Source organism: Pseudomonas sp. KH_024_B2 (assembly GCF_057839965.1).
This window is the reverse complement of record NZ_CM174502.1, coordinates 634,388-691,311: the sequence shown is the minus strand read 5'-3', so window position 1 is coordinate 691,311 and position 56,924 is coordinate 634,388. Positions and strand designations below refer to the sequence as shown.

Below are 56,924 nucleotides of genomic sequence, written 5' to 3'. Positions count from 1 at the left end.
CTTTTAAGGGGACGGTTCCTGAAAGAATTGTCTCTATTTATCAGCGGCTAATCATCAGAAACAAACAATGTTGGACATTGACTGGATAACTTCCCACAGCGTGAGTTAATCATTTCACGCAATAAGTTAACCGGCTTACTTAATTGTGCGCGATGGGCGCACAACAAATTCAGCGGTGCCGCTCACACAGCCATCCGCAATCTATGCGGGATGCGGGTGACACCGTCAGTCAGAGACTTGACCTCAGTCATATTTTTGAGCGCATTCGGGGTCTACACTTGGGTCCTTTGCAATGTTGTCTTTTACGTGAGGAGGTCAGCAATGAAGATCCTGATAAAAGAACTGGCAAAATCTCAAGACCCTCAGTGGCAGGTCAGGCTCGACCAACACGCGGTGACATTCCGCAGTGAAGCCGAAGCCCGCGCCTTCGTCCATACGCTGGAAACCCGACTCCAGGCCCCCCATCGATTTCCCGACAGACAACTGCACGCTGCTGGCTGAGTCAGACCGCCGTTTGTGCTGCGGCCCTGGCGTTTTGCAGTCGACGGGTGACCATGGCCACGGTCACTACAAGAACTCCGCACAGACTGATCACCATGGCCATCGGCATGGCGCTGCCGTCATGCAGAATCCCGACCAGTGACGCCGCTCCCGCGGCGACACTGAACTGCAAACATCCGAGCATCGCCGAAGCACTGCCCGCCCGTGCACCTTGACCGCTCATGGCGCAGGCCGAGGCATTGGGAATGATGCAACCCAAACTCGCTATGCAGATAAACAACGGCACCAGCAGCGGCCACAGCTCAGTGGTATGCAACGCACTGACGCCCAGCAGCGTCAAACCGGCCGCCAGATAAATCCATACCGTACGCGCCAGCAAAAAGCCCGGTCCACGCCTGGACAGCAGACGCGCATTGATCTGCGCCACCAGAATGAAGCCCGCTGCGTTGCTGCCGAACAGCCAGCCGAAGTGCTCGGCCGGCACGCCGTAGAGCGTGATGAAGACGAAAGGTGAACCGGCGATATAGGCAAACATGCCGGCAATCGCAATCCCGCCGGTCAAGGCATGACCGAGAAAGATCTTGTCCGACAGCAGCCGACCATATTGGCGCAAGGCGCCTGACAACGGTTGGCGCGGCTGATTGGCCGGCAGGCTTTCCGGCAATCCCAGCGCCACGGCCAGAGCAGACAGCGCACTGAACAGGGTCAGCATAATAAAGATCGACTGCCAGCCATAAAGATTGACCATCAGCCCGCCGAGCATCGGCGCGAGGATCGGCGCCAGGCCCATCACCAGCATCAGTTGCGAAAAAACTTTCGCCGACCCCACCGCATCGCACTTGTCACTGACCACCGCCCGGGAAATCACCATGCCCGCACAACCGCCCAAGGCCTGGACGAAACGCGCGCCGATCAGCCACTCGAGGTTGGGCGCAAAGGCGCAGGCCAGGGACGCCAGGGTAAACAGCGCGATACCAACCAACAGCGGAATTCGTCGACCGAAGCGATCAGCCACCGGACCGTAAGCCAGTTGCCCAATAGACAAACCGAGAAAGTAAGCCGCAAGGGTCAGCTGGATATGTTTTTCATCAGTGCCCAAGGCCAGGGCCATCGCCGGAAAGGCCGGCAGATAGAAGTCGATCGCCAGCGGGCCAAAGGCACTCAAGGCCCCGAGAATCATAATTGTGCGCAAGTTCATTCAAGGCATCCTGGTTACGCTTCAGTCAGCAGCCCGACAGTCTAGCCGTGCCTGGATGCCTTGAACATTCCGATAGGTCGCTAACTAATAAAAAGATTCAGGCGAGCTTCACCGCGTAGCCTTCTTCGCTGATCAGGCTGATCACCTCATCAGCCGACAAAGCGCTTTCAACACCGACCTCCTTTGCAGCGAGATCGACACGAACACTTGCCGCCGGGTCCCTGGCTTGCAGCGCTTGAGTAATGGCCCGAACGCAGTGGCCGCATGACATTCCTTGAACGCTGAATATTTGCATCAAGCTTCTCCTTGAATGAGGGGTGTGGCCATCCTCGACCTTGCCACGATGGCAAGGTCAAGTTCCGCTTCGATCTGCCGGGCTGGCAATCGGCGTCATGCTCGGCCAAGCTGCGTTATCAATGACACAACAGTAGGAGATTCAGCCCATGCGCTGGTCAGCCTTTAGCCTATTCAGCATCCTCAGCCTTTTCGGTACCGCGCAAACGGCCAATGCCGCAGGGGTAGATTACGGCGTGCTGATTATTTCCCGCGAGCGCCTGGAAGTCGCGACCTCTTGCGAGATCGGCGTGTATCTCCAGGATCGGTTGGTTGCGCGACTGTTTCAGGAGCAGAGCACTTCGTTCAATTTGCCACCGGGCAACGTCTCGCTGAGGCTCAAGCTGCTGCCAGGCCAAGTGTCGGGCTGCCAGCCTGGGATATTGGCTGCGGGGTCGCAGAACATCACCCTCAAGGCCGGCGATATTCTGAAATATCGCATCGCCATGACCCAGGAAGGCATGTACCTGAAACCGGCGGCGCTGGGGTATTGATTGGTTCGGCTGCAGCTCTCTATTTAATGGGCCGGCCTCTTCGCGGGCAAGTCGAATCGTCGCACCGCCGCTCCCACAAGGATCGCGCATAACCTGTGGGAGCGGGCTTGCCCGCGAATGATTTTTCAGTCGACAAAAAACCCTCTTGACCTTACCAGCATGGCAAGGTTGATCCTGTAGTTAAATGTCTACAGGGAGTAACACCATGCCCGAATCAACCACCTTCGATCTGCCGATTGCCGGCATGACCTGCGCCAGTTGTGCCGGGCGGGTCGAGCGCGCCTTGAGCAAGGTCATCGGTGCCAGCGCCATCAGCGTCAATCTGGCCACCGAACAGGCCCGCGTCCAGGCGCCAAGCGACAGCCTGCCAGAGTTGATGGAAGCCGTGCAGCAAGCCGGTTACAGCGTCCCGTCCCAAACCCTGGAATTAAGCATCGGCAGCATGACCTGTGCCTCCTGCGTCAGTCGGGTCGAGCGAGCGCTGGGCAAAGTCGCCGGGGTGAAGAGCGTCAGCGTCAACCTGGCCAATGAACGCGCGCACCTTGAGCTGCTGGGTCAGGTCGACCCCGCACTCCTGATCAGCGCCGTCAGCAAGGCCGGCTACTCGGCCAGCCTGTGGCAAAGCGAACAATCGACTGTCACCGATCAACAACAGCGTTTGCGTCGCGAGCGCTGGGCCTTGCTGCTGGCGATCAGCTTGGCGCTGCCGCTGGTGCTGCCGATGCTAATGCAACCCTTCGGCCTGCACTGGATGCTCCCTGCCTGGGCGCAATTTGCCCTGGCGACGCCCGTGCAGTTCATCTTCGGGGCGCGCTTTTATGTCGCCGCCTGGAAGGCCGTTCGGGCCGGTGCCGGGAACATGGACTTGCTGGTGGCGCTGGGCACCAGCGCCGGGTATGGCCTGAGTCTTTACGAGTGGGCAACTGCAACTGCCGGCAGCATGCCGCACCTGTATTTCGAAGCCTCGGCGGTGGTGATCGCGCTGGTGCTGCTCGGCAAATATCTGGAAAGCCGCGCCAAGCGCCAGACCGCCAGCGCCATCCGCGCCCTTGAAGCCTTGCGTCCGGAGCGGGCCATTCAAGTCATCGACGGCCGTGAGCAGGACGTCGCCATCAGTGATTTGCGTCGAGGCGATCTGGTCATGGTCAAACCCGGCGAACGCTTCCCGGTGGACGGCGAAGTGCTCGAAGGTCAGAGCCATGCCGATGAAGCGCTGATCAGCGGCGAAAGCCTGCCAGTGCCTAAACAGCCCGGCGACAAAGTCACCGGTGGCGCGATCAATGGCGAAGGTCGGTTGCTGGTGCGCACCCTGGCGCTCGGCGCGGAAACCGTCCTGGCGCGGATCATTCGCCTGGTGGAAGACGCCCAGGCCGGCAAGGCGCCGATCCAGAAGCTGGTGGATAAAGTCAGTCAGGTGTTCGTGCCCATCGTGCTGTTGCTGGCCTTGGCGACACTGGTTGGCTGGTGGCTGTACGGCGCGCCGCTGGAAATCGCCGTGATCAATGCGGTCGCGGTGTTGGTGATCGCCTGCCCTTGCGCGCTGGGCCTGGCCACTCCGACCGCCATCATGGCCGGGACCGGCGTTGCGGCCCGCCATGGCATTTTGATCAAGGACGCCGAAGCACTGGAACGCGCCCATGAAGTCAGCGCGGTGGTCTTCGACAAGACCGGCACACTGACTTCCGGCACACCGCAAATAGCCCACCTCAGCGCCATCGACGGTGACGAAAACGCACTGCTGCAACTGGCCGGTGCCCTGCAGCGTGGCAGCGAACATCCATTGGCCAAAGCCGTGCTGGACGCCTGCGCCGGGCGCAACTTGCCCGTGGCCGATATCAGCGCCAGCCAGTCTCTGAGCGGTCGTGGCATCGCCGGTACGCTGGACGGCCGCCACCTGATTCTGGGCAATCGGCGCCTGCTGGAAGAAAGCGGCTTGAACGCCGGCACACTGAAAGAGTCCGCCCAACACTGGGAAACCGAAGGCCGGACCTTGTCCTGGCTGATCGAACAAAACCCGCAACCCCGCGTGCTCGGTCTGTTCGCATTTGGCGACACCCTCAAACCCGGTGCCCTGCAAGCCGTGCAAGCGCTGAACGCCCGCAACATCAGCAGCCACCTGCTGACCGGCGACAACCGTGGCAGTGCCCACGTGGTCGCCCAGGCATTGGGCATCACTGACGTACACGCCGAAGTGCTGCCTGCCGATAAAGCCGCCACCGTCGCCGAGTTGAAGAAAACCGGCGTGGTGGCGATGGTCGGCGACGGCATCAACGACGCCCCGGCCCTCGCGGCGGCCGATATCGGCATCGCCATGGGCGGCGGCACCGACGTTGCCATGCATGCCGCCGGAATCACCTTGATGCGCGGCGATCCGCGACTGGTGTCGGCGGCGCTGGAGATCAGCCGCAAGACCTACGCGAAAATCCGCCAGAACCTGTTCTGGGCCTTCGTCTATAACCTGATCGGGATTCCGCTGGCGGCGTTCGGTCTGCTCAATCCGGTACTGGCCGGCGCCGCCATGGCATTGTCCAGCCTCAGCGTGGTGAGCAATGCGCTACTGTTGAAAACCTGGAAACCCAACTATCTGGAGGACGCGCAATGAACATCGGCCAAGCAGCCCGTCAGAGCGGCCTGAGCGCGAAGATGATTCGTTATTACGAGTCGACCGGCCTGCTCAAAGCAGCCCATCGCACCGACAGCGGCTATCGCATGTACGGTGACGTCGACCTGCATACGCTGGCCTTTATCAAACGTTCACGGGATTTGGGCTTCTCGCTGGAAGAGGTCGGCAAACTGCTGACCCTCTGGCAGGATCGACAACGGGCCAGCGCCGACGTCAAGGCACTGGCTCGCCAGCATATCGAGGAGCTGAACCTGAAAATCCTCGAGCTGGGGCAGTTACGCGACACCTTGCAAGACCTGGTCGAACACTGTCACGGCGACCATCGACCCGACTGCCCGATCCTCAAGGAACTGGCGTCGGGGGGATGTTGTGAGAAGGGTGTTGCCTGAACTGCCCCCTTCGCGGGCAAGCCCGCTCCCACAGGATATGCGCAAACCTTGTGGGAGCGGGCTTGCCCGCGAATGCAGACGACTCGGTGTTGAGAGAAACACCACCCACAAAAAATCCGGCCGAGGCCGGATTTTTGTTTACCCGATCACTGCATCCAGGGCGGAGGCGGCTCTTCGGCTTTGCCCGGTGGGGCATCGTCAGCGGCGCGCACCGCTTGCCGACGTTCTTCATCGAACTTTGCAGCTTCGATCTCACGCATGATGCCGCCGACGTCCGCCAGCTCTTGCGGCTCGTCGAACTCACCGGTCAATACGCTGGCTGGATGCAAGGTGCCGGCTTCATACAAGGCCCACATTTCCTTGGCGTACCTGGTGCCCTTCAACTCCGGGGCGAAACGCCCGAAGTAGGACGCCATGTTGCCGACATCCCGCTCCAGCATGCTGAACGCGTGGTTGTTGCCCGCCGCGTCCACCGCTTGCGGAAGATCGATGATCACCGGACCGGTCGGCGTCAGCAGTACGTTGAACTCGGACAGGTCGCCGTGCACCAGACCGGTACACAACATCAGCACGATCTGCTGGATCAGGAAGGCGTGATACTCGAGCGCCTGATCCGGTTCCAGCACCACGTCGTTCAAACGCGGCGCCGCATCGCCGTATTCATCGGCGATCAGTTCCATCAGCAGCACGCCTTCAAGGAAGTCGTACGGTTTGGGGACTCGTACGCCAGCACCGGCCAGACGGAACAACGCCGCCACTTCGGCATTCTGCCAGGCGTCTTCGGTTTCTTTCTTGCCGAACTTGGAGCCCTTGGCCATCGCACGAGCCTGCCGGCTGTTGCGAACCTTGCGGCCTTCCTGGTACTCGGCTGCCTGACGAAAACTTCGTTTATTCGCCTCCTTGTAAACCTTGGCGCAACGTAATTCGTTACCGCAGCGCACCACATAAACAGCTGCTTCTTTACCACTCATGAGTGGGCGCAGCACCTCGTCGACCAGACCGTCCTCGATCAGGGGTTCAATGCGTTTTGGAGTCTTCATCAGCTTTTATTGTGGGTCCTTTATTACCAAACACGCGAATGTCACTCGTTATACGGCAATCCTCTCACTGGGGGGAGAGGTTGCCGACCTATGAACACCTCTGAGGCGCTCAATGTGCCAGATTATTCAGACAAACCCGCCGACCTCGATCGACCGCTCAGGATCATAGCTGAGAGTTCTACCTTTGTTGTCGACCAGATGCGCAGGTATTTGCGACAGAAGCTGACACCACGTCGCCAGGACCGCAGGATTTTTTTCGAAGAGCCTCAGTTTTCCCCGCAGCCAGCCGAAGTCATCAGAGACAAACAAATTTTGTCTGACAATCCAAATAAAGAAGCCAGCGTACCGCATTGGTCCTCCTCGATGGAGACCGCCCACGGCGCAGGGCTGCAAAAAACACCGCAGAGCCTTTACGGCTGCCGTTAATCCGCGAGTCATCTGCACTTCGTGGGCTTATAAGAAAAATCTGGAGCGCGGATGAACATCAAACAAAAACTGACGTGGGCGTTTGCAATAATCGCCTGCTTGCCGGTCGTATTGGTCGCCACCCTGGTGGTGCTGAACCTGCGCAGCGATGCGAAAGACGAGTTCATCGACGGCAGCGGCCGTGAGATTCGTCAGGTCAGCAACGCCATGCAAATATTCTTCGATGGCATCAGCCAGAACGTCAACTATCTGGCCAACCAGCCGCTGATTAAAAATACTGATGACAGCCTCAAAACCTACATCAGCGCCAACGCCGCAGACACTCCCCAAGGGGAGATGGACAAACAGGTTTTTACCCTGTTCGAGAGCATGGGCACCAGCCATCCGGCTTATGCCTATGCAATCATCGGGACCAATGCCGGCGGTTACGTCGCCTGGCCTGACGATCCGAAGCTGACCAACTACGACCCCCGCCAGCGCCCCTGGTACAAGGCCGCCATGGCCAATCCGGGCAAACCGTTTCGCACAGAAGCTTATTACTATGCCGCCGACGACACGACCTATGTCAGCACCGTGCGCACCATCGACAACAAGTTGGGCGCCACGGGCGGCGTGGTCAGTATCGACGTGACGCTCAAGCAGCTCACCGAAATCGTCAAACAGATCAAGCTCGGCGAAACCGGCTACCTGATGCTGCTGGAAAACACCGGCACGGTGCTGGTCGATCCCAAGCAACCGGAACACAACTTTAAAGCCCTGAGCAGCCTGGGCGACGGTTATGCGCAACTGGCCAAGGCCGGCAAAGGTCTGGTGGAAGTCGAGCTGAATGGCGAGCGCTACATGGCCAATGTCTGGCCATCGGAGCAGCTGGGCTGGACCTTTATCGGCCTGATCAAACAAACCGAAGTGATGAGCTCGGCGACCCGGTTGACCTGGTTGATCGCGATCATCGCCGCCGTGCTGGCGGTGATTTTCGCCGTGGTCGGTGCCAGTTTCGCCAGTCTTATAGTGCGGCCGATCCGCAGCGTTGCCAGCGGCCTGGAAGGGATCGCTCAGGGTGAAGGCGATCTGACGAAGAACCTGCAGATCCGTGGCAATGATGAAACCGCGCAATTGGCTAACTGGTTCAATCAGTTCCTGGCCGCCATCCGCAGCCTGATCCAGAACATCGGCCTGGCGGCGACCAGGATTCTCGCGACGTCCCACAGCTCGACCAAGGTCTCCAGCGACATGGCCGAAGCCGCCGGACGCCAGCGCGAAGCGGTGGACATGGTGTCTACCGCATTCCACGAAATGGTCGCCACCGCCAACGAAGTCGCGCGTTCCTGCAGCCAGGCCGCCGAGTCGGCCGACAGCGGCCAGCGCCAGGCCCGCGAAGGCCAGCAGCAGATCGATGCGGCGGTCAGCAGCGTCGACCAGTTGAGCCAGGAGATCGAGCAGTCAGCGCAATCGATGCAGCAACTGGAGCGCGACAGCAATGACATCCAGTCGATTCTGGGCACCATTCGCTCCATCGCCGAGCAAACCAACCTGCTGGCCTTGAACGCCGCCATCGAAGCCGCCCGCGCGGGCGAACAAGGTCGCGGTTTTGCGGTGGTTGCCGATGAAGTGCGCGCGCTGGCCAAACGCACCGCCGACTCCACGGCGGAAATCGACGGTCTACTCGGCAATCTGGCCAAGCGCACCAGTCAAGTCACCCAACAAATGCACGCCAGCCTCGAAGTGTCGCAACAGTCGGTCAGTCGTATAGGCCTGGCGCGTAGCAGTTTCGGGCAGATCCGTGAGTCGGTGGACGTGATCCGTGACATGAACACCCAGATCGCCACAGCGGCGGAAGAACAGCATCAGGTCGCTGAAGACATCAACCGCCACATTAGCCAGATCCATGGTGATGCGCAGTTGGTGGCTGAACTGGCCAACTCGGCGCGGCTGGACTCCCAGAGCCTGGCGGGGTTGTCCAATGAGCTGGATGTTTTGGTGAGAAGGTTCCGTACATAAGGCAACCGCTGATCCTTTGTGGCGAGGGAGCTTGCTCCCGCTCGGCTGCGAAGCAGTCGTAAAACCTGACAATGCGGTGTGCCTGACACAACGGTTTTGCAGATTTTAGGGCCGCTTCGCGCCCCAGCGGGAGCAAGCTCCCTCGCCACAGGGTTGTGCGGTGTCCCCCGGGGTAAACCCCGGTCAGCGCTCGATAATCGCCGTCACCCCCTGACCGCCAGCGGCGCAGATCGAGATCAAACCTCGGCCCTGCCCCGCCGCGTCCAGCAGCTTGGCCAGGTTGGCGACGATCCGCCCGCCGGTCGCGGCAAATGGATGTCCGGCAGCCAATGAGCTGCCTTTGACGTTGAGCCGGCTGCGGTCGATGGCGCCCAGCGGCGCGTCCAGCCCCAGGCGGGTTTTGCAATACTCCGGATCTTCCCAGGCCTTGAGGGTGCATAACACCTGCGCGGCGAAGGCTTCGTGGATTTCGTAGTAATCGAAGTCCTGCAGCGTCATCCCGTTGCGCGCCAGCAAGCGCGGCACCGCGTATACGGGGGCCATCAGCAGACCTTCGGCACCTTTGACGAAATCCACCGCCGCAGCCTCCCCATCGCGCAGATAAGCAAGGATCGGCAAGCCACGCTCCTTCGCCCATGCTTCACTGCCCAGCAACACCTGCGACGCACCATCGGTCAGCGGCGTCGAGTTGCCCGCGGTCAGTGTGCCCTTTGCGCTGCGTTCAAATGCCGGCTTCAGCGATGCGAGCTTTTCCAGAGTCAGGTCGGGCCGCAGGTTGTTATCGCGGTTCAGGCCAAGGAACGGCGTGATCAAGTCGTTCTGCCAGCCTTCGGCGTAGGCGGCGGCCATTTTCTGGTGGCTTTCCAGCGTCAGTTGATCCTGCTCGGCGCGGGGGATGCTCCAGGTCTGCGCCATCGCCTCGCAATGCTCGCCCATGGACAAACCGGTGCGTGATTCATTAATGCGCGGCAGTTCGGGTTTGAGATGACGGGGTCGCAGCTGCAACAGGGTTTTCAGCTTTTCGCCGGTGGTTTTGCTGCGATTGGCTTGCAACAGAATCCTGCGCAACTCCTCATTCACCCCTATTGGCACATCGGACGCGGTATCAACGCCGCCCGCGATGCCGCACTCGATCTGCCCCAAAGCAATTTTGTTCGCCACCAGCAGCACCGCCTCAAGGCCAGTGCCACAGCCTTGCTGAATGTCGTAGGCCGGGGTGGTCGGTGACAGCCGCGAGCCGAGTACGCTTTCACGGGCCAGGGTGAAATCCCGCGGATGCTTGAGCACCGCGCCAGCAACCACTTCCCCCATGCGCAGGCCATGCAGGTTATAGCGTTCAATCAGCCCTTCGAGCGCCGCCGTCAGCATCGCCTGGTTGCTCGCGGTAGTAAAAGCGCCGTTGGAGCGGGCGAAGGGGATACGATTACCGCCGATAATTGCGACGCGACGCAGCTGAATCATGGAAAGCTCCCTATTCTGTGAGTGGTACACGCGTACAAGCGTAGGTTGTATTTCGTCTTTCGAACGACTGAAGACCCTTGGTGGTCCACAGTTTTAACTCCAGCAGCGGGAGAGCGCTCCATGTCTGACCGATATATCGACTTCGCCAACTCGGCAATCGGCCACCGCCTGGTCGGTGCCCTTGGCCTGCCGTCTCCGGTACGTCTGGAGCGCTGGCCGGCCGGGCGCCTGCGACCCATCGAAGGCGCGCTGCTGATGGGTGGCGGCCCGCTGGCGCAGAACATCAGCCTGTTCGGCAACAGATTGACCGATGCGCTTTACAGCTACGGCCCTGAACCGCTGGTGGCGCCTGCCTGGATTCCCGGCCACGGCCCCAAGCTTAAAGCCGTGGTGTTCGATGCCAGCGCCATCGCCCAGACCGATCAGCTCAAGCAACTGCGCGAATTCTTCCAGCCCCTGCTGAAAAATCTCGATCACAGTGCTCACGTGGTGATTCTCGGGCGGGCACCGGAAAACCTCAGCGACCCGTTCGCGGCCAGTGCCCAACGAGCATTGGAAGGTTTCAGCCGCTCGTTGGCCAAGGAGTTGCGCAGCGGCGGTACGCTGCAACTGTTGTATGTGGGCGAAGGCGCCGAAGAGCAGCTTGAAGGTGCGCTACGGTTTTTCCTCTCGCCAAAAAGTGCTTATGTGTCTGGCCAGGTGCTGCGTTTGAACGCTTGCGACACCCAGGTTGAGGACTGGAGCCGCCCGCTGGCCGGGCGCAAAGCCTTGGTTACCGGCGCTGCGCGCGGCATCGGTGCATCGATCGCGGAGACCCTGGCCCGGGACGGCGCCGACGTCATTCTGCTCGACGTACCGCCGGCCAGATCCGATCTCGATGCCCTTGCCGCACGTCTGGGCGGGCGCAGCATCGCGCTGGATATCTGCGCTGAAGATGCCGGGACGCAACTGATCGAACAGCTGCCGGATGGCGTCGATATCGTGGTGCACAACGCCGGGATTACCCGCGACAAGACCCTGGCCAACATGACCCCGGAATTCTGGGACGCCGTGCTCGCGGTCAATCTCAACGCGCCACAGGTGTTGACCAAGGCGCTGCTGGACAGCGGCACCCTACGTGATAACGGGCGGGTGATTCTGCTGGCCTCCATCAGCGGCATCGCCGGCAACCGCGGGCAAACCAACTACGCGGCGAGCAAGGCCGGGTTGATTGGCCTCGCCCAGGCCTGGGCGCCGCAGCTGGATGAGCGCGGGATCAGCATCAATGCGGTGGCACCGGGCTTTATCGAAACCCGGATGACTGCGCACATCCCGTTCGCCCTGCGCGAAGCCGGACGGCGCATGAGTTCACTGGGTCAGGGCGGTTTGCCGCAGGACGTCGCCGAAGCGGTGGCCTGGCTCAGCCAGGCGGGCAGCGGCGCGGTCAGCGGGCAAGCATTGCGTGTCTGCGGGCAAAGCGTACTGGGAGCATAACCATGGACTGGCACGCACTGAACAACACCCCGCACCTGACCGAGCTGTATGTCCGGGCGGCCACGCGGCGCAAGATCACCGGCACCACGCTGCCTGCAGACGGGCTGCGCTGCCAGGTCGATGTCGACCCCACACGGCTGGCGGCTTACCGCAAAGTCTGCGGTTTTATCGAGAACGGCTTGCTGCCGCCGACCTATCCCCATGTGCTGGCGTTCGCCTTGCAGATGCAATTGCTCACCGCCAGGGACTTTCCTTTCCCGCTGCTGGGGCTGATTCATCTGGCCAATCGCATCCGCGTGTTACGCCCCATGGGCGGCGTCGGCAGCGTGCAGGTCAGGGTCCATGTGCAGAACCTGCAACCTCACGCCAAAGGTGCGGTATTCGACCTGATCACCACCCTCAATGACCCGCTCGGCCCACTGTGGGAAGCCGAGAGCCACATACTCTGTAAAGGCGTGGCGTTACCCGGCGACCCCATGATCGAACAGGAAACCCCGACCGTCGCCCTGAACGAACTGACGCGCTGGTGGGCTCCCGCCGACATCGGCCGTCAATACGCCAAAGTCTCCGGCGACTACAACCCGATTCACCTGAGTGCCATCAGTGCCAGACTGTTCGGTTTCCCCCAGGCCATCGCCCATGGTTTGTGGAACAAGGCGCGCACCCTGGCCGCCCTGAGCGAGCACCTGCCGGCGGCCAATATAGACATTGCGGTGGAGTTCAAGAAGCCGGTGCGTTTACCCAGCGAGGTGACGCTGCTGGCCAGCGCACCGGGCTCGAGTGGAGATCTGCGATTGGTGGGTGCCGGGGATCTGGAGCACATGCTCGGTCGTTGGCGACCGATTAGCTGATACCGCGACTCAGCCGAAGGCTGCGATCTTTCAGCAATCTTAAGAATTGACCGAATACACCTTCGGCTGCGCAAACAGATTGTTCAGGGTCTCCAGCAAGCGCACGTGATAGATGGGTTTGCGGAACAGGTCGAGCACCTGAAGTCGCAGCATGTCGCTGACGTCGTCCATGTCGGCATGGCCAGAGGTCACGATCACCGGCAGATGTTGACGGGAGGTATGTTCACGCAGGCGCTTGATCAGCGACATGCCGCTTTCTTCAGGCATGCGCAGATCAGTGATGACCAGCGCGATATCCGGGTGGCGGGTCAGGTGATCCAGGGCAAGTTTGACCGAGGTCGCAGTGAAGCAACAAAAGCCCTCGCCCTCCAGCAACTCTGCCAGTTCCAGGAGAGCATCCTCTTCGTCGTCCACCAAGAGAAGCTGTTGCCGTGGGGATGAAGGCGGATTCATATGCAATACCTGTGACTGAGGAAGCAAACACCTTGGAGCAAGAGAGCGGATTACTAAATAGCTGTGTCACCCAGTGCAACAATAACGGTATTAAAAGTACTCTTCACAACCGCTCCGAGCGGGGTGACGAAGGTAATAACAATCACGACAACCATTGCAACAATGACAGCGTACTCAATCGTCGAGGTTCCGTCGGTCCGCTTGAAAAAAAGCGAACCCTGAGTAACAGATACTGAAGCAACATCCGTTTCCTCCTTTGCGCCTCTGACGCTGATGTAACAGACTCGTCTTTGCCATCAGAGCATTGTTAACAAACCCTTCCTCAGCAACTGTAAGAACTGATTAATCACAAAGTATTAACAAGTATATGTCATTGGAAAAAGAACATTTTTAAATAGCCTTGAACAATCCTCGACATATTTGACGTTATTTCCTTTCGGGATAATGGCATTTTGAGTGAGCTGCGCTACTTTCAAATCAAATAGCGAAACAGTTGCATGTTCATAGCTGCCTGATTGCGAAACCGACTCGGCTGATACGAGCTGGCAATGCAGCAGGAAAGGGGGGGAGCCGTCATGAACAGCCGCTTCACCATGGGCCTGGCCGGGTTACTTTCAGTGGGGGCCACCCCTTGGCGACACCTGAGTGCCGGTACCCGCTATTGGGCAGGAGAACACGATTCATCGGCCAACCTCCTCGCGACCAATAGTCACTTGTTCCAATTTACCCAACTGGCCCTCGGTTCTGCATCCAGAGGACTGGCAAGAAACGATACCGTCGCTACGCTACACCCAGGTATCGAGGTAATCCGCGGCAACCAAGCCTCCCAACAAACACCTTGAGCAAAGGATGCTATCCATGCGCCAACGTTCTGTTCCAATGTTCAAACGTATGATCTGGGCCATGATGGTGGCCGGATTACCTGTCGATATTGCACTAGCCGCCCCCAGCAACTGCGCAGGCTTATTGCCGCCAGTGATTGAAGTCGGCGAGGGCCTCCAGCAAGAGTTGCAGTCGCCCGTGGCGATCTCGCGTCTGGCGGTGGGCGATCCGAAAGTCGCCGACGTGCATCTCAATGGCAAAACCGCCTTTCTGCTGACGGGCATGGCCCCGGGCGCCACCAGCCTGATGGTCTGGACCGCCGGCGCCAGCGCACCTTGTCAGAGCATGGTGTTCGTCAAGGGCAAAGCCAACACGGGCCTGACCAGCATCTCGTTGGCACCGTCCGAAGACCCGACGCTGCCCAGCCAGGTGCAGACCGACATCCGTTTTGTCGAAGTCAGCCGCACCAAGCTCAAGGAAGCCGCAACCTCGATTTTCGGTACCGCCGGCAACTGGCTGTTCGGCTCACCGAGAACCCTGCCGACTATTGGCGGAATCGTCACCCCCGGTGTTTTACCGGTGGATAACAGCCAGTTCAACCTCTCCTGGGCCGGCAGCAAGGCCCTGGTGATGATCAACGCTCTTGAGGGCAGCGGCTTTGCCTACACCCTGGCGCGTCCAAGCCTGGTGGCCCTCAGTGGCCAGAGCGCAAGCTTCCTGGCCGGCGGCGAGATTCCGATTCCAGTGCCCAGCTCCGGCAGCGATAACGTGTCCATCGAATACAAGGAATTCGGCATCCGCCTGACCCTGACCCCGACCGTCATCGGCCGCAACCGCATCGCCCTGAAGGTAGCACCGGAAGTCAGTGAGCTCGACTTCACCAACGCCGTGAGCATCGCGGGAACCGTGGTACCAGCGCTGACTGTGCGGCGCACCGACACCAGCGTTTCCCTGGCCGATGGTGAAAGCTTCGTGATCAGCGGCCTGATCAGTACCCACAACAACTCCCAGGTCAACAAGTTTCCCGGCCTGGGCGATATCCCGATCCTCGGGGCTTTTTTCCGCGATTCGACAATCAACCGCGAAGAGCGCGAACTGCTGATGATCGTCACCCCGCACCTGGTCCAGCCACTGGCGGCCAATGCGACACTGCCGTCGCTGCCGGGCGAGAAACTGCGTAATTACGACCCGAACTTCTACCGCATGTACTTCCTGGAAAACGGCGACTTCGACAAGAAAAGTGGACTATCGCAATGAGTCAAAGCCTGAGTCAGACGTTCCTTGCGATCACTCGCAACAGTACTGACTTTGAATGGCTGCAAGGCGCGCTGGCGCCACTGGGACAAGTACTAAGTTCTGCAGGCGAGAGTCTCGATGAGTTGCTCGCCCTGGTCGCAAATGGGGGGTACATCTCGAAATGTCCGTCAAGATGTCCGTCGTGATGATGCTGTTTCCCAGCCTTATTGATCGTACTGGCCGGGCCAGGTTTTACCGCCATCGTCCGTGCATTGGCTTCCTGGAGGGAACGTTATGAAAGCAATGATCGCTGTACTAAGCCTGCTGATGTTAGGCGGTTGCGCCACCAATGGCTCAGGCTCCTGGTCCGCACCCGGTCCCTGTGCCAAATTGACCGACGATCAGGAGCTGTCGCTGAGCCTGGCCGACAACCTGGTCACTGACGGCAAGCTGCACGCCGGCCTGGCCAACCTGCAAAGGCTGCCCGACAGCCTCACCCAGGTGCGTTTTCGCAAAGCCAGAGTTTACCGCTTGCTGGGCCGCAGCGAAGCCGAACCCTTGTATCGCGGCCTGCTCGGCACCTGCCTGGCAGCCGAAGGTGAACACGGCCTTGGCCAATTGGCCTCGGCCAAAGGTGACAACGACCAGGCCCTGTTACATCTACAGCGTGCCGCGCACTACTCACCCGCCGACGAGAAAATCCGCAACGACCTGGGCGTGGTTTACCTCAACCTGCTGCGGATCAACGAAGCACGCTTTGAGTTCATCACTGCCATGGAACTCAAGCTGACCGACCAGTTGGCCGCGGTGAATCTGGTGACCTTGCTCATCTATCAAGACAACTGGAGGCAGGCCTCCGAGGTGGTCAGCCGCGCCGGCCTGAGCGCTGAACAATTCGCCAGTGCCCAGGCACGCGCCGAGCAGCTGAAAACCAAGGTCAAAGCCAAACCGGCCGCACGCGATCAAGTCGCTACGGTCAGCGATCCACAACAACCGAGTATCAAGTAAGCACCTGGAGAGAGGTCGTGATGAAACTGAATATGCTCTGCTATGCGGGCCTGTTGAGCCTGCCATTGACCGCCATGGCCATCGATTCCGGGCCTAACTCGCCGTATCAACAAGAAACCGAAAGCTGGTTGATGCTGCAAAACCGCAACATAGTGGCGTCACCAACGCCACAATATGCAACGTCCGCCGAGCGCAATCTGAGCTTGCAGCGCTGGCTGAACAGTTTTATCGGGGATCCAATTCCTGAGTTCTATGACCAGGATGTGGCTGGGGATATGACCACCGAGTAGTGGGCTCAGGGTTGATGCAGGTCGGGAGAGTTCTTTGTTGAATGACAGGCCGCTATCGCGAGCAAGCTCGCTCCCACATTGGTTCTGCGCCGATCACATTATCGTGACCTGACGCAGATTCAGTGTGGGAAGAGCCGGGCGACGTTCGCTTGCTCGCGATGAACGATAACGCGGTTTAACCTGCGCGCTGGCTAATGCGCCGTCACCCCATGCCTTGGCCCCGAATTACTCGGCGACAACGCTAGCGCCAGTTGCGTGCGGTTATGCATGTGAGTCAGACGCAGCACTTGGGAGACATAGAGTTTCACGGTATTTTCGGTGATGCCCAGTTCGCAGGCGATCTGGTAGTTGGTCTGGCCTTTGCCCACCAGGCGGGCGACGTCCAGTTGCCTGGGTGACAGCTGATTGAAGATGGCCGGCATTTGCCCTTCGCTGATCTCCTCGCCCGTTGAATCCGCAGAGTGTGTCCGCGGCTTTCGCTGAACCTTGTCGAGGTCTTGATAAAGATCGTTGATGGACTCCGAAAGATGCTGCAGCTTCTCGTTCAAATGGCTCAATTGAAGCGTCTTGTGGCGATCCTGCACCACCACTTCCTGGCGTTGCAGTCCTTCGAGCAACTCATTCAGATCGATAGGTTTCTGGTAGTAGTCGGCAAAACCCACTCGCAGTGCCTTGATCACATCCTGCTTGTCGGCACGCCCGGTCAGCATGATCGCTTCGAACGCCCGCTGTTTGCCAGCGATACGCTGCAGCTCCTGGACCATCTGAATGCCATCCAGCTCGGGCATGTACAAATCGCACAGCACCAGACCGATCTCGGCGTCTTCGCTGAACCGTTCGATGGCTTGCTTGCTGGATTCACAGTGGACGCAGCGATAACCGTTGCTTTCAAGAAATTCGCAGAGCTCTTCCACAATCAGCGGCTGATCGTCGACCACGAGCACTTTTATCCGGGACGTAAGCTTGTTCACATGCGACTCCCTGCCTGACAGGCCGAAGACTGACCTTTCCTGTACCGACAGTCACTGGCTGTACAGCTACTGAATGAAAATAGACCTGATTTGCGACTCTGTACATAGTGCTGATAGCTCGAAATCTTTAGGGAATCCAGGCAACCGCCAGCAGCAAGCCGACAAAAATGAACGGCGCAAAGGGTTGTTGTTTTGACTCTTTCGGGTCGAGGTACAGCAAATGGGCTCTAAGCTTTTTGTTTATATGCGGCCAGAGCCTGGGAGCAATCAGCAACCAGACCACACTGGCGATGCCCGCCCCAATGAAAGTCCCCAACAGGTGCAGGTTGTCGGTCGCCAGCCCCAGCGCCGCCATCAGCTTCACATCGCCAGCCCCCAGGCGCCCCATCGCGTAGCCGGGCAAGGTGAAGGCCAGCGCCAGCAAGAACGCCCAGACACCCTGCTCCGCGCTGGCGCCTAGCCATGTGGTGTCGTTCCACAGCAAATACACCAGGGCCACGACTGTCGCGCCAAGGGTCAGGCCATTGGCAATTTGGCGTTGCTGAATATCCTGCGCTGCGCAGAGAGCCAACCAGATGAATAGAAGAATGCTCTGCATCAGGTAAAAAGCGTCCCTTTTGGCTGAATGATTCTATGCTGACATGACGTAGTAGTTGTCAGGGTAGACGCACTGATGAAAGTAGGCCTCCCCCAGAGAGCAAAAAGGCGCCGTGGGGTGTAGTCAGGGGCTGGGGAGAGCACTGGCAATTTGCATACCCTGGCGACTGAGGAGTTCGAATGTCGAGCATAAAACCTGTGGCGAGGGAGCTTGCTCCCGCTGGGGCGCGCAGCGGCCCTAAAATCTGCAACCACGTTTTATCAGAGAGAACGCATCAGCCGATTTTACGACTGCTTCGCAGCCGAGCGGGAGCAAGCTCCCTCGCCACAGGTGATCGCACGAGCATGGATTTCCTTGACTACCCGCCACCTTACCTCGGCGGATAATTCGCCATGATCCTGCCCACTGTCGCGTGCACCGCGGCGCTGCGGTCTGCCGGGTTCGGTGTGCTGCCGAGCAGTTGCTCGTCACTGCCTCTCCAGACCAGTTTGCCGTCCTTGCCATCGAGCAGGTCGATCTGAATGGTTGCGACCTTGTAGGTGATGTTGCGGGTTTCGTTGTACATCGGCCCGCCCCAATACCCATGCCATGGGCTACCCCAGGCGCTGCCACCGTAGTGGGTGGTCACTTGTTGCTGACGGTTTTCGACAATCAGGTAAGCCTGCACATTAAGATCAGCCCTGGTACCGACGGCTGCCGGACGCAGACCGCGTTGGTCCAGCTGTTCGCTGACCGCCTGGCGAATACGTTGTTCGGTCAGGTCACTTTTAATCCGTGGATCATCGGGGCGATATTGCAGGGCGGGCTCTTTCCAGCTCCAGCTGCGATAGGCGGCGAAGTCGCGGCTGGCGTCGAAGTCGTGGTTGACCTGGTTGGAAGCGCAAGCGCTGAGCAGCGCAGCCAAAGCCAGTAAAGCGAGACGGCGGAACATGATTTTTCTCCGGGCGAAGACATGAACCTGAGCGGATGTTGCTAACTGGGAGGATACGCCGACAGGGCCTTTTCCACAGCTTCACGTAACGCATCGGCGCGCTCGCCCAGACTGCCCTGGCTACTGGTTTCGGCACTGGCGCTCCACACCGGCTGACCGCTGCTGGCATCGAACAAATCGACCCGTACAACCACCACGTTGACCTCGTACATACGAACAATTGGCACTGTGTTGTACATTCCGTAGCCGCTGCCATAACGGTTGTAACCGCCATAGCCGCCGTATCCGTAATCGTCCCGTACCTGACGCAAGCGTTTCTCCAGGTGCACATCGGCGCTGACCCACAGGTCCGCCGGGCGGTGGTCATGCAGCGGGCGCAAACCACGTTGGTCGAGACCATTGCTGACCGCTTCGGCGATCTGCGCCGAGTCGGCCCAGGCTGAGCCGGTGGGCAAACGACCATTGAGCCAGGCCCAACTGCGGTAGCGACCGTAGTCCCGTTGCGGCGCCGGGTAAGCGCTGCGGTCGAAGGTGCTGGCCGCTTGCGTCGGTGCCGGCGGGATTGGGTTGGAGCTGGCGACATACGGGTTGGTACCCTGGCAAGCGCTCAGACCCAGACACAGCATGACGAATCCAACGCGGCGTTTCATTTCGCTCTCCACTGACCGGGCCGTTTAAACCGGACGGCAGATCCAGTGCAAGTAACGCCCAAGTCCGATAAAGCTTGGGTGACGACGATGGGTCAGTTCCATTTCCAGCAAATCCAGCAACTCGGCGCGGGCCTGGAACTCCACCGGCATGTAGTCGTGAAAAACCCGCACCCCGCTCTGGGTTTCGACCGTCCACAACCCTTCAAGTTGCGCGGCCAGCTCACGCGGATCGAGGGGCCGCTGCGGCGTCAGGCTCTGCTTTTCGCCGGCCATGTCGTTCTTGCGCATCTTGCGGAAGTGGCCCTTGAGCAAGTTGCGATAGATCAACGCATCGCGGTTGTAGAACGCCAGCGATAGCCAGCCGTCCTTGGTGGTCAGCTGATGCAATACCGGCAGGATCGCATGGGGTTCGGCCAGCCATTCCAGCACCGCGTGGCACAGCACCAGGTCGTAGGGTTCGGTTAGCTGCCCGAGCAGGTCCTGCCACGGCGCCTGAATGAAGGTCGCGGTTTGCCCGGCCTCGGCGAAACGCTGCCGCGCGCCTTCGAGCATCGGTTCGGCAGGTTCGGCCAGTGTCACCTGATGCCCGCGCTGGGCCAGCCACAGCGACATGTGGCCAAGGCCAGCACCGATGTCCAGCACCCGCAGCGGTCGGTCCGGCAAAATCTCGGCCAGATCGGCCTGGAGCACCGCGAGGCGAATCGCCCCTTTGGCACCGCCGTAGATTTTCTCGGCGAATCGGGTCGCCAACTGATCGAAATGACGGTCACTCATTAGCTGAACCTCCGTTCACTGTCCGCCAGTTTGCTGCGCACCACCTGTTCCATGTCCAGCCCTAGTTCACTGCACAGCAGCAATAGATAAAGCACGATGTCGCCAACTTCCTGACCGGCATGGGCGAGTTTGTCGGCGGGCAATTGCCGCGACTGGTCCTCGCTGAGCCATTGGAATATTTCCACCAGCTCAGCCATTTCCACGCTGGCGGCCATGGCCAGGTTTTTCGGGCTGTGAAATTGGCGCCAGTCGTTGCGGTCGCGGATGGAGTGTAGGCGTTCGGTCAGTTCGTCAAGGTTCATCGGGCTCTCCTGAAGGCGTATAGCTTCGGGTGGATGGCGCTTGGAAGCAAGTACAGTGGACGGTCTGTTAAACCTCGGCGCGCTTTAAATCATTCGCGGGCAAGCCCGCTCCCACAGGTATTGAGGCGCTCTTGTGGGAGCGGGCTTGCCCGCGAAAGCGGTCTAATCAACAACGCTGAACTCGACTCGTGCCGTCTGCCCACCTTCATCCAGCACACTGAGCTGATAGCGACCAGGCTGATCGAAGGTCGCGTTGATGCTGTCCTGATTGGCACTGTCGCCCAGCGGGGCGCCATTGATGAACCACCAGCGCCGACCGTTGCCGCCCAGGGCCGAGAGTTGCAAGCGCAGCAGTTCCTGGCTGGCGGCCGGGCGACGCAGTTGATCATCTTCGCGCACGCCGACAATCGATAACGGCGACGTGGCCGCCAGCATCGGCCCCGGACACTCCGGGTCGCTGGCCGGCAGACGCGCTTCCCGACGTTCCACCCTCGGCAACCACGGTTCCAGCGGTGCCGGCCACAACGCAATATCACGCGCCATCGCGCCCGGGCACTTGGCGTCGACCCGCAAGCCGTTGGCGTTGACCCAGACCTTTTCCAGCAAGCCGACACCCAACGGTTGATCCAGCGCCTGCAAAGTGGGTGGCGTGGTGCCGTCCAGGGTCCAGGCGAAACGCTGGCGACGGCAGTTCGGATCGTTGCGGCTCATGGGCTGGCCCAACGGCCAGCAGATCGCCGCCACCCCGACGTTGATCGGCACTGGCTGCACCGGTGCGGTGATCCCGCGCTGGCTGTCCCGGTTGATCAGCACGTCGTGCACTTGCAGCATCAACGGTGCTGCCGAGGCCAGGCCAAACTGGCCAGGTACCGGTGTGCCGTCCGGGCGGCCGATCCAGATGCCGATCAAGTACCGCGGGCCAACGCCAATCGCCCAGGCATCGCGAAAGCCGTAACTGGTGCCGGTTTTCCAGGCCAGCACCGGACGCTGCACCAGCTCGGCACGCGGGTCGCGATCCGGGCGCGCCTGACCGCTGAGAATCCGCCGCACGATCCACGCCGAGCCCGGCGATAACAAGGGCCGCTCACGCAGCACATCATCTGGCTGCAAACGAATGTTGGCGCTTTTGCCGCCACGGGCGAAAGCGCTATAGCCGCTGACCAGATCCTCCAGGCGACTGCCGGCCCCGCCGAGGATCAACGCCAGGTTCGGCTCGGCCAGCGCTGGCAATGTCAGCGGTACACCGCCGATGCGCATCTGGGCGGCAAAGCGCTTCGGCCCGTAGGCTTCGAGCAGTTGCACCGCCGGAAGATTCAGCGAGGTGGCGAGCGCGCTGCTGGCCGACACTACGCCGCTGAAACCCATGGAAAAATTACCCGGGCGATAATCGCCGTAGCGTCGCGGTACGTCTTGCAGCAGGGATTCGGAATGGATCAGCCCGGCGTCCATGGCCATGCCATACAAGAACGGTTTGAGGGTCGAGCCGGGGGAACGCATGGCGCTGATCATGTCCACATGACCAAAGCGCCGAGTGTCATTGATGTCCACCGAACCAAGGTAGGCGCGGACCGCCATGGTCTCTTCTTCGACCACCAGAATCGCTGCGGAGGTATGCTCCGGCAAGCGCGCTCGCCAGCCCAGCAGCAAATCTTCGAGACGTCGCTGCAAGGTGGCATCCAGTGTGGTGCGAATCAGCGGCGGGCTGTCCGGGCGATTCAGCCGTCGTGCCAGTAACGGCGCAAGGCTTGGCTCCAGGCGTGGCGCCAGCAGCAGCGGCTCTTCCAGGGCTTCGTTCACCGCTGATTGCGGCCATACCTGGAATTGCGCCAACCGTCGCAGGACTTTGTCCCGTGCCACTTGGGCCCGCGCCGGGTGGCGGTCCGGGCGCAAGCGGCTCGGCGCCTGGGGTAGAACCGCCAGCAGCGCAGCTTCGGCGTGGGTCAGTTGCTGCGGTGACTTGCCCAGATACGCCCAACTGGCCGCCGCAACGCCTTGCAAGGTGCCGCCGAACGGCGCGCGATTGAGGTACAGGTTGAGGATCTGATCCTTGGACAGGTGCCATTCCAGTTGCGCGGTGCGCCACAGCTGCCGCAGCTTGCCGAACAGCGTGCGCGAGTGTGGATCAAGCAGTCGCGCGACCTGCATCGACAAGGTGCTGCCACCCGACAGCACGCGCCCACCGGTGAGGTTCTGCCATGCGGCACGGCCCAACGCCAAGGGGTTCACGCCGGGGTGCTGATAAAACCAGCGATCTTCGTATGTCAGCAATGCTTCCAGGTAATACGGCGAAACCTGATGGGTCTCCACCGGGTAGCGCCATACGCCATTGGCATCGGCGAAGCGCCACAGCGGCGTGCCGTCCTCGGCCAGCACCACACGCGCCAGATCGTCTTCAGGCAAGGGCAACGGCCAGATGCGGTCGACGAGCCAGAGCAGTGCGATCAGAAACAGCACACTCCCGAGAACCCACCGCAATACTCTGGTTAATGATGATCCCTGTGGGAGCGGCGGTGCGGCGATCCGACTTGCCCGCGAAGGCGTCCCACCTGACACACCGCGCCGCCCCATTCGCAGGCAAGCCAGCTCCCACAGGGATCGCAGACGTTCAGTAACTAATCTAAAACTCAAACCCGCGAACCTCTATGCTCTAAGGGAACTCGCCAGTGCAAATAATGGCCCAAGGCCCAGGTCTGGCACCCAAGCCAACCCTTTCATCAGGACGCACACATGCAGGTAGAAAGCTTTTTCGAATGGCTCGGCCAGGTACTCGGTTCAGTCATCCGGTTTATCGTCGACGGGCTCAATGGGCTGTTCAGTATCCTGGCCCGCGCCGGCAGCAATTTTGTCGAAGGGCTTTCCGAGACGCTGGGCATGGATCCCTCAATCATCAGCATCATCGCGCTGATCATCGGTCTGATGCTGCTGTACTCGGCGATCCGCGCCTTTATGCGCAAATCGATCATCATGGGGATCATCTGGATGCTGTTGGGGCTGTGGTTGTTTAGCTGGATTATTCATTGACCTGTGGCGAGGGGGCTTGCCCCCGCTGGGTCGCGAAGCGGCCCTAAAATCTGCAACTCCATTGTGTCAGACACACCGCATTTGCAGGTTCTACGACTGCTGCGCAGCCGAGCGGGGGCAAGCCCCCTCGCCACAGGTTCTGCGCTAGAAGTCCTGACTACCTTCCCTTGATCACCATCTCCGGCGGTGTTTCGCCCACGGCCTGCCAGTTCGGCCGGTACATCGACTCCACCTGTGGCGGCGGTACGCGGTAGGTGCCAGGGGTTACAGCACGCGCCAGATACAGCAGGTGCGTGGTGCCGTAGCCGTCGAGGTTCATCGCCGCCGCGTAGCGGTCATCGCGGAACTCCTGATGCTTGAGGCTGGCGTTCTGCATCGATTCGCGCCACTCCTTGACCTTGCTGCTGGCGTTTTCCAGGCTTGCGGCGCTCTGTGCCAGATTCTGGTTTTCCAGCTCCAGGCCCGCCGGCAACAAGTCCACCACCAGGGCATCCGGCACTCGCTGTTTAGCGCTGACCGCCAAATGCACCAACACCAGATCACCACTGGCCAGGGCCCTGAGGTTCAACGGCTGGCCGTTCATGCCCAGGTACTCGCGACGAATGCTCAGGTTCTCGCCACCGGCTACTGGCGCCTGTTGTGGATAACCCGAAATAGTCAGCTGCTGATACACCGGCTCCGTGCCTTGGTTGTGCAAGGACAGCGGCGAAGCCAGCAGCGCACCCTCGAGTTTCAGGCCCGGCTGGTTATTGTTCAGCTCGCGGATTTCATCGCCGCTGCTCAGTTGCGCATTCCAGTTGGCTTCAGGTTTGCCCAGCAAACCACGGCCGGCGAGGAACAGCGAGTTGCGCTCCTGGGTCGACAGATATTGGCTGGCGGCCAGTTGATCGGACAGCTCGAACAGACGTTCTTCATGTTTGCCCTTGGCCAGATCGTGCTCTTCCAGCAGTGCCAGAATCAGCGCCTGATCGCGTAACGGACTGCCGTAATCGGCGAGCCAGTCCTTGCTGCTGCGTGACGCCGCCAACCCTGCGATCAAGGCCTGATCGGCACGCGGCTGGTCGCCCATTTTCTGCAAGGCAATAGCCAGTTGCACCAGCGGCAAACCGGAACGGGCATCGGTACGACGCTCGAACAGACTGCGTAGCGCACCCAGCGGTGCTTGTTGGCTGCGGGCCAGGACCAGACCGGCATAGGCCTGTACCGCGAAGCGCGTGTGCTCGGCGTTTTCGCTGTAGTTCACTTCGATCAGGTTGCGCTCCTGCACGTAACGCAGCAGCCGTTCATTGGCCTTTTTCAGCGCTTCGGACGGAACCGCGAAACCTTGCTCGCGAGCACGCGACAGGAAGTCGCTGACATAAGCGGTCAGCCAGTATTCCTCTTCACCGTCCGCGCCCCACAAGCCGAAGCTGCCGTTGTAGCGCTGCATGCCCAACAGGCGCTCGATGCCCAGTTCGATCTTGCGTTTGCGCTCGACGTCCGAATCGCCTTTCAGGCCAAGGCGTTTGAGGCTGGCGGCATCGGCATAAAGCGCTGGATACAAGCCGCTGGTGGTTTGCTCCAGGCAGCCATAGGGATAAGCCTTGAGCGCACGGATCTGCTCGCCAAGGTTCAACGGTGGTCGGCTCGACAGGCTGAGCAAGGCTTCGCGCCCGGCCGGATCAAAAGCCTCCAGCTCCGCTTGCGGCAAGTTCCACGGCTGATCCTTGAGGACCGCGCGATAGTGTTTGAGCATCGCCGGATAGGCCGGACGCACGCCCAGGGTCCACTCGCGGGTGAACGGCGGCAGGTTCTCGCCCGGCAAGTCGAGTCCATTGACCAGCACCTTGACTTGGCCCTGGCCGAAACCGCCCAGCGCCTGCACCGGAATCTGCAATGTCGTGCGCTGACCCTGGGCCAATTGCACGCTATGGGTCGCTTCGCCGAGCAGGTTCAGTTGGCCCTCGGCGTTCACTTGCACCATCAATTTCTGTGGTTTGCCCGAGAGGTTCGACAGGTCCAGCGCCAGCTTCGTCTGGTCGCCACCGGCAAGGAAGCGCGGTGCCGAGAGTTCGGCGATCAGCGGCGCGGCGATCACCGTTTTGCCTTCGGCCATGCCATAGCGATCGTCGGTCCAGGCTTGGGCCATCAAACGCAGTTCGCCGTTGAAATCCGGGATATCAACGCTGACTTCGCCTTCGCCCTGCTCATTCAAGGTCACCGGCGCGCTCTGCAGGGCAACGATGGTCACGCTGGTATCGGGACGCTTGCCGCCCTTGGCCAGCGCCGCGTCACCACCGAAGGCCAGGCTGGCCAAACGCCCCTGGCCGGCTTCGATCAGTTGCCCATAGATATCCAGTTGATCGGCGCCATAGGCCTTGCGACCGAACAGGCTGGAGTACGGATCCGGGGTCGGATATTGGGTGATATTAAGGATGCCCACGTCCACCGCGGACAGCAGTACACGCACCTGTTTCGGTACGCTACCGTCGGCATTTTTTGCCTGAATCTTCACCGTCAACGGCTGTTTCGGGCGCATTTTTTCCGCTGCCTTCAGCGTCAGGCCCAGTTTGCGCTGGGTCCGATCCAGCGGCAGGTGCAACACACCGACCGCGCGTTTTGGGGTGATACTGGCTTTACGTTCGCCGGGACGAATCACCAGTGCACTGACATACAGGTCATGCCGCGACCATTTTGGATCGAGTTTGACCGCAAAGCTTTTGCCCTCGGCCGGTACGTCGATCTCCTGCCACCACAACGGACCGTCGGCAGATTCCACCAACAGATAGCCTTTGCCGGCGGCGGGTGGAGTGACCGTCACATTAGCTGTGTCGCCATCGCCATAGGCGGGTTTGTCCAGCGCCAATTTGACCTGGTCCGGACGCACTGCGCCGCCTTCGGCGTTGTCCTGGGAACGGTAGCCGGCCCAGAAACGCAGGCTGCTGACCAGACCGGTCTGCGGGTCTTCGACTTCGACGCGGTAGGGGCCCCACTCCACCGGGAAGCTGACCTTGGCTGTGTCGCCGGCCTTGATAGTGACGGTCTCTTCGTCGAGGTTGAGGAATTTCTCGTTGAAGTGATAGCTCCAGCCATCGCTCTGCGAGTAGTTCCAGTAATAGTCACGGCGCTCGCGCACCAGCCGCACCTTGAGATTCTCCGCAGCCAGTTTCTGGCCTTCATGGTTGGCCACCAGCAGCTCGAACTCGACCGGACCGTCACCGTTGGTTTCTTCACCATCGAACAACGCTCGCAGCCCCGGCAAACGATCCGCCGGCCACACCGGTTGCACCACACGCCGAGTGATCGGGCGACCGCCGGATTCTTGCAGGCTGGCCTGTACGATCAACTGCAGTGGTGACCGGGCTTCGGCCCATTTGCTTTCCAGGGAAATAACCGCTTCGCCATCGGCGTCCAGCACGGTTTCTTCCAGCTCCAGATCCTGGCTCAACTCTTTTTCAGTGACCGAGCCGAACTGATAACCCGGCAAGGCTTTGACCGCCTCACGCAACGGCCGCACATACACCTGACCGCTCAGGCGATTGCCCGAGGCCGGGGCGCCGTAGAGGTAGCGACCATTGACACTGATTTCGGCGGTATCGGCCGGACTGATCGGGTCATCGCTGCCTTTCAGCTCAAGGGCCAGACGTTCAGGCAGGAAGTCTTCGACGAGGAATTCATACAGCTGCGGCTTGCCATCGCCCAGATCGAACACCAGTTGCCAGCGTCCGGTCGGCGCTTCACCGGCCAGTTGCAGTTGGTATTGATAGAGGCCGGAGGCATCAGCGTCCCAGACAAATTTGCGGCTGACCTGCTCGTCCGGGCGACGCACTTCGACGCTGACCGGTTGCGGTTTGACGGCATTGCCGTCCTTGTCCCGCAGTAAGGCGTTGAGCAGCACGGTTTCGCCGGGGCGATACAGATCACGCGGACCAAACACGAAAAATTGCAGCGGGTGAGCTTGCGGCCCGCCGATATCGAATTCAGCCAGATCCAGAGCGCTGCTGTTCAGACGCAACATGCTGGTCTGATCGCCCTGGTGAGCCAGCAACACTTCGGCTTTTTTCGGCAGCGGCAACTCGGCATGACCGCCCTTCTCGGTCTTGCCCTGGCCCACTACATGACCATTGCTGTCGAGCAGTTCGAGATTGACGTCATCCAGGGCTTTGCCGCCTTCCAGCGCTTGAGTGAAGACGTCCAGACGATTCTGGTAACGATGCACCGACAGACCGATATCACTCAGGGTGAACAGGGTCGCCGGTTGCGAGTAGCTGTAGGTGCCGGAAGCGCGCATCACTGCCAGATACACGCCCGCCTGCTGCAATTGCTTGAGCCCGGCGATCGGCAGCAACAGGGTTTCCCGGGTATTACGCGCCGGATTCAGGTCGAAACGACCGCCGTAGACCAGATCGGCCATCGGCAGCAGTTCGCGCGATTCATAGCTTTGCAGGCTGGTGCTGCGGCCCCACTGGCTGAGAAATGCCGGCAGGGCTTCGGGTTTGATCCGGAAGAATTCGACGTCGATCTTGTCGACGTTCAGCGCGATCACCGGCAGACCTTCGGCCAAGCGGGTCGGCAGCAAGGTGCCACGGCTGGCAAAGCCTACGGTGGGCTGCAGGTCGCGGGTTTCCAGGCGGCTGACATACTCGGCGGCAAGCTTGGCGTCGTTGACCCCGCGCAGCCCGGCATCGACGGTCAGCACCAGCTTGCGCTGCGGCTCGAGGTGACGCAGGCGCAGCTCCATCAGGTTGTCGGAAAGCTCCCAGGCGCCATCGACCTTGCCGCTCTTGCTGTCCACCAGATGCAGTTTTTCGTCGAGTTTCTGCTCAGGGTCCAGCGGCGCCGAAAAACTCACCGACAGCGTGCTGGCGCCATCGAGCTGGACTTCGGACACGTCCACCACGCTTAACTCGCGACCGGCGTAGCGCTGTTTGAGCGCCGCGACGTCCTGCACTGCTTTGGCCTTGGGCGCCATAACCGGCGCTGCGGGCGCGGCGGTAGACGGCGCTTTATCGGAAGTTGACGAATCGCAAGCGCTTAGCAACACCAGCGCACAGGCCAGAAACAATCCTTTGTTAAGCATGGGGCACTCATTGGCAGGGGTATCGAAGGGTTGAACTATATATCACTGGCGCCAAAACGGCTGAGGCGCCGGTCACATTGACTGACCGAGGGTGGGTGGGTTCTGAAAACTGCTGGCGCCTGTGCTGCCGTCTTCGCGGGCAAGCCACGCTCCCACAGGATGTGCGCACATCCTGTGGGAGCGGGCTTGCCCGCGAAGGGAGCAACGCCAATCCCGGATCTGCCGCTACAATGCCCGCTCTCGCAAGGAGCCTGCATGTCCACCCTGATCACCGACTGGCGCCATCGCCTGACCCACCACCGCGTCTGGGCCCTGGCGGCGCCGATGATTCTGTCGAACATCTCCGTTCCACTGGTGGCTCTGGTCGACAGCACGGTGATCGGCCATCTGCCCCACGCCCACCAACTCGGTGCTGTGGCGATCGGCGCCAACCTGTATATCTTTCTGGCCTGGTCAATGGGCTTCCTGCGCATGGGTTCCACCGGATTCGCCGCCCAGGCCGCCGGACGCGGAGACGGTGCGGCGCTTCGGCAAGTCCTGCTGCAAGGCTTGCTGTTGGCCATGGGGCTGGCGCTGCTGCTCGCCATTTTCGGCATGCCGTTGAGCGGCGTCGCCTTGAACCTGATGCAACCCTCCGCCGAGCTCGACCAGATGACCCGGGACTTTTTCCACACCCGACTGCTCGGCCTGCCGGCGGCGCTGGCCAGTTTTGCCCTGGTGGGCTGGTTCCTCGGGACCCAGAACGCCCACGCCCCGCTGGCGATTCTGCTCAGCACCAATCTGCTGAACATCGCGCTGAACCTGTGGTTCGTCCTCGGCCTGGACTGGGGTGTAGTCGGTTCGGCACGGGCCTCGGTCATCGCCGAATGGACCGGCGCCCTGATCGGTCTGGCCATGACCCGCAAAGCCCTGCGCGCTTACCCCGGTCACATTGCCTGGGCTGCATTGGCGCTATGGCAAAGCTGGCGACCGCTGCTGGCGGTCAATCGGGACATTTTCATTCGCAGCCTGGCGCTGCAATCGGTGTTTTTCCTGATCACCGTGCAGGGCGCACGACTGGGTGATGCGACGGTCGCGGCCAATGCCCTGTTGCTCAACGGCTTGCTGCTGACGGCCCATGCACTGGACGGCCTGGCCCATGCCGTGGAAGCGCTGTGCGGACATGCCATCGGCGCCCATGACCGGCAGGCCTTGCGTCGCTCGCTGGTGGTGGCCTGCGGGTGGTCGTTGCTGACCAGCCTTGGCTTCGCCGTGCTGTTTCTGTTTGCCGGCCATCTGTTCATCGAGATGCAGACCGACATTCAGAGCGTGCGCGAAACCGCCTTCATCTATTTGCCTTACCTCGCCCTGCTGCCGCTGATTGCAGTCTGGAGCTACTTGCTCGACGGCCTGTTCATCGGTGCCACCCGCGCCAGGGAAATGCGCAACGGCATGCTGCTGACCGTGATCATCGTGCTGCCGCTGGCCTGGGCGCTAAAGGGCTTTGGCAACCATGGTCTGTGGCTGGCGTTTCTGCTGTTCATGCTGCTGCGAAGCCTGACCCTCGGCGCTTTTGCCTGGTATATAAGCAAGAGCGATGGCTGGTTTAACAGTGCCCCAGCCGAGTCTACTCAAGGCTGATGGCTTTCCCAGGCATGGCGCAGTTGCTCAAGGCGCGCATGCGGGGTGCTGCCGTCCAGCCATTCAGGAACACTCGCCGTGGGGTGACGCAGACGTAGCCGCAACCAGTCATCCAGCACGGCGTTGCCGCTGAAGCCGTGCTTGAGCCCCTCCTGCAAATGGCTCCAGATCACGCTGTAGTCACTCCCCGTCGCACGACTCCAATGGTAGGCATGACGTTCCAGCAAACAGGTTTGCAGCTTGTCTTGTTGCCTGCTGCTCAGGCTGTGTTCTACCGCCAGCTCGCTGCCTGGCAGCTGCGGGTTCACCAGCTGCTGCCAGCCCAGGCTGCCGATCGCCTTGTCGGCCCAAGTCCCGCCATACCAATGCATCTGACTGATCGGCCCCAGCCAGCAACTCAGTTCACGGGCATCACAGGCATCGAAAAAATAACTCGCGGTTTGTGGGTTGTAGTAGCTCAGTAGTCCTTTGTAGTGCAGCCCGAGAGTGACGGTGAGCATTCTGCGAAGATGCGCCAACAACACGTGCGATGGCGCTGCACTGACCAGCAACAACCCTGGCCAGGCCAGTGGTTCAGACTGACTGAGCGCAGCCAGAGGCAAGTGCTCATCCAGCGCGAGCAATAGCGGTCCGTGCTCGCCAAGCGAATGCAGGTCGGTGTTCTCGAACAGCGCATGGCGGCTGATCCCGGTAAAACACTGGTTCAATACCTGACCCGCCTGCGGGGATCCCGGAAGGTCGAGCAACAGCCATTGGGCGGTATGTCCGGGTGTCCTGGCCGCACTCATGTTGCACCACTTCGCGCGACTTTCGCCAGCGCCCGACACGTACATACCGCAGCTTTGCAGTGCTTGAAGCTACCGCCCGAAGGCAGCAAGCAGAGCAGTACCAGAGGATGGCTGGCCCGCACCAGCTGCAACATGCCATCCGGGTCAGGCAGTGACGGGGGAGCTGGCGACGAGGCGCTGGCCGCCGATAGCTGCCTTGCTTCGAGAACGATCTGCGCACTGGACAACCGCAGACCTCGGACGTCCAGATTGACCGCGCTGTTGCCGACCTTGAAGAGTAACTCACTACCCGTGTCGAACGTCAGCTCAAACCCGTCCGACAGCTGGATACTTTGCTCTGGCCCGACAAACATCGCAGGGCTGATGTCTGCACGGAGCAACGTCGGGTCTTCAACAAGAGGTTGCTCATCCACAGAGACCCGCTCCGTCCCGCACGATGGACCCGGCAGACAGCCGATGATCAGCGGCTGGTCAGGGTCTCCCTGGGCAAAACTGACCAGGACTTCCACGCCGGCCTTGAACCCTTGCGCCGTTTCGCCTGTGAGCTCGCCCGATACCGGCACCCAACAGTGGCTTGGACTGGAGCCCTGTCCCTGATACAGCCACTCAAACTGCACCGCGATCAACCCTTGAGTCGCTTCGTGGGTTTGATCGGCGACGGGGTCGACCACCCATGCGCGCTGAACGGAATTCATTCGCGGCGCTGGAAACTGCCGTGCAGGCACGAAGGCCACTTCCCAGGGCGTGGCACGAAAGTGATTGCGGTATCTGATAGCCGATGGCGCCCCATCGGAAAACGCTTCGCTCAGACCGAAAGGCTTCGCCTGCGCCTGACACCCCTGGTGCTGAACGCTCGTCAGCAGCCAGAGGTGATTCCAGTCGCTAAAGGGATGGCCGGACAACGGCATGAATGCACCGCTACGCAGGCCAGCGAGATCGCTTTGCCCTTCGGCGACTTGTTCGGCCCGACCACTGTGCGCACTCGCACCGACCTGCGCGCATACGCTGAATTGTCTGACGGAGCAAGATTCCCCTTCGGCTTGAAAAACCGCACTGTCGCTTCGGCGAAATCTTCGCTGAGTGTCGGCAAAGACCACGCAATGGCCAGTCTGTCGATGCTGGAAGTGGTAGTGAATTTTTTCCTGAGCACACAGACGCTGGAGAAACTGCAGATCCGACTCTCGATACTGGGTGCAATAGTCCCGCGCCCGATAGTCAGCAGCGAGTTCAAGGCTGAAGTCTGCGTCACGGATACCGTGCTCATGCAGCACCCGACTGATAATTTCGGGCACCGTAAGCCCGGTAAAGATTCGCTGATTGAAACGTTGCGCCAGACACGCCAGCTTCGGTCCCAGTCGCACGCGACAGAGCCTTGATGAGGCGCCATGAGCGACTTCAATGACCCCATGAATCTGTCCATGTATGCCGACGCACGTATCGAAGAAGTGCAGATACGCGCCGCGATACATAAGACCACCCAGGTCCAGGTCTGGATCATCGATGAGCAGGTGCAACTGGAACGCGAACGGTTCGCTGATGGATTCGGTCCCGGTAAAGGCCAAAACGTTAAAGGGGTGGGGCTGGCCCGCTATATCCAGACGAAATGACGGTTCGTTGGCTGGATCAGACATTGGCGTTTCTCTACAGGAGGGCGACCGCCGATTCTCGCTGAGAGACAGGGTCGAGTAGATAGCCAGAGCACAAGTTAGGAAACGACCTACATGAAATTAAGACCTATGCTCTTTGATCCTTCGAGAACCAATGGCTTAAGCCGAAAACGTCTGCAAGAAAAGGACAGGTCGCACCAGACCATCTGAAAAAACACACAGATTGCAGTGAATTTTCAGACAGCCTGGAACAACTACTTCTTATCTCAAGACGACAGGTAAGACGAGCGAGTCAAACCCAGACGCAGAGCGTCGAGGTATTGAGTGCGTTCGGCCGGGCTGATCTTCGCGCAGGCAACCTTGTCGCGGTAGTGGGTCATCAACTCTTCCGGGGACAAGTGCACGTAACGCAGCATGTCTTCGATGGTGTCGTGGGTTTCGATACCGGCGTGGTACACGCTGCCGTCAGCATTTTGGTAGATGTTCACCGAGTCGGTATCACCGAACAGGTTGTGCATATCCCCGAGAATTTCCTGATAGGCACCCACCAGGAAAATCCCCAGCAGGTAATCTTCACCGTCGTTCAGCGCATGCACCGGCAGGCTGGTTTCGATGCTTTGCTCATCGACGTATTGCTTGATCTTGCCGTCGGAGTCGCAGGTCAGGTCCTGCAGTACGGCACGACGCAGCGGCTCTTCATCAAGACGGTGCAACGGCAGAATCGGCAGCACCTGGCCGATCGCCCAGGTGTCCGGCAGGCTCTGGAACACCGAGAAGTTGCAGATGTACTTGTCGGCGAGCTTGTCGTTGAGTTCGTCGAGCACCTGACGGTGGGAACGCTGACGGGCTTTCAACGAGTTGTGCAGGCGACGGCAGACAGCGAAGTAGCACTGCTCGCCCAAGGCTTTGTCGGCCAGGGTCAGTTTGCCATCGGCGTACTGGGCGGCGATGTCGCTCATGTAGTGCGTGGCGCGCCAGTAGGTCTCGGTGACCATTTCAATGTCGGTCGGACCGAGCAGATCCACCAGCCATTGCACGGTTTCCGGCAACTCTTCCTTGTTGTCGATCACCGGCACGTCGTCGTTGTGCTTCTCGACGTCGGTCACCTGAACCACCAGCATCGCGTGGTGGGCGGTCAGCGAGCGGCCGCTCTCGGAGAAGATGTTCGGATGCGGCAGGCTCTGCGCGTCGCAGAACTCCTTGAGCATGCCGACCACGACACCGGCGTAATCGTCCATGTCGTAGTTGATCGAACTGGCATTACGCGAGTGGGTACCGTCGTAGTCAACGCCCAGGCCACCGCCGACGTCGATGTGATCGACCGGCAAGCCGAGGTTACGCAACTCGCCGTAATAGCGGATCGCTTCCTTGAAGCCGTGCTGGTAATCCGCCAGATTGGCGATCTGCGAGCCCATGTGGAAGTGCAGCAAGCGAATGCCCTGGTCCAGACCGGCCGCGCGGAAACGTTCGACCACCGACAGCAGTTGAGCCGCGGACAGACCGAATTTGGATTTCTCACCGCCGGTGTCTGCCCACTTGCTCGAGGCCAGGGAAGACAAACGCACCCGCAGACCAACCTGTGGCTTGACCTTGAGCGAGGCCGCTTCTTCGATCACCAGAGCGACTTCGGACTCTTTTTCGATCACGATGAACACGTTGTGACCAAGCTTCTGGCCCATCAGCGCCAGGCGAATGAATTCGCGGTCCTTGTAACCGTTGCAGACGATGGTCCCGCCTTTCGGTGCCAGCGCCAATACGGCCAGCAATTCCGGCTTGGAACCGGCTTCCAGGCCGATGGAAACGTCCTGAGTGGCGATAATGTTCTCGATCACCGCTTCCTGCTGGTTGACCTTGATCGGGTACAGCGCGGTGTACTTGCTCTGGTATTCCAGACGCTCGATGTTAGCGTCGAAGGCGCCAGTCAACTGACGTACGCGGTCTTGCAGAATGTCCGGGAAGCGCACCAGCAGCGGCAACGACAGGCCGCTTTTACGCAGTTCCTCGACTTGCTCGAACAGGTCGATAGGCGAGCTTTTCGGGCCGTTCGGACGAACTTCGACGCGACCGGCGTCATTGATCGCGAAATACCCGGCCCCCCAATGGCGAATCCCATAAACACTGCGGCTGTCCGCAACTGTCCATTGGCTGCCATCGTCTTTGCGTGTGCGTCGTACGGACATCGAAGTCCCCTATAAATGAAGTCAAAGAGCGCCACCCGGGTTGAGGGCTGGCGCAGTCTAAAGAATGAAAATGACGATTAGCCTGCATTCGAGGGGGATAGACCTCGCCTACAGCGCAGAGTTTAGAAACCGGTTTTGAACAGGCTCTGTGAAAACCATGGAGAGACGGCAAACCTGAATCGGTTCAGGACTGCATCAAGTCGCAGTGGTCTTCACAGAGGCTGCTAGCCGCCGGACTTCTTCGCTTTGAAACCGAGTTTGATCAGCTCTGCCAAGAGTAGCTCGACATGCTCGCCCTGGATCTCGATGACCCCGTCTTTCAACGTGCCGCCGGTACCACAACGCTTCTTCAGCGTCGTGGCAAGCGTACCGAGCGCCTCGATAGCCAACGGCACGCCGGTGATGGTAGTCACCGTCTTGCCGCCACGGCCCTTGCTTTCGCGACGCACGCGCGCGATGCCGTCGCCGGCAGGGATAACGGTTTGTTTGCAGATGCAGGCATCCACCGGCTGGCTACAGTCCGGACAATGTCGACCTGCGTCGGTGGAAAATACCAGGCCACCAAGGGCGGCGAAGGATGCGGCTTTTTTGGCCACCGGCAATCCTCTTGGGAGGACAAAGACTGGTCGCTGCACTTTGGCAAGTGCCATCGACCGCGAAGCCCCACTCAGGCAGGGGCAGCGCTACTGAACCGGACGCCCCTACAAAAAGGAGTGCCGGTCCAGCTTTAAAAAAGGTCGCGCAGTGTAACGGCAAAAAGCGCACTTGCTAAGAGCCAATCGGCGCCAATTTATGCATCTTTTGCGACGAGTTGGCCCTGGGAGCGCAGATAACGTTTCAAGGCGGCTAGAGAGTCCGGGCAATAAGGCTTTTGCGCAATTTCCTGCATTACCTGATCGATCGGCATGAAACGCGCTTCCAGCACTTCTTCCGGTTGCAAGCGCAAGGGTCCGTCCCAGACCGCCGAGAACGCCGAACACCACAGCCGATTGCCGGTGTCTTCAAAGAAAAAGTGATCATGTGCGGTCAATTCCACGCCGCTCACCCCAAGCTCTTCCTCCAGTTCACGAGCCGCCGATTCGGCGTAGCTCTCGGTCGCCAGCACCATCCCTCCGGCCGCCACATCCCAGAACCCCGGATAAATGGCTTTGCTCAGGGTGCGCCGATGCACGCACAGCTCACCGGCAGAATTGAACAGCATGATGTAGGTACCGCGCCCGATCAGCCCGCGCTCGCGCAGATCGGACCGGACCAGGGCGCCGAGCAAGTTGTCTTGCTCATCGACCCAGGCGATGTATTCGGCATCCGAGGCTGCGCGATGCGCGGCCTCGTCGGAGTTCACGAGCATTACTCAGCCCTGAGAAAGTAGTTGACGCAAATCGATGACCGCCGCATTGGCCCGCGAGATGTAGTTGGCCATGACCAGCGAGTGGTTGGCCAGCACACCGAAGCCGCTGCCGTTGAGGATCATCGGGCTCCACACCGAGGTCTGAGATGCCTCCAGCTCACGAATGATCTGCCGCACGCTGACCGTAGCGTTTTTCTTGGCCAGCACATCGGCGAAGTCGACTTCGATGGCACGCAGCAGGTGGGACAGTGCCCAGGCCTGACCGCGGGCTTCGTAGAACACGTTGTCGATCTGCATCCACGGGGTTTCGACGATCTCTTCGTCCACCTGCAGCACCTGGCCAGGGGCCGGGGCTTCGGTTTTCAGCGCGGTGTTGAGTTTGACCCGACCCACACTGGCCGACAGCCGTTGCGACAGCGAACCCAGGCGGGTCCCCACGTCACCCAGCCAGTTGTTCAGGTTGTCGGCACGGGAATAGAACAGCGCGCCCTTCTGATTCGGATCGGACAACCGTGCCTGGTAACGGCTCAGGGAGTTGATCCCTTCCTGATACTCGGACTCGCTGGAAGGCAGCACCCAGCTCTTGTTGTCGAAGTTGAAACGCGGTTCGGCCTTGGCCAGATCCGCATCCTCGGTGGACTGCGACTGGGAACGGGCGAAATCCTTGCGCAGGGCGCGGCTCAGGTCACGCACTTGCACCAGCACGCCGTACTCCCAGCTGGGCATGTTGTCCATCCACAGGCCCGGCGGAAAACGGTCGTTGGAAATATAACCACCTGGCTTGGTCAGCAGCGTACCGGCAACGGTCTTGAGGGTTTCCACCGTGGTGTAACCGATGACCATTTGCTTGCCTTCCTTTTCGGCAGCCACTTGAGCGTTCTGCTGAACCGGAAACAGTGCCGGCTCCTGACTCCAGTACCAGCCCAAGGCAAAAGCCACCAGCAGAAACAGCCCCACCACCGTGGCCAGGGCTCGGCTGAACAGCAAACCACCGAAATAGCTGCGGGTTGCCGACGGAGGTTCAGCGGCACGATCAGGCGCGCTGCCAGCGCGGTTCTTCCAGTCCAGCATGGCTATATCCTTTCAATCACTTGAGTTCATCGGTTCGACCACAACCCTACCCCATCGTGCCTCGGTTCGAGCGGATTAAATCCGCCGCAAAACAAGACGCCGCACAATAGTCGCGCATCAAGCAGCTACTATCAATGAAGCACAGCCTCCAGGCCGTGCGACCAGTCGGTCAGGAAATGAATCGCGGCGCTTTGCAGTTTATTGACGCAGGACACTCGTGCAATCGAAAAGAGGTGCTAGCATAGGGCCACCAGTCGATCTCAGCATGCACCCTAACCAGTAGTCAGGATATGACCGAGCCAGAAGACCCCAGCCGTGAGCGCCTCAAGCACCACTTTGCCCAGCGGGTAATTCATCAGGCACGTCAGATTCTTGAGATATGGCAACGCCTGCAGCGAAGTGAATGGTCAACCACCGATATGTCGGAACTGGCCGAGGCGAACTTGCGCCTGCTGCGGTTCGCCGAACGTTTCGAGCAGCCCGAACACAGTCAGCTGGCGCGCAGCATCGGCCATTCGCTGGAAGCGGTGGATGCCAATCGCGGGCGTCTGAGCAGCGGGCTGATCACCGACCTCAATCGCTTGATGCAACGCTTGTCCCGCACCGGCCTGCGTCAGGGCGACCAACTCGAACAAACTTTCCTGCCGCCGCTGCGCAAGCCGATCTACGTGATGTTGCAAGATCACGACCGCGCCGAACGGCTGGCCAAACAGCTTGAGTTCTTTGGGCTCAGCGCCCAATCGCTGGACAGTGTGGCGGCGTTTCGCTCTTCTCTGGTCGAGCGACTGCCCGCCGCGATCGTCATGGATGTCGACTTCTGTGGCGCCGGCATGGGCCTGAAACTGGCGGCCGAAGCCCAGGAAGGTCTCGAACAGCAACTGCCGCTACTGTTCTTCAGTCTGAATGAAACCGACACCCCGACCCGTCTCGCGGCCGTGCGTGCCGGCGGTCAGGAGTTTCTGACCGGCACCCTCGAAGCCTCGAGCCTGCTGGAAAAAATCGAGGTCCTGACCTGCGTCGCCCAGTACGAGCCGTACAAAGTGCTGATCATCGATGATTCACGCGCTCAGGCACTGCACACCGAACGCCTGCTCAACAGCGCCGGGATCGTCACTCGCACCCTGATCGAGCCGATCCAGGCGATGGCCGAACTGGCGGACTTCCAGCCGGACCTGATCATCCTCGACATGTACATGCCGGCCTGCACCGGTACGGAGCTGGCCAAAGTGATCCGCCACAACGACCGTTATGTCAGCGTGCCGATCATTTATCTGTCGGCCGAAGACGATCTGGACAAGCAACTCGACGCCATGAGCGAAGGCGGCGACGACTTCCTGACCAAGCCGATCAAGCCGCGCCACCTGATCACTACCGTGCGCAACCGCGCGGCCCGGGCACGCAACCTCAAGGCACGGATGGTCCGCGACAGCCTGACCGGGCTATACAACCACACCCATATCCTGCAATTGCTCGAAGACTGCAGCTTCCGCGCCCGCCGCGAAAGCAAGCCGCTGAGCTTTGCGATGCTCGACATCGACCACTTCAAACGGGTCAACGACAGCCACGGCCACCCCATGGGCGACCGCGTGATCAAGAGCCTGGCGCTGTTCCTCAAGCAACGCCTGCGCAAGACCGACTTCATCGGGCGCTATGGCGGCGAAGAGTTCGCTATCGTCATGCCCGACACCGATGTCGAATCGGCCTACAAAGTGCTCAATGAAATCCGTCAGCGCTTTGCCGAGATTCACTATCCAGCGCAACCTCAGGATCTCTGGTGCACCTTCAGCGCCGGCGTCGTAGAGATGAGCGAGGATTCCGACAGCCTGATGATGGCAAGCCAGGCCGACGAGGCGCTGTACCGCGCCAAGCACGCCGGACGCAATCGCGTGCAGGCCGCTTTGCGATCAAAGCAAAGTGCCACTTTTTCATCGGAATCCACCGAGTCAGTCATAACGCTGTAACAGAAACGCAATAACTTCAGGCGCTTACCATTCTGTCGTTGGTAGACCCTCGATGCGCCTGAAGCTGCTGACCAATCTCAACACCCTCCTGTTAGTCGCCGTTTGCCTCGCACTCGGCGCCACGCTCTGGTGGTCGCAACGGGCTCTGGAGCGACCTTATTTGCTGATGGAGCGCTATCTGGGCCTGTCGCAGCAATTCCAGAATCAGGTGGCGCGCAATATTGACGATTACCTGGCCACTGGCGATGCCCTGCGCCTGAGTGCTGCCAGCCAATCGCTCGAAACGCTGCAACAAGCGCTCGGCGAGTTGCCTGCAGATCTGGCGCAAAGCCTGCGGCCAAGCCTGGCGAGCCTGAATGACTTCAGCAAAACCGATCTGCTGGCTGCCGGCAAACTCGCCGGTGACCCGCAAGCTTTGCTGCTTCAGGCCGAGCGCGAACTGGGTGCCAACCTGGAACAGCTCAGCCAATACGCTACGAGCGCCAATAACCCGAACGCCGCCGGTTATCTGCCGTCATTGCTGGCGGCGTCGCAGCATCTGGCCAGACTATCGCTGGCCCGGGACAAACTGGTCAGCAGCGGTCGTAGCGAACTGGCGGCCGATGTCGAGCGTGAAGCCACCAGTATCCGCACCCAGGCTGAGCAGCTGGAAGCCCTGCCGCTATTGGGTGTCACTGCCAGCAATGAATCGAACACCGACGACTTTGCCGCCATGATGGGGCTGGAGAACACTGAAAAAAGCGTCGCCGAAGATACTGGCATTGGTCTCAAGCGCGAACTCAACAGCCTGCTGACGCGTTACCCGGCCGAGCTGCGCCGCACTCGCGAGCAGATCCAGAAACGCGCCGACCTCAGCGCCGCCACTCACCTTAAAATTGCCGCCGTTGCGCAGGCTATTGCCGGTCTTGAGCCCGCCGTGCGCGCCCAGCACGGGCAGATTCAAAGTGAAGTGCGAATCATCCAGGGGCTGATGATCGGTCTGATCCTGTTGATCGCGCTGCTCATCGATACCTTGCAACGACGTCTGGCCCGAGTACTGACCAACCTGGCGCCAGCCTTGTCGACCTGGGCCGAAGGCGACTTCAGTCGGGATATCCAGCTGGGCGCCACCAACCGTGAGTTGCACGACATTGAAGAGTCGCTGAATCGGCTGCGGGCGTATCTGGTTGATCTGGTGGGAACCATCCGGCAAAACGCCGAACAGGTCGCCGGCAGCAGCCGCGCCCTGGCCGAATTGAGCAGCGGCCTGCACAGCGGCGCCGAACGGCAGGCCGGGGATACCGCACAAATTCGCGATTCATTGGGCGAACTGGAAGCCACCATTGTGCAAGTCGCCGGTGATGCCAGCCAGGCCGCCGACGCCAGCCGTCACGCCGGGCTTGCGGTCGAACACGGCCAGAAAGTGATCGGCTTGAGCCTGACGGGGCTGCATGCCTTGGTCGGCGAGGTGCAGGGCAACGCACAGATGATCGAACATCTGGCCGAAGAGTCGGCGACCATTGGCGGCGTACTCACAGTCATTCGCTCCATCGCCGACCAGACCAATCTGCTGGCCTTGAACGCCGCCATCGAAGCCGCCCGCGCAGGAGAAATGGGCCGAGGGTTTGCAGTAGTCGCCGAAGAAGTCCGCACCTTGGCGCAACGCACCGCCGGCGCCACCGCCGAGATCCAGACGCTGATCGCCGGCCTGCAACTGGCCGCCCGGCAATCGGTAGAAGGTATGCGCGCCCAGGTCGAACACGCCGAAGCCACCGCCAACCAGGCCCAAGCGGCCGACGGCGCGCTGGATGAAATCGTCGGAGCCATACAAACCATCTCCGACACCGCCGTACGCATCGCCGATGTCACCGCCCAACAGAGCGGCGCCGTCAGCGAAATCCGCGATCACAGTGAGCGGATTCATCAATTGGGTGGGGACAACTTGTTGAGGATTGGTGAAGGACGCAGCCAGGGTGAACATTTACTGGCGCTGGGCGGGCAGTTGCATACGGCCGTTCAAGCCTTCAGGGTCTGACAGGGCCCCTTCGCGGGCAAGCCCGCTCCCACAGGTACTGAGCTCGGCGCTGACCCACAAAAGCCTGGTCGCCACAAGTACACCCCTCTCCCTGCACGCGCGGCCCTACTCCGCTATCATGCGCACACGTTCGATACGCGAGATTGCTATGCGCCGCCTGCTCTGCCTGATGCTGTTATTGCTCGCCCTGCCGGTGACCGCCGCCGGGTTGCTGGACAGTCGTCCCAGCTCGACGCTGGGTGCGATCAATAACAGCGCCGACTTCCTGCCGGTACGCGAAGCCTTTCGGCTGAGTCTGATGGAAAGCACGCCGCAATCGATCAAACTACGCTTCGTCGCCACCGAAGGTTATTACCTCTACCGCCATCGCTTTCAGTTCCGTACCGAACCCGCCGACGTCACGCTGGGTACCGCGCAACTACCTCAGGGCGAACAAAAACACGATGAGTTTTTCGGCGACGTCGAGGTCTATCACGGCATTCTCGATATAGAGCTGCCACGCACCGCCGGCGATCAGCGCGCCTTTACCCTGGCAGTGACTTATCAAGGCTGTGCCGATAAAGGTCTGTGCTATCCGCCAGAGACAGAGCGACTGAGCATCGAAGGCAAGCCTTCTTCAGTGCTCGGCGCCGATACTCCGACGAACAGCCACGAGACGCGCTGGAACTGGCGCGAACTGGCGCTGTTCTTCCTCGCAGGTCTTGGCCTGACCTTTACCCCTTGCGTGCTGCCCATGCTGCCGATCCTTTCCGGCGTCGTACTGCGCGGCCAGGTTGGCGGCTGGCGTGGTTTCAATCTGTCGCTGGCTTACGTACTGCCAATGGCGATCTGTTTTGCCTTGCTCGGCGCACTGATGGGGATGTTCGGCGCGCAACTGAATCTGCAGGCACGCCTGCAATCAGCCTGGGTGCTGGTGCCGTTCGCACTGTTTTTCGTGGTGTTTGCGCTGGCCATGTTCGGTATCTTCGAACTGAAACTGCCGCACGCTATCAGTAGTCGCCTGGACCGCGTGGCAAACCGCACCGAAGGCGGCTCCCTCTGGGGGGCAGCCGTGCTGGGCGTGGTTTCCAGCCTGTTGGTTTCGCCCTGCGTCTCGGCTCCGCTGGCCGGTGCGCTGCTTTATATAAGCGCCAGCGGCGATGCGCTGGGCGGCGCGCTGAAACTCTTCGTACTGGGCCTGGGCATGGGCGCACCCTTGTTGCTCGTCGCCACCGGCGGAGCGGCCTGGCTACCGAAAAGCGGCTCATGGTTGATCTACGTAAAAAATGCCATCGGCGTTCTGCTGCTGGGGCTGGCGGTGGCCTTGTTGAGCCGGGTGCTGCCAGGCCAGGTCACCTTGTTGCTGATCGGCTTGCTGGCTGCCGGAGTCGGCCTGTTTCTCGGCGCATTGGAGTTCATCTACAAGGCACCAAAACCGCGCCTGGCGCAATTACTGGGGCTGTTCCTATTATTTTATGCGCTGGCCTGCTGGTACGGCGCACTCAGCGGGCAGACCGACCCGTTGAGTCCGATCGGCCAGTCAATGGCGGTTAATTCGGCCGGTGGCGCCCAGGCTCAAAACGCCAGCGAATGGCAGACCATCAGTACGCCTCTGGAGCTGGATCGGGTCCTCACCGAGGCCAAAGTCGCCAATACCCCGCTGCTGCTCGATTGGTACGCCGACTGGTGCATCAGCTGCAAAGTCATCGAGCGTGAGGTGCTTAACGACAGCAACGTCGTCGAACGGCTCAAGGGTTATCGGTTGATCCGCTTTGACATGACCGCCAGCAACCGCGAACAACGCGCCCTGCTCGACCGTTACAAGCTGTTCGGGCCGCCAGCACTGATGTTTTTCGGCAAGGATGGCGTCGAACGCAGTGATGTCAGAGTGATCGGCGAGATCAATGCCGCGGACTTCGCCGAACGTGTCGCGAAAGCGAATGACCAGATTTAATCAGTCGGTCATATATTTCGGGCAAACATCGGGCATCGTGCTGGCTATTGCAGAGAACTGGACAGTCACAAAGGCTTTGCGGCATAGTCGCCGGGTTCTGACAACTGCACAGAGATGACAAGGAGCAGCAGATGGCGACCCTACTGGTTCTGCACGGACCCAACCTGAACTTGCTCGGCACCCGCGAACCGGGTGTCTACGGTGCGGTAACGCTGGCTCAGATCAATCAGGATCTGGAACAGCGGGCCCGCAATGCCGGTCACCATTTGCTTTACCTGCAAAGCAACGCCGAGTACGAATTGATCGACCGCATCCATGCCGCACGCGGCGAGGGTGTGGACTTCATTTTGATCAATCCGGCAGCTTTTACGCATACAAGCGTCGCATTACGTGACGCGCTGCTGGCGGTGAGCATCCCATTCATCGAAGTGCATTTGTCTAACGTGCACAAACGCGAACCTTTCCGCCATCACTCTTACTTCTCTGATGTTGCGGTGGGAGTGATCTGCGGCCTTGGCGCCAGCGGTTATCGACTGGCCCTGGAGGCCGCCCTGGAACAGCTTGAACAACAAGCTAAACGCCCCTGACCGACCCTTGGGAGTTGATGATTCATGGATATCCGTAAAGTTAAGAAACTGATCGAACTGCTGGAAGAATCCGGTATCGACGAGCTCGAGATCAAGGAAGGCGAAGAGTCCGTACGGATCAGCCGTCACAGCAAAACCCCTGCGCAGCAGTTTTACGCGCCAGCACAGATGGCCGCGCCGGCTCCGGTTGCCGCACCGGTCGCTGCTGCACCAGTGGCCGCAGTTGAAGCCCCGGCAGCACCGAAACTCAACGGCACCGTGGTTATGTCGCCAATGGTCGGTACCTTCTACCGCACCCCGGCACCGACTTCGCCGGCTTTCGTTGAAGTTGGCCAGAGCGTGAAAAAAGGCGACACCATCTGCATCGTCGAAGCGATGAAAATGATGAACCACATCCAGGCTGAATCCAGCGGTGTGATCGAATCCATCCTGGTAGAAAACGGCCAGCCGGTTGAGTACGACCAACCGCTGTTCACCATCGTTTGAACCGCGGAGAGCCAACGATGTTGAAACCTGCGAAGCTGGAAAAAGTCCTGATCGCCAACCGCGGTGAAATTGCCCTGCGGATCCTGCGCGCGTGCAAGGAAATGGGCATCAAGACTGTCGCGGTTTACTCGACTGCCGACAAAGAGCTGATGCATTTGGGCCTGGCCGACGAAAGCGTTTGCATCGGTCCAGCACCCGCGAACCTGTCTTACCTGCACATCCCGGCAATCATCGCGGCAGCTGAAGTCACTGGCGCCACGGCGATTCACCCTGGCTACGGCTTCCTCGCGGAAAACGCCGATTTCGCCGAACAGGTCGAAAAATCCGGCTTCGCCTTCATCGGCCCGACAGCTGACACCATTCGCCTGATGGGCGACAAGGTTTCAGCCAAGGACGCCATGAAGCGCGCCGGCGTACCGACCGTGCCAGGTTCCGACGGCCCGCTGCCGGAAGACCCGGAAGTCGCTATCGGCATCGGTCGCGAAGTCGGCTATCCGGTGATCATCAAAGCCGCTGGCGGCGGCGGTGGTCGCGGCATGCGCGAAGTGCACCGCGAAGAAGACCTGATCGAAGCGGCCAAGCAGACCCGGGCCGAAGCTGGCGCCTGGTTCAGCAACCCAATGGTCTATCTGGAAAAATTCCTGACCAACCCACGTCACGTGGAAGTCCAGGTCCTTTCCGATGGCCAGGGCCACGCCATCCATCTGGGCGACCGCGATTGCTCGCTGCAACGTCGTCACCAGAAGGTTCTCGAAGAAGCGCCGGCACCGGGCATCGACGAGAGGGCTCGCCAGGAAGTGCTCGCCCGCTGCGTGAAAGCCTGTATCGACATCGGCTACCGTGGCGCCGGCACATTCGAGTTCCTTTACGAGAATGGCCACTTCTACTTCATCGAGATGAACACTCGAGTCCAGGTAGAGCACCCGGTATCGGAAATGGTCACCGGGATCGACATCGTCAAGGAGATGCTCAGCATCGCCGCTGGCAACAAGCTCTCGTACACCCAGGACGATGTGAAGATCCACGGCCACGCTCTGGAATGCCGGATCAACGCCGAAGACCCGAAAACCTTTATCCCGTGCCCGGGCATGGTCAAGCATTTCCATGCGCCAGGCGGCAACGGTGTACGGGTCGACTCGCACCTCTACAGCGGCTACAAAGTGCCATCGAACTACGATTCCCTGATCGGCAAGCTGATCACCTGGGGGGCGACGCGCGATGAAGCCATGGCACGCATGCGTAATGCGCTGGATGAAATCGTTGTCGACGGGATCAAAACCAACATCCCGCTGCACCGCGACCTGGTCCGCGATGAAGGCTTCTGCGAAGGTGGCGTGAACATTCACTACCTGGAACACAAGCTGGCCAAGCAGCACTAAGCTTGACCCAGACCAACAAGGCCGCTTTCGAGCGGCTTTGTTGTTTCTGAAGGTTTCATTAAGCAATACACATCCCCTGTGGGAGCGGGCTTGCTCGCGAAAGCGGTCTGTCAGTCACATCAATGTAGGATGTGCCGACGCCTTCGCGAGCAAGCCCGCTCCCACAAAAGCTCTGCGCTCGCGTAAACTTGCGGGCTTCTCGCAGCCCGCCAGGCTGCAATCAATATTTTTCAAAGGTGCCCGCCATGCCTTGGCTGCAAGTCCGTCTCGCCATCAGCCCAGAACAAGCCGAAACCTACGAAGACGCTTTCCTTGAGGTCGGCGCCGTTTCGGTGACCTTCATGGACGCCGAAGATCAGCCGATCTTTGAGCCGGAACTGAACACTACCCCGCTGTGGTCCCATACCCATCTGTTGGCACTGTTCGAAGACGGCACCGAAGCCGCCAGCGTCCTGGCCCATATGGAATTGCTGACCGGCAGCCCGCTGCCTGAGTACCACAGCGAAATCATCGAAGACCAGGACTGGGAACGCAGCTGGATGGATAACTTCCAGCCAATGCGCTTCGGCCAGCGTCTGTGGATCGTTCCGAGCTGGCACGCCGCGCCGGAACCGGATGCGGTCAACCTGCTGCTCGACCCGGGCCTGGCCTTCGGCACCGGCACCCACCCGACGACCGCACTGTGCCTGGAATGGCTCGACGGCCAGGACCTGAAGGGCTGCAACGTGCTGGACTTTGGCTGTGGCTCGGGGATTCTGGCTATTGCCGCGCTGCTGCTGGGCGCCAAAGAGGCCGTCGGCACCGACATCGACGTTCAGGCCCTGGAAGCGTCCCGCGACAACGCCGGGCGCAACAACATTGCCGACGAACTGTTCCCGCTATATCTGCCGCAGGATTTGCCGCAGGTTCAGGCCGACGTATTGGTCGCCAATATCCTCGCCGGCCCGCTGGTTTCCCTGGCCCCGCAACTGTCCAGCCTGGTCAAGCCCGGTGGTCGCCTGGCGCTGTCGGGCATCCTCGCCGAACAAGGCGAAGAGGTCGCAGCGGCCTATGCCCGGGATTTCGATCTGGACCCGATTGCCAATCGCGAAGGTTGGGTGCGCATTACTGGCCGTCGGCGCTAGAATGAGCACCTGCATAAACCGGATGGCCGCATGACCGATAGTTTCGTCACTCAGTGCCCGCATTGCCAAACCAGCTTTCGCGTCAGCCACGCCCAATTGAGCGTGGCCCGCGGAGTGGTTCGTTGCGGCTCATGCCTGCAGGTATTCAACGCCGCACAGCAGCTGATCGAGCGACGCAAGGGCGCTGTCGCACCCAACGTGCCAGCTCCGGTCGAACCACCGCCGCAACGGGCCATCAGCCAGAAACAATGGACGGCCGCCGAACTCGATCTGGACAACCTTGACCTCGACGAAGAACTCGCCAGGCTCGAACAGCGGGAAATCGAGCCGACCATGGAGTTCGGGCAAGAGCGCAAGCACAAGGAAGATTCGCTGAGCGCACGCCGGGATACGACCGGCGGCGAGGAAGAACAGTGGCCCGACAGCCTGTTCAGTGGATCGGCTGCCGAACGCACAGAAGTGATTGAGCCCGCCCAGCCTCAAACCAGCACAAACACCAGGCCGACGAATCCCCCCGCCGAACCGGCCAGGCCCAGCCGCACCGAACCCTCACTGTCCTTCGATCTGGACGATTTTGGCGATGAACTCAAGGCGCCGCCTGTACGCCCGGATCAGCAGCCGCCAGCGCAAGAACATCACGAACGCCTGTCCGCGATGGATGACGCCGACGAAGAGCTGCCAGAGCCCACCGAACCGCTGCGCAAGACGCGCGTCCGCAGTGAACCTGGCTTGCACGACGAGGTACTACAGGATCTGATCGACGAACCCGTGCACCTTGACTGGCAAAAGCGCCGCTCGCCCTGGGGCAGACGCTTCTTCTGGGGATTACTGATTCTGCTCGGCGCCGCCGCATTGGCAGGCCAATACATTGCCTATCACTTCGACGAACTGGCCCGCCAGGACCAATACCGGCCATGGTTTCAGCAACTGTGCCCGAAAATCGGCTGTACGGTGCCGTCCAAGGTCGATATCGCCCGCATAAAGAGCAGCAATCTGGTGGTACGCAGCCATCCGGATTTCAGTGGTGCACTGGTGGTCGATGCAATCATCTACAACCGCGCCCCCTTCTCTCAGCCGTTCCCGCTGCTGGAGTTACGCTTTGCCGACCTCAATGGGCACCTGATTGCCAGCCGGCGTTTCAAACCAGGCGAATACCTCAGCGGCGAGCTTGAAGGCCTGACAGAAATGCCATCACAGACGCCCATTCATATCGCCCTGGACATCCTCGATCCCGGCACAAAAGCGGTCAATTACAGCCTGAGCTTCCATTCCCCCGAGTGAAACGCCTCAGCCAATCGACGCTGATTCCCATTGATGACAGTTTTCTGACTTCCTGCGCCGAACCAAACTGCTGGCAATAACAGAATAACTGTTCAGATTTTATCCAATTCAGCCTTTATCCAGTCATCGAGAGCGGGTATCATGCCAACCCTTTTTCGAACTCTAATGATCCGGCCCCACAACAGGGAAGTCCTATGTCGGCGGTACGCATCGGTCCATATACATTGCCCAACGGCTTGATTCTCGCCCCGATGGCGGGGGTCACTGACCAGCCCTTTCGTCAGCTGTGCAAACGGTTGGGCGCAGGCCTTGTAGTCTCGGAAATGGTCACCAGCGACATGAGTTTGTGGAACAGCCGCAAATCGCGTCTGCGCATGATCCACGAAGGTGATCCCGAGCCACGCTCGGTACAGATCGCCGGCGGTGATGCGCAAATGCTGGCGGATGCCGCCCGCGCCAACGTCGAGTTGGGCGCACAGATTATTGATATCAACATGGGTTGTCCGGCGAAGAAGGTCTGCAACAAGGCTGCCGGTTCCGCGTTGCTGAAAGACGAAGAGTTGGTGAGCGAGATCCTGCATGCCGTCGTGGCGGCAGTCGATGTGCCGGTCACCTTGAAAATACGCACCGGCTGGGACCGGGCGAACAAGAACGGCCTGACGGTGGCGAAGATCGCCGAACAGGCAGGCATCACGGCGCTGGCGGTCCATGGCCGGACCCGCGCCGATCTGTACACCGGTGAAGCCGAGTACGACACCATTGCCGCGATCAAGCAGGCGGTGTCGATCCCGGTCTTCGCCAACGGCGATATCGATTCGGCCGAGAAGGCCCGGTACGTGCTCCACGCGACCGGCGCCGATGGGCTGTTGATTGGCCGGGCCGCCCAAGGGCGCCCGTGGATTTTTCGTGAGATCGAGCACTTTCTGCGTACCGGCGAAACACTCCCGGCACCGGAGCTGTTCGAGGTGGAACGTATTCTGCTAGAGCATCTGGCCGCGCTGCATGCCTTCTATGGGGATGTCATGGGCGTACGCATTGCCCGCAAGCATGTGGGCTGGTATCTCGCAACCCTGCCGGGCGCCAGGGAGTTTCGCGCCCACTTCAATCGTTTGGATGATACGGAAGCACAGTGCGCCAACGTTCGTGAGTTTTTCGCCGAACGTTACAAGAGCCTGGTGACAGGGGACGGAGAAGGGGTGGCCGCATGACGATGATGAGTGAGACTTTAGAGAGTGGAACAACACCCGTGAGCGACAATGTGAATTTGAAACAGCACCTCAATACACCGAGCGAAGAGGGTCAGACCCTTCGCGGGAGTGTCGAGAAGGCGCTGCACAATTATTTCGCCCACCTTGAGGGCGCTGCCGTCACGGACGTATACAACCTGGTGCTCTCCGAAGTCGAGGCGCCACTGCTCGAAAGCGTGATGAACTACGTCAAGGGCAACCAGACCAAGGCCAGCGAGCTGCTCGGTTTGAACCGGGGCACCTTGCGCAAGAAGCTCAAGCAGTACGATCTGCTGTAAGCATTCAATCAAACCAGAAAGGCGCCCGTGTAACCCCGGTCGCCTTTTTTGCTGACTCCTTTGCTTTTGATGGAAATTGAGATGACCGACCAGACTACCCGCCTGCCGATCCGCCGCGCTTTGATCAGCGTTTCCGACAAGACCGGGATCCTCGACTTCGCCCGTGAGCTGGAAGCGCTGGGCGTTGAGATCCTCTCCACCGGCGGTACGTTCAAGCTGCTGCAGGACAATGGCGTGGCCGCAGTGGAAGTCGCGGACTACACCGGTTTCGCAGAAATGATGGACGGACGGGTGAAAACCCTGCACCCGAAAATCCATGGCGGGATCCTCGGTCGTCGCGGTATCGACGACGCCATCATGAACGAGCACGGCATCAAGCCGATCGACCTGGTGGCCGTCAACCTCTACCCGTTCGAAGCCACCATCAACAAGCCAGGCTGTGACCTGCCGACCGCCATCGAGAACATCGACATCGGCGGCCCGACCATGGTCCGCTCGGCAGCCAAGAACCACAAAGACGTAGCCATCGTGGTGAATGCCGGCGATTACGCCAACGTCCTGGAAAGCCTCAAGGCCGGCGGCCTGACCTACGCTCAGCGTTTCGACCTGATGCTCAAGGCCTTCGAACACACTGCCGCCTATGACGGCATGATCGCCAACTACATGGGCACCGTGAACCAGGCGGCTGAAACCCTCAGCACAGAAGGTCGCAGCGAATTCCCGCGGACCTTCAACAGCCAGTTCATCAAGGCCCAGGAAATGCGCTACGGCGAGAACCCGCACCAGAGCGCGGCGTTCTACGTTGAAGCCAAACCTGCCGAAGTCGGCATCGCCACCGCGACCCAACTGCAAGGCAAAGAGCTGTCGTTCAACAACGTGGCCGACACCGACGCTGCGCTGGAATGCGTGAAGAGTTTCGTCAAGCCTGCCTGCGTCATCGTCAAGCACGCCAACCCGTGCGGCGTTGCGGTCAGCCCGGACGCCGAAGGCGGTATCCGTCAGGCTTACGAACTGGCTTACGCGACCGACACCGAGTCGGCGTTCGGCGGCATCATCGCCTTCAACCGCGAGCTGGACGCTGAAACCGCCAAGGCCATCGTCGAGCGTCAGTTCGTCGAAGTGATCATCGCCCCAAGCGTCACCGACGAAGCCCGCGCCATTGTTGCAGCCAAAGCCAACGTGCGCCTGCTGGCTTGCGGCCAGTGGTCGGCTGATCGCGCACCTGCCTGGGACTACAAGCGCGTCAACGGCGGCTTGCTGGTTCAAAGCCGCGACATCGGCATGATCGGCAGCGAAGACCTGAAAGTGGTGACCAAACGCGCACCGACCGAACAGGAAATCAACGACCTGATCTTCGCCTGGAAAGTCGCCAAGTACGTCAAATCCAACGCTATCGTCTACGCCAAGAATCGTCAGACCATCGGTGTCGGCGCTGGCCAGATGAGCCGCGTGAACTCCGCACGCATCGCCGCGATCAAGGCTGAACACGCCGGCCTGCAGGTTCAGGGCGCGGTCATGGCCTCGGATGCTTTCTTCCCGTTCCGCGACGGCATCGACAACGCAGCCAAGGTCGGCATCACTGCAGTGATCCAGCCAGGTGGCTCGATGCGTGACAACGAAGTGATTGCTGCTGCTGATGAAGCTGGCATCGCCATGGTATTCACCGGCATGCGCCACTTCCGTCACTGATACGTTGCCCTCTGCGGGCGAACTCCTGTGGGAGCGGGCTTGCCCGCGAAGGCGGCGGCACATCCAGTATAGATGTGACTGACAAACCGCTTTCGCGAGCAAGCTCGCTCCCACAGAAAAGCATCTCTGTGGTGCTCAACAGAATTAGCGTCATCTGAGGTTTTTGAAATGAATGTTTTGATCATTGGCAGCGGTGGCCGTGAACACGCCCTGGCCTGGAAAGTGGCTCAGGATCCGCGCGTGCAGAAAGTTTTCGTTGCCCCGGGCAACGCCGGCACCGCCATTGAAGCCAAGTGCGAGAACGTCGCTATCGACGTGCTGGCCCTTGAGCAGCTGGCAGATTTTGCCGAGAAAAATGTTTCCCTGACCATCGTCGGCCCGGAAGTGCCATTGGTGGCCGGCGTTGTCGATCTGTTCCGCTCCCGCGGCCTGGATTGCTTCGGCCCGACCGCGAGCGCCGCTCAGCTGGAAGGTTCCAAGGCATTTACCAAGGACTTCCTGGCACGCCACAAGATTCCGACTGCCGATTACCAGAACTTCACCGAGATCGAGCCGGCCCTGGCCTATCTGCGTGAAAAAGGCGCACCGATCGTGATCAAGGCCGACGGCCTGGCCGCCGGTAAAGGCGTGATCGTCGCCATGACCCTGACCGAAGCCGAAGACGCCGTACGCGACATGCTCGCCGGCAATGCTTTCGGCGAAGCCGGCTCGCGTGTGGTGATCGAGGAATTCCTCGACGGCGAAGAAGCCAGCTTCATCGTCATGGTCGACGGCAAGAACGTTCTGCCAATGGCCACCAGCCAGGACCACAAACGCGTCGGCGACGGTGACACCGGCCCGAACACTGGCGGCATGGGTGCCTACTCCCCTGCTCCGGTGGTCACTGCCCAGGTGCATCAGCGCGTCATGGATCTGGTGATCTGGCCGACCGTGCGCGGTATGGCCGAGGAAGGTAACGTCTACACCGGCTTCCTGTATGCCGGTCTGATGATCGACAAGGCTGGCAATCCGAAAGTCATCGAGTTCAACTGCCGCTTCGGCGATCCGGAAACCCAACCGGTGATGCTGCGTCTGCAATCGAGCCTGGTGTTGCTGATCGAGGCCGCTCTGGCCCAGGCACTGGACAAGGTCGAAGCGCAATGGGATCCACGTCCAAGTGTGGGTGTCGTTCTGGCAGCCGGCGGCTATCCTGGTGATTACGCCAAAGGCGCGGCCATTGAAGGTCTGGATGCAGCGGCCACACTGGAAGGCAAAGTCTTTCACGCCGGCACCGCACTGAAAGACGGTCAGGTCGTCACCGCTGGCGGTCGAGTGCTCTGCGCCACCGCCCTGGGCCAAAGCGTCGATGCAGCTCAACAGCAAGCTTACAAACTGGCGGCTAAAATCGATTGGCAAGGCTGCTTCTACCGTAAGGACATTGGCTACCGTGCCATTGCCCGTGAGCGTGGCGAAAATCAGGAATAAGCTATCCATTCGGCTAGGCAGGGGCCTCTGGCCCTTGCCGTACTATTCCAGCCCCGCGCATAGTTGTAATCTGGCATCAACCTACGAAGGGATTTCGCCGTGCGCTGGCTCAGGATTGCCATAGGCTTCACCGTCAGCCTGCTGACTCTGCTCTGTTTGCTACCGGTTCAGGCCGCGCAAGGCAGTGGCTGGGCGGTATTGCTCGACGAACAAGCCGACCTGCAACTGAGCGACATCCGCTCTGCCCGCTATACCAATCAATTCAGCCCCACCGAACTGAACCAGCTGACGGCTGCCGAGCCTGATGGCGCCTTGTGGCTGCGTTTCAAACTCCAGCCAGGCAAACACGAACAACTGTTGCGCATTTTTGCGCCAGATCTGGTCCACCTCAATTTATACGTGCTCGACGATGACAAACTGATCGAGCAAGTGAACACCGGCACCGGCCAGCCACAGGCCGAGAGGCCGCTGCCCAGCAGTGACTTCATGTTGCCGCTGCCGCAAAGTGAAAAAACCCTCGATGTGTATCTGCGGCTGGTTTCCGAGCACCAGCTACGCCCTTACATCACCTTGCAATCGGCGGTCATGAGCGCGGCAGATCAAGGCCAGACGCTGATCTATGGTCTGCTGTTCGGCTGTTTGGCGATGCTGATCCTGCATAACCTGACCCGCTACGCCTACACCCGTTCCAGAAGCAGTGTGTGGCTTGCCGCCTGCGAAGGCCTGCTGCTACTCAGTCTGCTCCTGCTGCTGAATCTGGCAGGCCCCTGGCTGCCGGACTGGCACGCCCTACAAACGCCTGGCGCGTATCTGGCCCTACTGTTTACAGCGCCTTGCGGCCTGATGTTCGCCTACCGATTCTTCGCCCCACTTGGCCCCCACCCGCTGAACCGGCTGTTGCTGGGCGACATCCTGTTCATCACCTTGTGCAGCCTGTTGCTGCTGTTTGTCGATACCCTGCCGCTGAACATCATTACCTACGCGCTGGTGGCTCTCGCCGGCTTGAGCATGCTGTTCGTCGGCGCCTATCACTGGCAGAAAGGCTACCGCCCGGCACGCCTGTTCGTTGTAGCCATGGTGATTTTCAACATCGGTACCCTGATCATTCTGCCAGCGCTTTTGGGGCTGACCCAGGTAGCGCCCCAAGGTCTGGTCATGACGCTGCTCGGGTTCATCTGCATCAGCGGCCTGCTGATGAGCGTCGCTCTGGGCGAGCGACAGCGTAGCATCACCGAAGACCGTTTCAGCATCAGCCGCGACCTGGCCGCCAGCAATGCCGAGATCAACGCCAAGGCCGAATTCCTGGCGAAAATCAGTCACGAGATCCGCACACCGATGAATGGTGTGCTGGGCATGACCGAGCTGCTGCTGGGCACACCGCTGTCCGTCAAACAACGAGACTACGTGCAGACCATCCACAGTGCCGGCAACGAACTGCTCACCTTGATCAACGAGATTCTCGACATCTCCAAGCTCGAGTCCGGGCAAATCGAGCTGGACGATGTACAGTTCGACCTCAATGCCCTGATCGAAGACTGCCTGAGTATTTTTCGCGCCAAGGCCGAGCAGCAAAACGTCGAGCTGATCAGCTTTATTCAGCCGCAAGTACCGCGGGTGATCAGCGGCGACCCCACGCGCCTGCGCCAGACGCTACTGAGCCTGCTGGAAAACGCGCTGAAGAAAACCGACGAGGGCGAAATCCTGATTGTCGTTGCCCTCGACGAACGCAGCGCCAAACCCCGGCTACGCATCGCGGTACAAGACAGCGGCGTACCGATGGACGCCGGCGAGCGCGATGCCCTGCTGCATGCCGAGCTGCACAGCAAGAATTTCCTCTCCGCGACACGTCTGGGTGGCAACCTGGGACTGGTCATCGCCCGCCAGCTGATCCTGCTGATGCACGGCGAGTTCGGGATCAAAAGCGGCAACAATAGCGGCAGCACTCTGTGGCTGACCTTGCCTCTGGACCCGGAACGCCTCGAACACCCGACCTCCGACCTTGATGGTCCGCTGCAAGGCGCACGGGTGTTGGTGGTGGATGACAACGACACCTGCCGCAAAGTCCTGGTGCAGCAATGCAGCGCCTGGGGCATGAACGTCAGCGCGGTCCCTTCCGGCAAGGAGGCGCTGGCCCTGTTGCGGACCAAGGCGCACCTGCGCGACTACTTCGACGTGGTCCTGCTCGACCAGAACATGCCGGGCATGACCGGCATGCAGCTGGCGGCGAAAATCAAGGAAGACCCGAGCCTGAACCACGATATCCTGCTGATTATGCTCACCGGTATCAGCAACGCGCCGAGCAAGATCATCGCGCGTAACTCCGGGGTCAAACGCATCCTGGCCAAACCGGTCGCCGGCTACACCCTCAAGACTACCCTGGCCGACGAGCTGACACAGCGTAACAAGGGCCTTGTTGTCCCCTATCACCCGTTATCCGGCGTGCCGGTACCGGTCAAGGTGCCAAGCGATTTCCGTATCCTCGTTGCAGAAGACAACAGCATCTCGACCAAGGTCATTCGCGGCATGCTCGGCAAGCTCAACCTGCAGCCGGACACCGCCAGCAACGGCGAAGAAGCCCTGCGCGCAATGAAAGCCCAACGTTACGATCTGGTACTGATGGATTGCGAAATGCCAATCCTCGACGGTTTTTCCGCCACGCAGCAACTGCGCGCCTGGGAAGTCGGCAATCAGCGCTCGCGTACGCCGGTGGTGGCCCTGACCGCGCACATTCTGACCGAGCACAAGGAGCGCGCACGCCAGGCCGGCATGGACGGGCACATGGCCAAACCGGTCGAACTGTCGCAACTGCGCGAGTTGATCGAGCATTGGGTTGCCCAACGCGATTTGCAGAATCAGCCAACGGCTCAAACCTACTGAGCCGACAGACTGCGCAACGCCTGATAGACTCCCCATCGCCCTCCTTCGCTGCGAGCTCCAACCATGCTCCACGTGCTGTTCAGCGTTTACCTGAAGATGCTGGTGCTCTATAGCCCCTTCTTCGTTCTGTCCTGCTTCATCAGTCTGACGCGCGGCTATTCCAGCAAGGAACGCCGACGCCTGGCCTGGAAAGTCGCCCTCGCCACCTTGGTCTCCAGCGTCCTGCTGTACCTGTTCGGACGGGTGATTTTCAGCGTGTTCGGCATCACCGTGGATGCCTTTCGCATCGGCGCCGGGAGTGTGTTGTTCATCTCGGCACTGGGCATGGCTCAAGGCAAGGCGGTGGTGCAGACCGATAACGTGCAACAGGACGTGACCATCGTCCCGCTGACCATTCCCCTGACCGTCGGCCCCGGCACCATCGGTGCACTGCTGGTGATGGGCGTCGGCCAGCCACACTGGGACGACAAGCTCACCGCTATCCTCAGCATTGCCCTGGCCAGTTTCACCGTCGGCGTAGTGCTCTACTTGTCGAACCGCATCGAACGTATTCTTGGCGATCAGGGTTTGCAGATTGTCAGTCGGTTGATGGGGTTGTTCGTGTGTGCGCTGGCGGCGCAGATTATTTTTACCGGGGTTAGAGGGTATCTGGTGCCCTGACCGGTCGACGACTGAGCACCGTCTGAGTGCTCAGCCCCGGCCTGGGCCTGGCAAGACGACCATCCATTCTTCTTTGTGCCCTTGCACAAACGCCTCGATTTGCTGTCGGGTTATTGCAAACGCCCTGGTTGCCTGCTCGAACGAACAACGTCTTACGCATACCTGCGAAGTAAACTTATCGGTCAAAAACGCCTGCTCCAGAAATCGTTCTCCCACGCTTTCGGTCGTTTTAAAGTCAAGGTAGATCACCTCCATTTTCGAGTCCCCCTTGCTCACCGCCAGCAGCAGACGCACTGTAAAGACTGCCTCGTCTACCGCACCCGAGGTTTTAACGACACGCTTGCCAATACTGGTTTCGCGCAAACGCTCCAGCACCGCCGAATCAACAGTCGGGCTGGCCAACGCGTCGAGCGTTTCGACCGTTAGCT

At 60.2% G+C, this 56,924-nt stretch carries 48 protein-coding genes and 6 pseudogenes (1 of these 54 cut by a window edge); 32 read left to right on the top strand and 22 right to left on the bottom strand.

Annotation, left to right across the window (positions count from 1 at the left end; genetic code table 11):
* Window positions 1-47 precede the first annotated feature (47 nt).
* A pseudogene (locus tag AC3I0A_RS03180) lies at window positions 48-179 on the bottom strand (LysR family transcriptional regulator); the annotation flags it as partial.
* A 142-nt stretch (window positions 180-321) separates the two neighbouring features.
* Between AC3I0A_RS03180 and AC3I0A_RS03175 the strand changes: the two are divergent.
* Window positions 322-501, top strand: coding sequence for a hypothetical protein (locus tag AC3I0A_RS03175; protein WP_489376204.1), 180 nt, complete (start codon window positions 322-324; stop codon window positions 499-501).
* Between the two features lies 1 nt (window position 502).
* On the opposite strand, the gene AC3I0A_RS03170 is transcribed toward AC3I0A_RS03175, so the two are convergent.
* Window positions 503-1,699 carry a multidrug effflux MFS transporter gene (locus AC3I0A_RS03170; RefSeq protein WP_489376203.1) on the bottom strand — a complete coding sequence of 399 codons (1,197 nt, stop codon included), beginning with the start codon at window positions 1,697-1,699 and terminating at the stop codon, window positions 503-505.
* 97 nt (window positions 1,700-1,796) lie between these two features.
* Window positions 1,797-1,994, bottom strand: a complete 198-nt coding sequence (locus AC3I0A_RS03165; protein ID WP_489376202.1) for a heavy-metal-associated domain-containing protein — start codon at window positions 1,992-1,994, stop codon at window positions 1,797-1,799.
* A gap of 148 nt (window positions 1,995-2,142) precedes the next feature.
* Between AC3I0A_RS03165 and AC3I0A_RS03160 the strand changes: the two genes are divergently transcribed.
* From AC3I0A_RS03160 to cueR, 3 genes are all read left to right on the top strand, one after another.
* Window positions 2,143-2,526, top strand: coding sequence for a hypothetical protein (locus tag AC3I0A_RS03160; RefSeq protein ID WP_489376201.1), 384 nt, complete (start codon window positions 2,143-2,145; stop codon window positions 2,524-2,526).
* 205 nt (window positions 2,527-2,731) lie between these two features.
* Window positions 2,732-5,128 (top strand): heavy metal translocating P-type ATPase, encoded by a 2,397-nt coding sequence (locus tag AC3I0A_RS03155; protein WP_489376200.1) that lies wholly within the window; start codon window positions 2,732-2,734, stop codon window positions 5,126-5,128.
* Entirely contained in the window at window positions 5,125-5,538 is a 414-nt protein-coding gene (gene cueR / locus AC3I0A_RS03150) for a Cu(I)-responsive transcriptional regulator (protein WP_489376199.1), read from the top strand. Before AC3I0A_RS03155 ends, cueR begins: the two co-directional genes overlap by 4 nt.
* A 146-nt stretch (window positions 5,539-5,684) precedes the next feature.
* Here cueR and AC3I0A_RS03145 read toward each other — a convergent pair whose 3' ends face one another.
* Window positions 5,685-6,578, bottom strand: coding sequence for a PA4780 family RIO1-like protein kinase (locus AC3I0A_RS03145; RefSeq protein WP_489376198.1), 894 nt, complete (start codon window positions 6,576-6,578; stop codon window positions 5,685-5,687).
* Between the two features lie 90 nt (window positions 6,579-6,668).
* Here AC3I0A_RS03145 and AC3I0A_RS03140 point away from each other — a divergent pair, with 90 nt between their 5' ends.
* The 3 genes and pseudogenes from AC3I0A_RS03140 to AC3I0A_RS03130 all read left to right on the top strand — a co-directional run bounded on the left by AC3I0A_RS03140 (window position 6,669) and on the right by AC3I0A_RS03130 (window position 9,002).
* On the top strand, window positions 6,669-7,004 hold the full coding sequence (locus AC3I0A_RS03140; RefSeq protein ID WP_489376197.1) for a hypothetical protein: 336 nt from the start codon (window positions 6,669-6,671) through the stop codon (window positions 7,002-7,004).
* Between the two features lie 51 nt (window positions 7,005-7,055).
* A pseudogene (locus AC3I0A_RS03135) lies at window positions 7,056-8,096 on the top strand (cache domain-containing protein); the annotation flags it as partial.
* Between the two features lie 138 nt (window positions 8,097-8,234).
* Window positions 8,235-9,002, top strand: coding sequence for a methyl-accepting chemotaxis protein (locus AC3I0A_RS03130; RefSeq protein ID WP_489378400.1), 768 nt, complete (start codon window positions 8,235-8,237; stop codon window positions 9,000-9,002).
* 183 nt (window positions 9,003-9,185) lie between these two features.
* Here the strand turns inward: AC3I0A_RS03130 and AC3I0A_RS03125 are convergent, their stop codons facing one another.
* A complete protein-coding gene (locus AC3I0A_RS03125) occupies window positions 9,186-10,463 on the bottom strand; it encodes an acetyl-CoA C-acetyltransferase (RefSeq protein ID WP_489376196.1) in 1,278 nt (425 codons plus the stop codon).
* A gap of 120 nt (window positions 10,464-10,583) precedes the next feature.
* Here AC3I0A_RS03125 and AC3I0A_RS03120 point away from each other — a divergent pair, with 120 nt between their 5' ends.
* Both AC3I0A_RS03120 and AC3I0A_RS03115 read left to right on the top strand, forming a co-directional pair.
* Window positions 10,584-11,936 carry a 3-oxoacyl-ACP reductase gene (locus tag AC3I0A_RS03120; protein ID WP_489376195.1) on the top strand — a complete coding sequence of 451 codons (1,353 nt, stop codon included), beginning with the start codon at window positions 10,584-10,586 and terminating at the stop codon, window positions 11,934-11,936.
* Entirely contained in the window at window positions 11,933-12,787 is an 855-nt protein-coding gene (locus AC3I0A_RS03115; RefSeq protein ID WP_489378398.1) for a MaoC family dehydratase, read from the top strand. The genes AC3I0A_RS03120 and AC3I0A_RS03115 overlap by 4 nt, the downstream gene beginning before the upstream one ends.
* Before the next feature lie 39 nt (window positions 12,788-12,826).
* On the opposite strand, the gene AC3I0A_RS03110 is transcribed toward AC3I0A_RS03115, so the two are convergent.
* Window positions 12,827-13,240 (bottom strand): response regulator, encoded by a 414-nt coding sequence (locus tag AC3I0A_RS03110; RefSeq protein ID WP_489376194.1) that lies wholly within the window; start codon window positions 13,238-13,240, stop codon window positions 12,827-12,829.
* Between the two features lie 53 nt (window positions 13,241-13,293).
* Window positions 13,294-13,484: pseudogene (locus AC3I0A_RS03105) on the bottom strand (Flp family type IVb pilin).
* Window positions 13,485-13,815: 331 nt separating this feature from the next.
* Between AC3I0A_RS03105 and AC3I0A_RS03100 the strand changes: the two are divergent.
* The 6 genes and pseudogenes from AC3I0A_RS03100 (at window position 13,816) to AC3I0A_RS03075 (ending at window position 16,596) form a co-directional block, all read left to right on the top strand.
* Window positions 13,816-14,082 carry a hypothetical protein gene (locus AC3I0A_RS03100; RefSeq protein WP_489376193.1) on the top strand — a complete coding sequence of 89 codons (267 nt, stop codon included), beginning with the start codon at window positions 13,816-13,818 and terminating at the stop codon, window positions 14,080-14,082.
* Between the two features lie 16 nt (window positions 14,083-14,098).
* Window positions 14,099-15,319 (top strand): type II and III secretion system protein family protein, encoded by a 1,221-nt coding sequence (locus AC3I0A_RS03095; RefSeq protein WP_489376192.1) that lies wholly within the window; start codon window positions 14,099-14,101, stop codon window positions 15,317-15,319.
* A pseudogene (locus AC3I0A_RS03090) lies at window positions 15,316-15,456 on the top strand (pilus assembly protein); the annotation flags it as partial. The gene AC3I0A_RS03095 and the pseudogene AC3I0A_RS03090, both read left to right, overlap by 4 nt.
* A gap of 20 nt (window positions 15,457-15,476) precedes the next feature.
* Window positions 15,477-15,579: pseudogene (locus tag AC3I0A_RS03085) on the top strand (type II secretion system F family protein); the annotation flags it as partial.
* A gap of 13 nt (window positions 15,580-15,592) precedes the next feature.
* On the top strand, window positions 15,593-16,306 hold the full coding sequence (locus tag AC3I0A_RS03080; RefSeq protein ID WP_489376191.1) for a hypothetical protein: 714 nt from the start codon (window positions 15,593-15,595) through the stop codon (window positions 16,304-16,306).
* Window positions 16,307-16,326: 20 nt separating this feature from the next.
* Window positions 16,327-16,596, top strand: a complete 270-nt coding sequence (locus tag AC3I0A_RS03075; RefSeq protein ID WP_489378396.1) for a DUF3613 domain-containing protein — start codon at window positions 16,327-16,329, stop codon at window positions 16,594-16,596.
* Between the two features lie 191 nt (window positions 16,597-16,787).
* Here the strand turns inward: AC3I0A_RS03075 and AC3I0A_RS03070 are convergent, their stop codons facing one another.
* From AC3I0A_RS03070 to pbpC, 7 genes are all read right to left on the bottom strand, one after another.
* Window positions 16,788-17,567, bottom strand: coding sequence for a response regulator (locus tag AC3I0A_RS03070; protein ID WP_489376190.1), 780 nt, complete (start codon window positions 17,565-17,567; stop codon window positions 16,788-16,790).
* Between the two features lie 127 nt (window positions 17,568-17,694).
* A complete protein-coding gene (locus AC3I0A_RS03065; protein ID WP_489376189.1) occupies window positions 17,695-18,165 on the bottom strand; it encodes an A24 family peptidase in 471 nt (156 codons plus the stop codon).
* 370 nt (window positions 18,166-18,535) lie between these two features.
* Window positions 18,536-19,096, bottom strand: a complete 561-nt coding sequence (locus AC3I0A_RS03060) for a DUF4136 domain-containing protein (RefSeq protein ID WP_489376188.1) — start codon at window positions 19,094-19,096, stop codon at window positions 18,536-18,538.
* Window positions 19,097-19,137: 41 nt separating this feature from the next.
* Window positions 19,138-19,746 (bottom strand): DUF4136 domain-containing protein, encoded by a 609-nt coding sequence (locus AC3I0A_RS03055; RefSeq protein WP_489376187.1) that lies wholly within the window; start codon window positions 19,744-19,746, stop codon window positions 19,138-19,140.
* Window positions 19,747-19,770: 24 nt separating this feature from the next.
* A complete protein-coding gene (locus AC3I0A_RS03050) occupies window positions 19,771-20,520 on the bottom strand; it encodes a methyltransferase domain-containing protein (RefSeq protein ID WP_489376186.1) in 750 nt (249 codons plus the stop codon).
* On the bottom strand, window positions 20,520-20,822 hold the full coding sequence (locus AC3I0A_RS03045) for a MazG-like family protein (protein ID WP_489376185.1): 303 nt from the start codon (window positions 20,820-20,822) through the stop codon (window positions 20,520-20,522). Before AC3I0A_RS03045 ends, AC3I0A_RS03050 begins: the two co-directional genes overlap by 1 nt.
* 162 nt (window positions 20,823-20,984) lie before the next feature.
* Window positions 20,985-23,297 (bottom strand): peptidoglycan glycosyltransferase PbpC, encoded by a 2,313-nt coding sequence (pbpC, locus tag AC3I0A_RS03040; RefSeq protein ID WP_489376184.1) that lies wholly within the window; start codon window positions 23,295-23,297, stop codon window positions 20,985-20,987.
* Window positions 23,298-23,549: 252 nt separating this feature from the next.
* On the opposite strand from pbpC, the gene AC3I0A_RS03035 reads away from it, so the two are divergent.
* On the top strand, window positions 23,550-23,843 hold the full coding sequence (locus AC3I0A_RS03035) for a hypothetical protein (RefSeq protein ID WP_489376183.1): 294 nt from the start codon (window positions 23,550-23,552) through the stop codon (window positions 23,841-23,843).
* Window positions 23,844-24,000: 157 nt separating this feature from the next.
* Here AC3I0A_RS03035 and AC3I0A_RS03030 read toward each other — a convergent pair whose 3' ends face one another.
* The gene (locus AC3I0A_RS03030) at window positions 24,001-28,902 is read right to left on the bottom strand and encodes an alpha-2-macroglobulin family protein (RefSeq protein ID WP_489376182.1); all 4,902 of its coding nucleotides are present in this window, start codon (window positions 28,900-28,902) and stop codon (window positions 24,001-24,003) included.
* A 255-nt stretch (window positions 28,903-29,157) separates the two neighbouring features.
* On the opposite strand from AC3I0A_RS03030, the gene AC3I0A_RS03025 reads away from it, so the two are divergent.
* Entirely contained in the window at window positions 29,158-30,522 is a 1,365-nt protein-coding gene (locus tag AC3I0A_RS03025; RefSeq protein ID WP_489376181.1) for an MATE family efflux transporter, read from the top strand.
* Here the strand turns inward: AC3I0A_RS03025 and AC3I0A_RS03020 are convergent.
* Together AC3I0A_RS03020 and AC3I0A_RS03015 are read right to left on the bottom strand one after the other, a co-directional pair.
* A complete protein-coding gene (locus AC3I0A_RS03020) occupies window positions 30,513-31,310 on the bottom strand; it encodes a DUF4123 domain-containing protein (RefSeq protein ID WP_489376180.1) in 798 nt (265 codons plus the stop codon). The two genes, AC3I0A_RS03025 and AC3I0A_RS03020, sit on opposite strands and share 10 nt — an antisense overlap.
* Window positions 31,307-32,797, bottom strand: a complete 1,491-nt coding sequence (locus tag AC3I0A_RS03015) for a contractile injection system protein, VgrG/Pvc8 family (RefSeq protein ID WP_489378394.1) — start codon at window positions 32,795-32,797, stop codon at window positions 31,307-31,309. Before AC3I0A_RS03015 ends, AC3I0A_RS03020 begins: the two co-directional genes overlap by 4 nt.
* Here AC3I0A_RS03015 and AC3I0A_RS03010 point away from each other — a divergent pair.
* Window positions 32,696-32,917, top strand: a complete 222-nt coding sequence (locus tag AC3I0A_RS03010; protein ID WP_489378622.1) for a hypothetical protein — start codon at window positions 32,696-32,698, stop codon at window positions 32,915-32,917. The two genes, AC3I0A_RS03015 and AC3I0A_RS03010, sit on opposite strands and share 102 nt — an antisense overlap.
* A gap of 266 nt (window positions 32,918-33,183) precedes the next feature.
* Here the strand turns inward: AC3I0A_RS03010 and speA are convergent, their stop codons facing one another.
* From speA to AC3I0A_RS02990, 4 genes are all read right to left on the bottom strand, one after another.
* The gene (gene speA / locus AC3I0A_RS03005; RefSeq protein ID WP_489376179.1) at window positions 33,184-35,097 is read right to left on the bottom strand and encodes an arginine decarboxylase; all 1,914 of its coding nucleotides are present in this window, start codon (window positions 35,095-35,097) and stop codon (window positions 33,184-33,186) included.
* Window positions 35,098-35,321: 224 nt separating this feature from the next.
* A complete protein-coding gene (locus tag AC3I0A_RS03000) occupies window positions 35,322-35,693 on the bottom strand; it encodes a translation initiation factor Sui1 (RefSeq protein ID WP_489376178.1) in 372 nt (123 codons plus the stop codon).
* 194 nt (window positions 35,694-35,887) lie between these two features.
* A complete protein-coding gene (locus AC3I0A_RS02995; protein ID WP_489376177.1) occupies window positions 35,888-36,445 on the bottom strand; it encodes an NUDIX hydrolase in 558 nt (185 codons plus the stop codon).
* 3 nt (window positions 36,446-36,448) lie between these two features.
* Window positions 36,449-37,516 carry a DUF2333 family protein gene (locus AC3I0A_RS02990; protein WP_489376176.1) on the bottom strand — a complete coding sequence of 356 codons (1,068 nt, stop codon included), beginning with the start codon at window positions 37,514-37,516 and terminating at the stop codon, window positions 36,449-36,451.
* A 290-nt stretch (window positions 37,517-37,806) separates the two neighbouring features.
* Here AC3I0A_RS02990 and AC3I0A_RS02985 point away from each other — a divergent pair, with 290 nt between their 5' ends.
* The 14 genes and pseudogenes from AC3I0A_RS02985 (at window position 37,807) to AC3I0A_RS02920 (ending at window position 56,496) form a co-directional block, all read left to right on the top strand.
* Entirely contained in the window at window positions 37,807-39,477 is a 1,671-nt protein-coding gene (locus tag AC3I0A_RS02985; RefSeq protein WP_489376175.1) for a GGDEF domain-containing response regulator, read from the top strand.
* 1,507 nt (window positions 39,478-40,984) lie between these two features.
* Window positions 40,985-41,491 (top strand): annotated as a pseudogene (locus tag AC3I0A_RS02980) (methyl-accepting chemotaxis protein); the annotation flags it as partial.
* A gap of 148 nt (window positions 41,492-41,639) precedes the next feature.
* Window positions 41,640-43,424, top strand: coding sequence for a protein-disulfide reductase DsbD (locus AC3I0A_RS02975; RefSeq protein ID WP_489376174.1), 1,785 nt, complete (start codon window positions 41,640-41,642; stop codon window positions 43,422-43,424).
* 131 nt (window positions 43,425-43,555) lie between these two features.
* Entirely contained in the window at window positions 43,556-44,011 is a 456-nt protein-coding gene (gene aroQ, locus AC3I0A_RS02970) for a type II 3-dehydroquinate dehydratase (RefSeq protein WP_419119014.1), read from the top strand.
* Window positions 44,012-44,035: 24 nt separating this feature from the next.
* Window positions 44,036-44,497 carry an acetyl-CoA carboxylase biotin carboxyl carrier protein gene (gene accB, locus AC3I0A_RS02965; RefSeq protein ID WP_489376173.1) on the top strand — a complete coding sequence of 154 codons (462 nt, stop codon included), beginning with the start codon at window positions 44,036-44,038 and terminating at the stop codon, window positions 44,495-44,497.
* Between the two features lie 17 nt (window positions 44,498-44,514).
* A complete protein-coding gene (gene accC, locus AC3I0A_RS02960) occupies window positions 44,515-45,876 on the top strand; it encodes an acetyl-CoA carboxylase biotin carboxylase subunit (protein ID WP_489376172.1) in 1,362 nt (453 codons plus the stop codon).
* A 245-nt stretch (window positions 45,877-46,121) separates the two neighbouring features.
* Window positions 46,122-47,000 carry a 50S ribosomal protein L11 methyltransferase gene (gene prmA / locus AC3I0A_RS02955; protein WP_489376171.1) on the top strand — a complete coding sequence of 293 codons (879 nt, stop codon included), beginning with the start codon at window positions 46,122-46,124 and terminating at the stop codon, window positions 46,998-47,000.
* Window positions 47,001-47,030: 30 nt separating this feature from the next.
* The gene (locus tag AC3I0A_RS02950) at window positions 47,031-48,281 is read left to right on the top strand and encodes a DUF3426 domain-containing protein (protein WP_489376170.1); all 1,251 of its coding nucleotides are present in this window, start codon (window positions 47,031-47,033) and stop codon (window positions 48,279-48,281) included.
* A 194-nt stretch (window positions 48,282-48,475) separates the two neighbouring features.
* Window positions 48,476-49,489, top strand: a complete 1,014-nt coding sequence (gene dusB / locus AC3I0A_RS02945; protein ID WP_489376168.1) for a tRNA dihydrouridine synthase DusB — start codon at window positions 48,476-48,478, stop codon at window positions 49,487-49,489.
* Window positions 49,486-49,806 (top strand): DNA-binding transcriptional regulator Fis, encoded by a 321-nt coding sequence (fis, locus tag AC3I0A_RS02940; protein WP_489376167.1) that lies wholly within the window; start codon window positions 49,486-49,488, stop codon window positions 49,804-49,806. Before dusB ends, fis begins: the two co-directional genes overlap by 4 nt.
* A gap of 81 nt (window positions 49,807-49,887) precedes the next feature.
* On the top strand, window positions 49,888-51,495 hold the full coding sequence (gene purH / locus AC3I0A_RS02935; RefSeq protein WP_489376165.1) for a bifunctional phosphoribosylaminoimidazolecarboxamide formyltransferase/IMP cyclohydrolase: 1,608 nt from the start codon (window positions 49,888-49,890) through the stop codon (window positions 51,493-51,495).
* Between the two features lie 168 nt (window positions 51,496-51,663).
* On the top strand, window positions 51,664-52,959 hold the full coding sequence (gene purD / locus AC3I0A_RS02930; RefSeq protein WP_489376163.1) for a phosphoribosylamine--glycine ligase: 1,296 nt from the start codon (window positions 51,664-51,666) through the stop codon (window positions 52,957-52,959).
* A gap of 99 nt (window positions 52,960-53,058) precedes the next feature.
* Window positions 53,059-55,836 (top strand): hybrid sensor histidine kinase/response regulator, encoded by a 2,778-nt coding sequence (locus AC3I0A_RS02925; RefSeq protein WP_489376162.1) that lies wholly within the window; start codon window positions 53,059-53,061, stop codon window positions 55,834-55,836.
* Between the two features lie 63 nt (window positions 55,837-55,899).
* Window positions 55,900-56,496, top strand: coding sequence for a MarC family protein (locus AC3I0A_RS02920; protein ID WP_489376160.1), 597 nt, complete (start codon window positions 55,900-55,902; stop codon window positions 56,494-56,496).
* A 30-nt stretch (window positions 56,497-56,526) separates the two neighbouring features.
* Here AC3I0A_RS02920 and AC3I0A_RS02915 read toward each other — a convergent pair whose 3' ends face one another.
* Window positions 56,527-56,924 carry the 3' portion of a hypothetical protein gene (locus AC3I0A_RS02915; RefSeq protein ID WP_489376159.1) on the bottom strand. Its footprint extends 304 nt past the window's final position, so 398 of the gene's 702 nt are visible here — the last part of the coding sequence; its start codon lies off the right edge, out of view; it ends in the stop codon at window positions 56,527-56,529.

Bases quoted from the DNA above. Each gene is read 5' to 3' on its own strand.
- AC3I0A_RS03020 (WP_489376180.1), bottom strand. From the start codon at position 31,310: ATGAGTGCGGCCAGGACACCCGGACATACCGCCCAATGGCTGTTGCTC.
- AC3I0A_RS03120 (WP_489376195.1), top strand. From the start codon at position 10,584: ATGTCTGACCGATATATCGACTTCGCCAACTCGGCAATCGGCCACCGC.
- AC3I0A_RS03100 (WP_489376193.1), top strand. From the start codon at position 13,816: ATGAACAGCCGCTTCACCATGGGCCTGGCCGGGTTACTTTCAGTGGGG.
- AC3I0A_RS03175 (WP_489376204.1), top strand. From the start codon at position 322: ATGAAGATCCTGATAAAAGAACTGGCAAAATCTCAAGACCCTCAGTGG.
- AC3I0A_RS03055 (WP_489376187.1), bottom strand. From the start codon at position 19,746: ATGAAACGCCGCGTTGGATTCGTCATGCTGTGTCTGGGTCTGAGCGCT.
- AC3I0A_RS03080 (WP_489376191.1), top strand. From the start codon at position 15,593: ATGAAAGCAATGATCGCTGTACTAAGCCTGCTGATGTTAGGCGGTTGC.
- purH (WP_489376165.1), top strand. From the start codon at position 49,888: ATGACCGACCAGACTACCCGCCTGCCGATCCGCCGCGCTTTGATCAGC.
- fis (WP_489376167.1), top strand. From the start codon at position 49,486: ATGACGATGATGAGTGAGACTTTAGAGAGTGGAACAACACCCGTGAGC.
- AC3I0A_RS03140 (WP_489376197.1), top strand. From the start codon at position 6,669: ATGAACACCTCTGAGGCGCTCAATGTGCCAGATTATTCAGACAAACCC.
- AC3I0A_RS03050 (WP_489376186.1), bottom strand. From the start codon at position 20,520: ATGAGTGACCGTCATTTCGATCAGTTGGCGACCCGATTCGCCGAGAAA.
- dusB (WP_489376168.1), top strand. From the start codon at position 48,476: ATGTCGGCGGTACGCATCGGTCCATATACATTGCCCAACGGCTTGATT.
- AC3I0A_RS03130 (WP_489378400.1), top strand. From the start codon at position 8,235: ATGGCCGAAGCCGCCGGACGCCAGCGCGAAGCGGTGGACATGGTGTCT.
- prmA (WP_489376171.1), top strand. From the start codon at position 46,122: ATGCCTTGGCTGCAAGTCCGTCTCGCCATCAGCCCAGAACAAGCCGAA.
- AC3I0A_RS03065 (WP_489376189.1), bottom strand. From the start codon at position 18,165: ATGCAGAGCATTCTTCTATTCATCTGGTTGGCTCTCTGCGCAGCGCAG.
- AC3I0A_RS03025 (WP_489376181.1), top strand. From the start codon at position 29,158: ATGTCCACCCTGATCACCGACTGGCGCCATCGCCTGACCCACCACCGC.
- AC3I0A_RS03010 (WP_489378622.1), top strand. From the start codon at position 32,696: ATGAGCGACTTCAATGACCCCATGAATCTGTCCATGTATGCCGACGCA.
- AC3I0A_RS03045 (WP_489376185.1), bottom strand. From the start codon at position 20,822: ATGAACCTTGACGAACTGACCGAACGCCTACACTCCATCCGCGACCGC.
- AC3I0A_RS03075 (WP_489378396.1), top strand. From the start codon at position 16,327: ATGAAACTGAATATGCTCTGCTATGCGGGCCTGTTGAGCCTGCCATTG.
- purD (WP_489376163.1), top strand. From the start codon at position 51,664: ATGAATGTTTTGATCATTGGCAGCGGTGGCCGTGAACACGCCCTGGCC.
- accB (WP_489376173.1), top strand. From the start codon at position 44,036: ATGGATATCCGTAAAGTTAAGAAACTGATCGAACTGCTGGAAGAATCC.
- AC3I0A_RS03125 (WP_489376196.1), bottom strand. From the start codon at position 10,463: ATGATTCAGCTGCGTCGCGTCGCAATTATCGGCGGTAATCGTATCCCC.
- speA (WP_489376179.1), bottom strand. From the start codon at position 35,097: ATGTCCGTACGACGCACACGCAAAGACGATGGCAGCCAATGGACAGTT.
- AC3I0A_RS03170 (WP_489376203.1), bottom strand. From the start codon at position 1,699: ATGAACTTGCGCACAATTATGATTCTCGGGGCCTTGAGTGCCTTTGGC.
- AC3I0A_RS03095 (WP_489376192.1), top strand. From the start codon at position 14,099: ATGCGCCAACGTTCTGTTCCAATGTTCAAACGTATGATCTGGGCCATG.
- AC3I0A_RS03145 (WP_489376198.1), bottom strand. From the start codon at position 6,578: ATGAAGACTCCAAAACGCATTGAACCCCTGATCGAGGACGGTCTGGTC.
- AC3I0A_RS02990 (WP_489376176.1), bottom strand. From the start codon at position 37,516: ATGCTGGACTGGAAGAACCGCGCTGGCAGCGCGCCTGATCGTGCCGCT.
- AC3I0A_RS03155 (WP_489376200.1), top strand. From the start codon at position 2,732: ATGCCCGAATCAACCACCTTCGATCTGCCGATTGCCGGCATGACCTGC.
- aroQ (WP_419119014.1), top strand. From the start codon at position 43,556: ATGGCGACCCTACTGGTTCTGCACGGACCCAACCTGAACTTGCTCGGC.
- cueR (WP_489376199.1), top strand. From the start codon at position 5,125: ATGAACATCGGCCAAGCAGCCCGTCAGAGCGGCCTGAGCGCGAAGATG.
- AC3I0A_RS03030 (WP_489376182.1), bottom strand. From the start codon at position 28,902: ATGCTTAACAAAGGATTGTTTCTGGCCTGTGCGCTGGTGTTGCTAAGC.
- AC3I0A_RS02995 (WP_489376177.1), bottom strand. From the start codon at position 36,445: ATGCTCGTGAACTCCGACGAGGCCGCGCATCGCGCAGCCTCGGATGCC.
- AC3I0A_RS03110 (WP_489376194.1), bottom strand. From the start codon at position 13,240: ATGAATCCGCCTTCATCCCCACGGCAACAGCTTCTCTTGGTGGACGAC.
- AC3I0A_RS03165 (WP_489376202.1), bottom strand. From the start codon at position 1,994: ATGCAAATATTCAGCGTTCAAGGAATGTCATGCGGCCACTGCGTTCGG.
- AC3I0A_RS02920 (WP_489376160.1), top strand. From the start codon at position 55,900: ATGCTCCACGTGCTGTTCAGCGTTTACCTGAAGATGCTGGTGCTCTAT.
- AC3I0A_RS02975 (WP_489376174.1), top strand. From the start codon at position 41,640: ATGCGCCGCCTGCTCTGCCTGATGCTGTTATTGCTCGCCCTGCCGGTG.
- accC (WP_489376172.1), top strand. From the start codon at position 44,515: ATGTTGAAACCTGCGAAGCTGGAAAAAGTCCTGATCGCCAACCGCGGT.
- AC3I0A_RS02950 (WP_489376170.1), top strand. From the start codon at position 47,031: ATGACCGATAGTTTCGTCACTCAGTGCCCGCATTGCCAAACCAGCTTT.
- AC3I0A_RS03035 (WP_489376183.1), top strand. From the start codon at position 23,550: ATGCAGGTAGAAAGCTTTTTCGAATGGCTCGGCCAGGTACTCGGTTCA.
- AC3I0A_RS03160 (WP_489376201.1), top strand. From the start codon at position 2,143: ATGCGCTGGTCAGCCTTTAGCCTATTCAGCATCCTCAGCCTTTTCGGT.
- AC3I0A_RS03060 (WP_489376188.1), bottom strand. From the start codon at position 19,096: ATGTTCCGCCGTCTCGCTTTACTGGCTTTGGCTGCGCTGCTCAGCGCT.
- AC3I0A_RS02985 (WP_489376175.1), top strand. From the start codon at position 37,807: ATGACCGAGCCAGAAGACCCCAGCCGTGAGCGCCTCAAGCACCACTTT.